54 protein-coding genes and 1 pseudogene (2 of these 55 only partly in view) are annotated in these 55,870 nt (G+C 58.8%); 35 read left to right on the plus strand and 20 right to left on the minus strand.

Translation table 11 applies throughout. The annotated features are described in order from the left end of the window. The 5 genes in view from AC1Q5O_RS20840 to AC1Q5O_RS20860 are tightly spaced (at most 3 nt apart) and all read left to right on the plus strand, a layout consistent with a single transcriptional unit that may run on beyond the window. Positions 1–120: the 3' portion of a TrbC/VirB2 family type IV secretion system protein gene (locus tag AC1Q5O_RS20840; RefSeq protein WP_492565830.1), read on the plus strand. The gene continues 168 nt to the left of window position 1, outside the view; the window shows 120 of its 288 coding nt (coding positions 169–288); the start codon falls outside the window, past its left edge; it ends in the stop codon at positions 118–120. Between the two features lies 1 nt (position 121). Then, entirely contained in the window at positions 122–424 is a 303-nt protein-coding gene (locus AC1Q5O_RS20845) for a VirB3 family type IV secretion system protein (RefSeq protein ID WP_288191817.1), read from the plus strand. Next, the gene (locus AC1Q5O_RS20850; RefSeq protein WP_492565610.1) at positions 421–2,841 is read left to right on the plus strand and encodes a VirB4 family type IV secretion/conjugal transfer ATPase; all 2,421 of its coding nucleotides are present in this window, start codon (positions 421–423) and stop codon (positions 2,839–2,841) included. Before AC1Q5O_RS20845 ends, AC1Q5O_RS20850 begins: the two co-directional genes overlap by 4 nt. Further along, positions 2,838–3,023 (plus strand): hypothetical protein, encoded by a 186-nt coding sequence (locus tag AC1Q5O_RS20855; protein WP_492565612.1) that lies wholly within the window; start codon positions 2,838–2,840, stop codon positions 3,021–3,023. The genes AC1Q5O_RS20850 and AC1Q5O_RS20855 overlap by 4 nt, the downstream gene beginning before the upstream one ends. Before the next feature lie 3 nt (positions 3,024–3,026). Next, complete coding sequence (locus tag AC1Q5O_RS20860; RefSeq protein WP_492565614.1) at positions 3,027–4,199, plus strand: TrbL/VirB6 family protein; 1,173 nt, start codon at positions 3,027–3,029, stop codon at positions 4,197–4,199. Positions 4,200–4,319: 120 nt separating this feature from the next. Here AC1Q5O_RS20860 and AC1Q5O_RS20865 read toward each other — a convergent pair whose 3' ends face one another. The 5 genes from AC1Q5O_RS20865 to hglS form a co-directional block, all read right to left on the minus strand. Continuing rightward, on the minus strand, positions 4,320–4,505 hold the full coding sequence (locus AC1Q5O_RS20865; RefSeq protein ID WP_105737844.1) for a hypothetical protein: 186 nt from the start codon (positions 4,503–4,505) through the stop codon (positions 4,320–4,322). Positions 4,506–4,546: 41 nt separating this feature from the next. After that, the gene (locus tag AC1Q5O_RS20870; RefSeq protein ID WP_426136614.1) at positions 4,547–4,840 is read right to left on the minus strand and encodes a hypothetical protein; all 294 of its coding nucleotides are present in this window, start codon (positions 4,838–4,840) and stop codon (positions 4,547–4,549) included. A 270-nt stretch (positions 4,841–5,110) separates the two neighbouring features. After that, complete coding sequence (locus tag AC1Q5O_RS20875) at positions 5,111–7,498, minus strand: bifunctional diguanylate cyclase/phosphodiesterase (RefSeq protein WP_492565616.1); 2,388 nt, start codon at positions 7,496–7,498, stop codon at positions 5,111–5,113. A gap of 324 nt (positions 7,499–7,822) precedes the next feature. Further along, on the minus strand, positions 7,823–9,334 hold the full coding sequence (amaB, locus tag AC1Q5O_RS20880) for an L-piperidine-6-carboxylate dehydrogenase (protein ID WP_492565618.1): 1,512 nt from the start codon (positions 9,332–9,334) through the stop codon (positions 7,823–7,825). Between the two features lie 88 nt (positions 9,335–9,422). Then, positions 9,423–10,826, minus strand: coding sequence for a 2-oxoadipate dioxygenase/decarboxylase HglS (gene hglS / locus AC1Q5O_RS20885; RefSeq protein ID WP_492565620.1), 1,404 nt, complete (start codon positions 10,824–10,826; stop codon positions 9,423–9,425). Positions 10,827–10,950: 124 nt separating this feature from the next. Here hglS and AC1Q5O_RS20890 point away from each other — a divergent pair, with 124 nt between their 5' ends. Together AC1Q5O_RS20890 and AC1Q5O_RS20895 are read left to right on the plus strand one after the other, a co-directional pair. After that, positions 10,951–11,856 (plus strand): LysR family transcriptional regulator, encoded by a 906-nt coding sequence (locus AC1Q5O_RS20890; RefSeq protein WP_288191811.1) that lies wholly within the window; start codon positions 10,951–10,953, stop codon positions 11,854–11,856. Positions 11,857–12,003: 147 nt separating this feature from the next. Then, positions 12,004–13,287, plus strand: coding sequence for an NAD(P)/FAD-dependent oxidoreductase (locus tag AC1Q5O_RS20895; RefSeq protein WP_492565622.1), 1,284 nt, complete (start codon positions 12,004–12,006; stop codon positions 13,285–13,287). A 26-nt stretch (positions 13,288–13,313) separates the two neighbouring features. Here AC1Q5O_RS20895 and AC1Q5O_RS20900 read toward each other — a convergent pair whose 3' ends face one another. Together AC1Q5O_RS20900 and AC1Q5O_RS20905 are read right to left on the minus strand one after the other, a co-directional pair. Further along, positions 13,314–13,538 carry a type II toxin-antitoxin system HicB family antitoxin gene (locus AC1Q5O_RS20900; RefSeq protein WP_464662456.1) on the minus strand — a complete coding sequence of 75 codons (225 nt, stop codon included), beginning with the start codon at positions 13,536–13,538 and terminating at the stop codon, positions 13,314–13,316. Then, positions 13,535–13,777 (minus strand): type II toxin-antitoxin system HicA family toxin, encoded by a 243-nt coding sequence (locus AC1Q5O_RS20905; RefSeq protein ID WP_492565625.1) that lies wholly within the window; start codon positions 13,775–13,777, stop codon positions 13,535–13,537. Before AC1Q5O_RS20905 ends, AC1Q5O_RS20900 begins: the two co-directional genes overlap by 4 nt. Positions 13,778–13,953: 176 nt before the next feature. Between AC1Q5O_RS20905 and AC1Q5O_RS20910 the strand changes: the two genes are divergently transcribed. Next, the gene (locus AC1Q5O_RS20910) at positions 13,954–14,799 is read left to right on the plus strand and encodes an endonuclease/exonuclease/phosphatase family protein (RefSeq protein WP_346308419.1); all 846 of its coding nucleotides are present in this window, start codon (positions 13,954–13,956) and stop codon (positions 14,797–14,799) included. Here AC1Q5O_RS20910 and AC1Q5O_RS20915 read toward each other — a convergent pair. Together AC1Q5O_RS20915 and AC1Q5O_RS20920 are read right to left on the minus strand one after the other, a co-directional pair. Continuing rightward, positions 14,771–16,231, minus strand: coding sequence for a phospholipase D-like domain-containing protein (locus AC1Q5O_RS20915; protein WP_223612127.1), 1,461 nt, complete (start codon positions 16,229–16,231; stop codon positions 14,771–14,773). The two genes, AC1Q5O_RS20910 and AC1Q5O_RS20915, sit on opposite strands and share 29 nt — an antisense overlap. A gap of 14 nt (positions 16,232–16,245) precedes the next feature. After that, positions 16,246–17,745, minus strand: coding sequence for an ATP-binding protein (locus tag AC1Q5O_RS20920; protein WP_464662460.1), 1,500 nt, complete (start codon positions 17,743–17,745; stop codon positions 16,246–16,248). Between the two features lie 242 nt (positions 17,746–17,987). Between AC1Q5O_RS20920 and rpmH the strand changes: the two genes are divergently transcribed. From rpmH to yihA, 4 genes and pseudogenes are all read left to right on the plus strand, one after another. Next, positions 17,988–18,122 (plus strand): 50S ribosomal protein L34, encoded by a 135-nt coding sequence (rpmH, locus tag AC1Q5O_RS20925; protein WP_040853797.1) that lies wholly within the window; start codon positions 17,988–17,990, stop codon positions 18,120–18,122. 48 nt (positions 18,123–18,170) lie between these two features. Further along, positions 18,171–18,570, plus strand: a pseudogene (gene rnpA, locus AC1Q5O_RS20930) (ribonuclease P protein component). After that, entirely contained in the window at positions 18,554–20,392 is a 1,839-nt protein-coding gene (yidC, locus tag AC1Q5O_RS20935; protein WP_346308421.1) for a membrane protein insertase YidC, read from the plus strand. Before rnpA ends, yidC begins: the two are co-directional and overlap by 17 nt. Positions 20,393–20,584: 192 nt before the next feature. Then, entirely contained in the window at positions 20,585–21,208 is a 624-nt protein-coding gene (yihA, locus tag AC1Q5O_RS20940) for a ribosome biogenesis GTP-binding protein YihA/YsxC (protein WP_288191831.1), read from the plus strand. A 22-nt stretch (positions 21,209–21,230) separates the two neighbouring features. On the opposite strand, the gene AC1Q5O_RS20945 is transcribed toward yihA, so the two are convergent. Further along, entirely contained in the window at positions 21,231–21,950 is a 720-nt protein-coding gene (locus AC1Q5O_RS20945; protein ID WP_492565631.1) for an anti-sigma factor, read from the minus strand. Further along, positions 21,947–22,486, minus strand: a complete 540-nt coding sequence (locus AC1Q5O_RS20950; protein WP_223612122.1) for a sigma-70 family RNA polymerase sigma factor — start codon at positions 22,484–22,486, stop codon at positions 21,947–21,949. Before AC1Q5O_RS20950 ends, AC1Q5O_RS20945 begins: the two co-directional genes overlap by 4 nt. Positions 22,487–22,669: 183 nt before the next feature. On the opposite strand from AC1Q5O_RS20950, the gene argB reads away from it, so the two are divergent. Continuing rightward, on the plus strand, positions 22,670–23,563 hold the full coding sequence (gene argB / locus AC1Q5O_RS20955) for an acetylglutamate kinase (protein ID WP_105737814.1): 894 nt from the start codon (positions 22,670–22,672) through the stop codon (positions 23,561–23,563). Here the strand turns inward: argB and AC1Q5O_RS20960 are convergent, their stop codons facing one another. Beyond that, a complete protein-coding gene (locus AC1Q5O_RS20960) occupies positions 23,564–24,046 on the minus strand; it encodes an Lrp/AsnC family transcriptional regulator (protein WP_464662467.1) in 483 nt (160 codons plus the stop codon). 122 nt (positions 24,047–24,168) lie between these two features. Between AC1Q5O_RS20960 and phhA the strand changes: the two genes are divergently transcribed. Beyond that, the gene (gene phhA, locus AC1Q5O_RS20965) at positions 24,169–25,002 is read left to right on the plus strand and encodes a phenylalanine 4-monooxygenase (RefSeq protein WP_492565635.1); all 834 of its coding nucleotides are present in this window, start codon (positions 24,169–24,171) and stop codon (positions 25,000–25,002) included. On the opposite strand, the gene AC1Q5O_RS20970 is transcribed toward phhA, so the two are convergent. Continuing rightward, entirely contained in the window at positions 24,999–25,676 is a 678-nt protein-coding gene (locus AC1Q5O_RS20970; protein WP_288191802.1) for a GGDEF domain-containing protein, read from the minus strand. The genes phhA and AC1Q5O_RS20970 overlap by 4 nt on opposite strands. A 240-nt stretch (positions 25,677–25,916) precedes the next feature. Here AC1Q5O_RS20970 and AC1Q5O_RS20975 point away from each other — a divergent pair, with 240 nt between their 5' ends. Beyond that, the gene (locus AC1Q5O_RS20975; protein ID WP_492565637.1) at positions 25,917–26,642 is read left to right on the plus strand and encodes a pyrimidine 5'-nucleotidase; all 726 of its coding nucleotides are present in this window, start codon (positions 25,917–25,919) and stop codon (positions 26,640–26,642) included. A gap of 86 nt (positions 26,643–26,728) precedes the next feature. On the opposite strand, the gene AC1Q5O_RS20980 is transcribed toward AC1Q5O_RS20975, so the two are convergent. After that, positions 26,729–27,571: an LOG family protein gene (locus AC1Q5O_RS20980; protein ID WP_492565639.1), complete on the minus strand. Its 843-nt coding sequence runs from the start codon at positions 27,569–27,571 to the stop codon at positions 26,729–26,731. 153 nt (positions 27,572–27,724) lie between these two features. Between AC1Q5O_RS20980 and dapD the strand changes: the two genes are divergently transcribed. Beyond that, positions 27,725–28,579 carry a 2,3,4,5-tetrahydropyridine-2,6-dicarboxylate N-succinyltransferase gene (gene dapD, locus AC1Q5O_RS20985; RefSeq protein ID WP_223612111.1) on the plus strand — a complete coding sequence of 285 codons (855 nt, stop codon included), beginning with the start codon at positions 27,725–27,727 and terminating at the stop codon, positions 28,577–28,579. 83 nt (positions 28,580–28,662) lie between these two features. After that, positions 28,663–29,958, plus strand: a complete 1,296-nt coding sequence (locus AC1Q5O_RS20990) for an MFS transporter (RefSeq protein WP_492565642.1) — start codon at positions 28,663–28,665, stop codon at positions 29,956–29,958. A gap of 5 nt (positions 29,959–29,963) precedes the next feature. Here AC1Q5O_RS20990 and AC1Q5O_RS20995 read toward each other — a convergent pair whose 3' ends face one another. Next, positions 29,964–30,992, minus strand: coding sequence for a 2-dehydropantoate 2-reductase (locus AC1Q5O_RS20995; protein WP_492565643.1), 1,029 nt, complete (start codon positions 30,990–30,992; stop codon positions 29,964–29,966). 101 nt (positions 30,993–31,093) lie between these two features. Here AC1Q5O_RS20995 and dapE point away from each other — a divergent pair, with 101 nt between their 5' ends. Beyond that, positions 31,094–32,281: a succinyl-diaminopimelate desuccinylase gene (gene dapE, locus AC1Q5O_RS21000; protein ID WP_492565645.1), complete on the plus strand. Its 1,188-nt coding sequence runs from the start codon at positions 31,094–31,096 to the stop codon at positions 32,279–32,281. Positions 32,282–32,287: 6 nt separating this feature from the next. Beyond that, positions 32,288–32,899 carry a hypothetical protein gene (locus AC1Q5O_RS21005; RefSeq protein WP_492565647.1) on the plus strand — a complete coding sequence of 204 codons (612 nt, stop codon included), beginning with the start codon at positions 32,288–32,290 and terminating at the stop codon, positions 32,897–32,899. On the opposite strand, the gene truA is transcribed toward AC1Q5O_RS21005, so the two are convergent. The 4 genes from truA to def are packed head-to-tail and all read right to left on the minus strand — an operon-like array spanning position 32,851 to position 35,599. Beyond that, complete coding sequence (truA, locus tag AC1Q5O_RS21010; RefSeq protein WP_492565650.1) at positions 32,851–33,636, minus strand: tRNA pseudouridine(38-40) synthase TruA; 786 nt, start codon at positions 33,634–33,636, stop codon at positions 32,851–32,853. The genes AC1Q5O_RS21005 and truA overlap by 49 nt on opposite strands. Beyond that, positions 33,636–34,133: a GNAT family N-acetyltransferase gene (locus AC1Q5O_RS21015; protein ID WP_492565652.1), complete on the minus strand. Its 498-nt coding sequence runs from the start codon at positions 34,131–34,133 to the stop codon at positions 33,636–33,638. The genes truA and AC1Q5O_RS21015 overlap by 1 nt, the downstream gene beginning before the upstream one ends. Next, on the minus strand, positions 34,130–35,059 hold the full coding sequence (gene fmt / locus AC1Q5O_RS21020; protein ID WP_492565832.1) for a methionyl-tRNA formyltransferase: 930 nt from the start codon (positions 35,057–35,059) through the stop codon (positions 34,130–34,132). The genes AC1Q5O_RS21015 and fmt overlap by 4 nt, the downstream gene beginning before the upstream one ends. A 9-nt stretch (positions 35,060–35,068) precedes the next feature. Then, positions 35,069–35,599 carry a peptide deformylase gene (def, locus tag AC1Q5O_RS21025; RefSeq protein ID WP_105737786.1) on the minus strand — a complete coding sequence of 177 codons (531 nt, stop codon included), beginning with the start codon at positions 35,597–35,599 and terminating at the stop codon, positions 35,069–35,071. Positions 35,600–35,713: 114 nt separating this feature from the next. Between def and AC1Q5O_RS21030 the strand changes: the two genes are divergently transcribed. Further along, on the plus strand, positions 35,714–36,949 hold the full coding sequence (locus tag AC1Q5O_RS21030) for a DNA recombination protein RmuC (RefSeq protein ID WP_346305915.1): 1,236 nt from the start codon (positions 35,714–35,716) through the stop codon (positions 36,947–36,949). On the opposite strand, the gene AC1Q5O_RS21035 is transcribed toward AC1Q5O_RS21030, so the two are convergent. Beyond that, positions 36,946–37,905, minus strand: coding sequence for a cation diffusion facilitator family transporter (locus AC1Q5O_RS21035; RefSeq protein ID WP_492565655.1), 960 nt, complete (start codon positions 37,903–37,905; stop codon positions 36,946–36,948). The two genes, AC1Q5O_RS21030 and AC1Q5O_RS21035, sit on opposite strands and share 4 nt — an antisense overlap. A 144-nt stretch (positions 37,906–38,049) precedes the next feature. Between AC1Q5O_RS21035 and AC1Q5O_RS21040 the strand changes: the two genes are divergently transcribed. The 15 genes from AC1Q5O_RS21040 to trmB form a co-directional block, all read left to right on the plus strand. Further along, entirely contained in the window at positions 38,050–40,065 is a 2,016-nt protein-coding gene (locus AC1Q5O_RS21040; protein WP_492565657.1) for a hydantoinase/oxoprolinase N-terminal domain-containing protein, read from the plus strand. Positions 40,066–40,172: 107 nt separating this feature from the next. After that, entirely contained in the window at positions 40,173–42,353 is a 2,181-nt protein-coding gene (locus AC1Q5O_RS21045; RefSeq protein ID WP_492565659.1) for a malate synthase G, read from the plus strand. Positions 42,354–42,359: 6 nt separating this feature from the next. After that, positions 42,360–42,875: a DUF3859 domain-containing protein gene (locus AC1Q5O_RS21050; protein ID WP_492565661.1), complete on the plus strand. Its 516-nt coding sequence runs from the start codon at positions 42,360–42,362 to the stop codon at positions 42,873–42,875. A gap of 167 nt (positions 42,876–43,042) precedes the next feature. Continuing rightward, positions 43,043–45,085, plus strand: coding sequence for a GAF domain-containing protein (locus tag AC1Q5O_RS21055; protein ID WP_492565663.1), 2,043 nt, complete (start codon positions 43,043–43,045; stop codon positions 45,083–45,085). A 285-nt stretch (positions 45,086–45,370) separates the two neighbouring features. After that, positions 45,371–46,060, plus strand: coding sequence for a tRNA (adenosine(37)-N6)-threonylcarbamoyltransferase complex dimerization subunit type 1 TsaB (gene tsaB / locus AC1Q5O_RS21060; RefSeq protein ID WP_492565665.1), 690 nt, complete (start codon positions 45,371–45,373; stop codon positions 46,058–46,060). Beyond that, the gene (rimI, locus tag AC1Q5O_RS21065; protein ID WP_492565667.1) at positions 46,057–46,560 is read left to right on the plus strand and encodes a ribosomal protein S18-alanine N-acetyltransferase; all 504 of its coding nucleotides are present in this window, start codon (positions 46,057–46,059) and stop codon (positions 46,558–46,560) included. Before tsaB ends, rimI begins: the two co-directional genes overlap by 4 nt. A gap of 4 nt (positions 46,561–46,564) precedes the next feature. After that, positions 46,565–47,431 (plus strand): lyso-ornithine lipid O-acyltransferase, encoded by an 867-nt coding sequence (olsA, locus tag AC1Q5O_RS21070; RefSeq protein ID WP_492565834.1) that lies wholly within the window; start codon positions 46,565–46,567, stop codon positions 47,429–47,431. Between the two features lie 9 nt (positions 47,432–47,440). Then, positions 47,441–48,880, plus strand: coding sequence for a tRNA (N6-isopentenyl adenosine(37)-C2)-methylthiotransferase MiaB (gene miaB, locus AC1Q5O_RS21075; protein ID WP_492565669.1), 1,440 nt, complete (start codon positions 47,441–47,443; stop codon positions 48,878–48,880). Between the two features lie 31 nt (positions 48,881–48,911). Beyond that, complete coding sequence (locus AC1Q5O_RS21080) at positions 48,912–49,931, plus strand: PhoH family protein (RefSeq protein WP_463011880.1); 1,020 nt, start codon at positions 48,912–48,914, stop codon at positions 49,929–49,931. Positions 49,932–50,092: 161 nt separating this feature from the next. After that, the gene (gene ybeY / locus AC1Q5O_RS21085; RefSeq protein WP_492565672.1) at positions 50,093–50,590 is read left to right on the plus strand and encodes an rRNA maturation RNase YbeY; all 498 of its coding nucleotides are present in this window, start codon (positions 50,093–50,095) and stop codon (positions 50,588–50,590) included. A 5-nt stretch (positions 50,591–50,595) separates the two neighbouring features. Then, the gene (locus AC1Q5O_RS21090) at positions 50,596–51,684 is read left to right on the plus strand and encodes a hemolysin family protein (protein WP_346305927.1); all 1,089 of its coding nucleotides are present in this window, start codon (positions 50,596–50,598) and stop codon (positions 51,682–51,684) included. Between the two features lie 57 nt (positions 51,685–51,741). Then, the gene (gene lnt / locus AC1Q5O_RS21095; protein ID WP_492565675.1) at positions 51,742–53,331 is read left to right on the plus strand and encodes an apolipoprotein N-acyltransferase; all 1,590 of its coding nucleotides are present in this window, start codon (positions 51,742–51,744) and stop codon (positions 53,329–53,331) included. Between the two features lie 100 nt (positions 53,332–53,431). Continuing rightward, a complete protein-coding gene (locus tag AC1Q5O_RS21100) occupies positions 53,432–53,851 on the plus strand; it encodes a helix-turn-helix domain-containing protein (RefSeq protein WP_223612073.1) in 420 nt (139 codons plus the stop codon). A gap of 165 nt (positions 53,852–54,016) precedes the next feature. Then, positions 54,017–55,282: a methionine adenosyltransferase gene (gene metK, locus AC1Q5O_RS21105; RefSeq protein WP_199537979.1), complete on the plus strand. Its 1,266-nt coding sequence runs from the start codon at positions 54,017–54,019 to the stop codon at positions 55,280–55,282. Between the two features lie 22 nt (positions 55,283–55,304). Further along, positions 55,305–55,870, plus strand: the 5' portion of a protein-coding gene (trmB, locus tag AC1Q5O_RS21110) for a tRNA (guanine(46)-N(7))-methyltransferase TrmB (protein ID WP_492565677.1). It continues 142 nt past the right edge of the window; the window shows 566 of its 708 coding nt (coding positions 1–566); it begins with the start codon at positions 55,305–55,307; its stop codon lies beyond the right edge, outside the window.

The following is a 55,870-nucleotide window of genomic DNA, read 5'->3' on the forward strand; positions in this document are numbered from 1 at the left end:
TTTCTCGCCTGGACCGGGCGCTTCACCTGGGGCATTGCCGGGTCGGTGATCATGGGGATTGTCCTGGTGTTCGGGTCGACACAGATCGTCGCCTTCTTCCAGAGTGCGTTGGGGCATTGAGATGATCCCGGATGATGCGCCAGATCTCGTGCCTCTGGTCAAAGCCCTGACCCGCGCGCCGACGCTGTTCGGGGTTCCCTACATGTTCGCCATGTTCAACATCGTCGTGACCGCATGCACATTCCTGGCAACGAAGAACCTGCTCATGCTTTTGCTTGTCCTGCCGATCCACAGCCTTGGTTACTTCCTGACACTGCTGGACGATCAGATTTTCACCATCCTGCGCGTGAAGATGTCGAAGGCGCCGCCGCAATCCAAAGCGGTCTGGGGCATCAGAAGCTATGCAGCCGGTGACCGTCCATGACCAGCCATCCTGTCAGCCGGGAGATGCGGTTTGGTTCGTCGAGCCAGCGCGAGCGCTCCGTTGCAGCTCACATCCCCTACACACGCCATGTGGATGACACGGTGTTGCGCACCCGGGATGGCTATTTGTTGAGCGTTTTGAAACTCGACGGCTTCTGTTTCGAGACCGCCGATATGGCGCAGTTGAACGGCAAGCTGGAAGCACGCAACACCCTGTTGCGATCCCTCGGCAGCAGCCGCTATGCCGTCTATGGCCATATGATACGCCGCCGCATTCAACCGGGCCTCGCGGGCAGGTTCGACAACCCCTTCGCCGATGAATTGAACCGGCGATACATGGCGCAACTCGAGCAGCAGCGCATGTTCGTCAATGACATGTATGTCACCATCGTCCGCCGTCCCCTGCGCGGTCAGGTCGGCGTCATCGACAAGGTGACGCGGCGTCTGTTTGCCAAGGCGTCCGATGATGGCGGGGCCTCCGGCGAAGCGCAGGATCTGCGCGAACTGCAGGATGCCGTTCTCAACATCCGGGATGTCCTGCAGGATTACGGCGCGCGATGCCTTGGTATTCGCGAACCGCAGCCGGGGATCTATTTTTCCGAACCGCTGGAGTTCCTCGTCCAGATCGTGAACGGCCTGGAACCGGTCAAAATGCGGTTGCCGCGCATGCCGCTTGACGGGGCGCTGGCGATGAAACGGCTGCACTTCGGCCGCAATGCCATCGAGTTCGTCGGATCGACCCCGCCTGACAACAGCAGGCTGGGCGCCATGCTTTCCATCCGGGAATATCCACCCTATACCGGACCGCTGCTGCTCGATGGGCTTTTGAAGGTCCCGCATGAGTTTATCGTCAGCCAAAGCTTCGCGATTGTCGACAAGCCTGTGGTGCAGGCGCAGATAGAGCGCGTCTCCCGGCAGATCGCCATGGCCGATGAAGCCGGTTCCGTGGTGGGCAGCCAGCTCAACAGTGCCCGTGATGAACTGCTGGGCGCGCGTTCGATTTACGGCAATCACCATTTCTCCATCATGTGCCTCGGCGACGACAAGTCAGAGCTTGATCACTGCATCCGCGCCGTCGGCGCCACCCTGACAGATCAGGCCATTCTCTGGTTGCGCGAAGACCTGAATTGCGAACCGGCCTTCTGGGCGCAATTGCCAGGGAATTTCTCCTATATCGCCCGCTCGGCCATGATCTCCTCGAAGAACTTTTCCGGGTTCCTGTCATTGCATAATTTCCCGAGCGGAAAATCCGACGGCAATCATTGGGGCAGCGCCATTTCGCTGCTGGAGACGACGAGCCAAACCGCCTATTTCTTCAATTTCCATGTGCGCGATCTTGGAAATTTCACCATGATCGGCCCCTCCGGTTCCGGCAAGACGGTGGCTCTTTCGTTTCTGATGGCGCAGTCGCAACGCATCGCGCCAAAACCGCGCTGCATTTTCTTCGACAAGGATCGCGGTGCCGAAATCTTCATCCGGGCACTGGGAGGCAATTATGCCGTCCTGGAGCCCGGAGAGCCCTCGGGCTTCAATCCGCTGTCCCTGCCTGACACCGGACCCAACCGCGAGTTCCTGTTCCAGCTGTTTTCGCTCATGGTGCGGCGGCCGGACGGCGCAAGGCTGCCCGCCGGGGAGGAAAGCGTCCTCCGCTCGGCCATTGCGCAAATCTTTGCCTCAGGTCCGGACATGCGCTCGTTGGACGCCTTCGGTTCCCTGCTGCGCGGGCGCCTGCGCGCCGGCGGCGATGATCTTCTCTCCCGTTTCGACAAATGGCTGCGCCCGGGCCAGCTTGGCTGGTTGTTCAACAACCCCAGGGATCACTTCACATGGTCCGATGTTGCAGGATTTGACATGACAAAGGTGCTCGATGATCCGCTCATCCGCAGTGCGGCGCTGATGTATATTTTCCATCGGCTGGACGAATTGCTCGACGGCAACCCGCTGCTGATTTTCCTGGACGAGGGCTGGCGGCTTCTCGATGACGATATTTTTGCCGCCTTCATCAAGGACAAGATGAAGACCATCCGGAAGTTCAACGGCGTTGTCGGCTTCGGCACGCAAAGCGCATCGGACATCGCGTCCTCTGCGCTTGCCAATACGCTGATGGAGCAGAGTGCAACGCACATCTTTTTCCCCAATCCGCATGCCGATCTGCAAAGCCACATCACGGGCTTTGGTCTCTCGGCACGGGAAATCCAGTGGATACGGACAGCCGACGCGTCAAGCCGGTCGTTCCTGATCAAGCATGGACGGGAATCGGTCATTGCACGCCTGCGTCTGAACGGCATGGATGACCTGATCAAGGTTTTATCCGCCCGCGCCGATACAATCGAGGAACTGACTGCCCTGCGCCGTCATCTGGGTGATGATCCGCAGAAATGGCTGCCTGCCTTTTGCCGCCCCGGAGACAAGACATGACGTTTCGCACCATCTGCCTGCTGCTGTGTATCCTGATGACGGGCACCGCCTGCGGGAGCGATCAGAGGTTGAAAACCCCCTGTTCCCCCGGTTTGTTCTCGTTTGCCGCAACGACACGCGATTGCGGGCCGCTCAGGCCGGTGAATGAAACGCTGGTTGCCTTGTTCGGATTTGAGACCTGAACCATGGCCTTGCCGGAAGCACCCAATTACATCGCTCTGATGTCGGACAATATCGATCGTCTCGGCAGAAGTTTCACGGCGTCCACATACGGGGCTTTTGCCAATCAGCTCACGCCTGTCTTGTCCGGGCTGCTGGTGCTCTATCTGGTATTCTGGGGATTCCGGTTTTGGCAGGGCCGGGGTGAAAGCAGCGTCATTGACATCGCCTTCCGCCTGTTTCGCATCGCCATCATCTTCTCGATTGCCACGGGATGGGGGCCAATTCAAACCTTGGCATATGGTGTCATCTCGGGCATTCCCACGGCCATCTCCGCGGTCATGATGAACAACATCGTCAATGTCGGGCGTGGCGCCATGTCGCAAACGACGGTTGAACGGGATCTCCATGATTTCTATCAGATAGCGCTTATGGCTTCGGCGCGGATGTCTGCGCCGGTCTCCGGTGTGGTCACGCCAGTTCCGGTGGCAAAACAGGCGCCGCCGGATGCCGATTCCGCAGCCAAATCCGGCCCGGGCATCAGGGGAGCGCTGCCGGCAGACGGGCTGTTGTCTTCCCTGCATTCCGGCATTGTCTGGATCGCTGCAGCCTTGTTTGTCGGATATGCAGTTTTCCTGATGCTGTTCTCGAAGCTCGCATTGTGGATCGTCCTGGCTTTGGCCCCCGGTTTCATTGTGATGCTGCTGTTTCAGGGTGTGTCGCGGTTCTTTTCCGGCTGGCTGAGCGTTGCCATTCAGACAATGCTCGTGCCGATTTTCTTCTATGCGTTTCTGAGTTTCTTCCTGCTGATCATCAAAGAGGTTGTGATCGCCTTGAAAGTGTCGATGGATCTGGGGGCGGTTCCAACCGTCAAGGAAATCGCACCCTTTGTGCTGGTCTGTTTTTCGGGATTGTTTCTCCTCGCGCAGATTGTCCCATTGAGCGCCCGCATAGCCGGCGGCGCCCAACAATGGATCGGCGATGTCTTGCAAGGCGGGGCCGGCCGGATGGTCCCTGCCTCCCTTGCCGCCGTGCGCGGAAACAGCGGGAGGGCGACCCGCACAAAACCATCGGGCATGAGCCCGGTTCCACCGGGGATGCAGGGCACCCCGTCATCCCTGTCCGAGATGAACGATACGTTGATACGGGATATTCAGGACCGGAACCTTGCGATAAACCGGCAGACCCGCAACCGGTAGCGATCCCCGCCGAGGCAGGTCAAGCGTGCAGATGATCAAGCGTCAAAGCAAAATGATGCCAGTCAACGGCGTCCGCTGACCAGCATCATTTTAAGGGTCGTTCAAATCAAGCCGCTGTTGTTACATCTTCTTTGCATGATGACGATGATGGCGATGATGCTTCTTCATGTGGCGATGATGCTTCTTCATATGATGATGCTTCTTCATCGGTGCTGCCGATGCCGTGGTGCTGCTGGTGGCGAGCACAGGCGCAGAGAATGCAAGGGCAAGTGCAAGACCAAGTGCTGTGTAGAGTGACTTTTTCATAATGCCGTTTCCTCTCAGTTGGGGCTGTTGTGATGCAACCGTCAATTATTGGCGGGTTGCACACCGAGTACTTTCAGTGCTTTTGCAAAGGTCCGTATGCCCTGTGCCTGCCGATTGCTTGCACAAAAGCGGATAGCCTTTTTCTGCAGTGATTTTGCCTTGGCCGCCCGGGGAGCCTCGGCATGCTCGATGATTGCCTGATGAACTTCTGCCTGGAATTTCACGCAAAGCTCTTTGCGTGATGGTGGCCGCTCTGCAGCAAATACACTGTCAGCGCTTGTGGAGAGCATCATTCCGGCTAGCAGTATTGTTGGTAAAGTCGAAATATTTCTCACGGCCACCTGCGGGAAGAAGAAATGTATTCTTCTGTGATTCGAGAATACAAAATCATTTTACTTGCTCTTTATGGAGCGGGAACATTGCGACAATATTTCCGGTTTGTAGCGTTTTGTTTCCGTGATGTTTCTAAAATGAGGCGGCAATATTCCGACGCGTAAAGCAGTACCGTGGCTGAATCATTTGTCGCGGGAAAAGGTGGGCCAGAGGTGCCGTGGGCCAATCGATGGAACGCGGCTCCCCTGTGCGGCGCCGCGTCCAGAACGATGTCAGAGTGCGACGAGTTTCTTGTCCACCGGTTGCGTCCCGTCGCTGACGAGATGCCGGAAACCCTCCATGGGGCCCGGCATGCCCAGATAGAATCCTTGCCCGGCGCTGCATGATTCGCCCATCAGGAACTCCAGTTCGTCCGGGGTTTCAATGCCTTCGGCAAGAACCGGCATGCCCAGACCCCGGCCAAGGCCGAGCACCGCCTTGACGATGGCGGCGGCCTGTTCGTTCTTGTCGACCGATTTGATGAAGGAGCGGTCAATCTTGATCATGTCAAACGGGAAGGCGCGGACGTTCGACAGCGAGGAATAGCCCGTACCGAAATCGTCCATCGCGATACGCACGCCGAGTGTCTTCAACTGGCGCAACGTGGTCAGGGCGCGGTTGGTATCCTTTATAAGTGCGGTTTCGGTGATCTCGAGCTCAAGCCGGTGTGCCGGCAGGCCCGTGTGCAGCAAGGCGCTGTGCACGCGCTGGGTGAAATCGTGGCTGTAAAGCTGCACGGCCGAGACATTGACGGCAACAGACAGGGGCTTGTCCCAGCTGGCCGCTTCGCGGCAGGCTTCCCGCAACGCCCATTCGCCAAGCTGCAAAATGATACCGCTCTCTTCGGCGATGGGGATAAACACCGTAGGCGAAATATCGCCCTGGCGCGGATTGTGCCAGCGCATCAGAGCTTCGAAGCCGGTGATCGCGCCTGTGTCCATCCGGATCTGCGGCTGATAGACCAGCCGCAGCTCATTGCGCTGCAGGGCATTGCGCAGGTCGTGCTCTATCAGGCGCCGCTCCCTGGCCTGGGCCCCCATTTTTGCTTCAAAGAAACGATAGGTGTTCCGGCCTTCCGCCTTGGCCTGGTAAAGGGCCGTGTCGGCCTGGTTCAGCAAGGTTTCGCGATCGGTCGCGTCGACAGGAAAGATGGCAATACCGATGCTGGTTGAAATCAGGAAGCCGATTGGGGAGTTCGAATTCTCCGACTGCAGTGCTTCGAGGATTCTGTCAGCCAGGCGGCAGGCCGCCGTCGGTGTGACGAGCCCGGGGACGAGAACGGCAAATTCATCGCCGCCAAGGCGCGCCAGCATGTCGTCCTTGCCGAGCAGCCGCGTGATGGCCGCTGAAACCCGCTGCAATATATCGTCGCCGGCCGCGTGGCCGAACAGGTCGTTGACCTCCTTGAACCGGTCAAGGTCGAGGCAGAACAATGCGAGATAGGTTTCTTCGCCGCTTGCCGCAGTTGCAATCAACTGGTCGAGACGGGCATTGAAATTGCGGCGGTTGGGCAGCCCGGTGAGCGCGTCATGGTGCGCGAGATAGCTGATGTGCGCCTCCGCTTCCTTGCGCGAACGCAGGTCGCGGACCGCAAGAGCGCGATGCCATTTGCCATTGAAGTCGATCGTGTGGGCGATGAGTTCCACAGGGACGAGTTGGCCATCGCCGCCCACAAGATCGGCCTCGATCAGTTCATTCTGATCACTCAGCAATTTGGAGCGCAGGCGCGTATCGGGCAGGAAGGTTGCCAGCGAGGTGCCTTCAAGGGAGGCGCTCTCCATGGTTGCCAATGTCAGGAAACTTTCATTGACGGTTACAATGATGTCTCCGTCGCAGATGACCAATCCTTCCACTGCTGCGTTGACCAGCTTGTGCATGCGCTGCAGTTCAAGCTTGTTTCTGCGGTTATGAACGTCGACCGTGAATGCAATCGAACTGGCGACGAGAATAAGGGTGCTCACCAGCGCCACGGTTATGGCAATAAGGCTGGCGGGTAATGCATTTGCCGGAACGGAGATGGACGAATCCGGAATGATCGCGACAGCACCCATGGCAATGAAATGGTGGCTGCAAATCGCCAGGGTCAGCATACCGGCTGCCGCATGACGGGTTTTGTTCTCCGCTTTGGCCAGCGCCAGGCGGACGGCGAAAGCGCCAAGGACAATGCCTGTACCAATCGACACCGCGACAAGAGTGGGGTCCCAGGTAATTCTGCCTTCAACCTCAAAGGCAGCCATGCCGGTAAAATGCATGGCGGCGATGCCGGCGCCGATAATGGCACCGCCGGCAAGATCCGCATTCTGCCATCTGGCGGTGATTGCGGTATGCGCACCAAGGCCTGTGACGAGCACGGCTATGACGAGGGATAGTATGGTGAGAAGGCCATTATAGCCGTTGGGGAGGCCGGGTGAAAACGCCATCATCGCAATGAAATGCGTGGCCCAGATGCCGAAGCCGCAGGAAACCGCGGAAACGCTCAGCCAAACGGCCTGATGTGCCGAGTTGCGGGCGTGGCGAAGAAGATCAACAGCTGTCAGGCAAGAAAAGATACAGATGGCGGCGGCAAGAAAGACAAGCCTGATATCGTGCTGATTGACGATACAATTGTATACTGTCAACATACGTTTGTTCCCTGCTATGAATTCTTTTCTTGGATAACTCTATTGTTTGTCATCTTAAGTCTAACTTAAGAGGAGAGTTATTTGCCGTTTTGAACAGGTTTGAAATGGTCAGAGTGATATTTAAGTAAACAAATATAAAATGAGCGTACGAAGTATTTACGCAAATGAATGGATGGGATTATCCAAAGTATAAAATTTTAATAAAACATGCAGCCTGCTAGCGATGACTCCATTCGAATAGACGCTGCTTGAGCCTTGTCTCGACAATAAGAAGCCCCCGGACTGAAAGGCCGGGGGCTGTATTGTTGCAGTCAGGGATATCGATCAGTCGATGTCGAAGGAAACACCCTGGGCCAAAGGCAATGCCTTGGAGTAATTGACGGTGTTTGTGGCGCGGCGCATATAGGCCTTCCAGGCATCCGAGCCGGATTCGCGGCCGCCGCCCGTTTCCTTTTCGCCGCCGAACGCGCCGCCGATTTCAGCGCCTGAGGTGCCGATGTTGACATTGGCAATACCGCAGTCCGATCCATCCGCGCTGAGGAAGCGTTCGGCTTCCTGCAGGTCGAGGGTGAAGATGGACGACGACAGGCCGGCGCCAACCGCGTTGTGATCGGCAATCGCCTTGTCGAAATCGCTGTATTTCATCACGTAGAGGATTGGAGCAAAGGTCTCCTCCGTCACCGGCCCGGCCTGCTTCGGCATTTCGATAAGGGCAGGACGGACGTAGTAGGCATTCGGATGCGATGTATCCACGCGGGCGCCGCCGGTAACCTTGCCGCCGTGGGCGACGGCTTCCTGCACTGCCTTCTGCATGTTGTCGAAAGCGGCTTTGTCGATCAACGGGCCGACGAGGGCCGATGTCTCGATCGGGCTGCCGACGGAAACGCTCTCGTAGGCCTTCCTCAGGCGTGGGACGAGCGTGTCGTAGACGCTTTCGTGCACGAAGAGGCGACGCAGGGTGGTGCAGCGCTGACCAGCCGTTCCCATGGCGCCGAAGGCGATGGCGCGCAGCGCCATGTCGAGATCGGCTGACGGGCAGACGATACCGGCATTGTTGCCGCCGAGTTCAAGGATCGAACGGGCAAAACGCTTGGCCAGACGCGGGCCGACTTCGCGGCCCATGCGGGTCGAGCCGGTTGCCGAGACGAGCGCAACCTTGGGATGATCGACCAGGGCTTCGCCGATGGTCCGGTCGCCCATCAATGTCTTGGTCAGGCCAGCCGGTACGTCGCCGAAGCGCGCGACCGCGCGGTCGAAGATGGCCTGGCAGGCGAGGGCGGTGAGCGGTGTCTTTTCCGATGGCTTCCAGACAACGGCGTTACCGCAGACGAGGGCAAGCGCCGTATTCCACGACCAGACGGCAACCGGGAAGTTGAAGGCGGAAATGACGCCGACAACGCCGAGGGGATGCCAGGTTTCCATCATGCGATGCCCCGGACGTTCCGTTGCAATGGTCAGGCCGTAGAGCTGGCGGGAAAGCCCGACCGCGAAATCGCAGATGTCGATCATTTCCTGCACTTCGCCGAGCCCTTCGGATGGGATTTTTCCCGCTTCAATCGAGACGAGGCGTCCGAGTTCCGTCTTCTGTGCCCGCAGCTCTTCGCCAAAGAGGCGAACAAGTTCACCGCGCTTGGGTGCCGGAACAAGGCGCCATTCGCGGAAGGCCGCATCGGCCTGTTCAATGGCCTTGGCTGTATCGGCCGCCGAATGAATGGCAATATCGGCAATCTTCTCGCCGGTGACCGGGCTGTAGGAAGCCATTGTTCCACCGGTATAGGCGGCTTCGGCCACGCCAAGCTTTGCGAGGAGTGTTTTTACATCTTGAGCAATCGTCATTTTGCCTTCCCTTTACATATCTTTTGTCTGACCGTGCGGTGAGCGCCGGACTTTTGCCGGAGAGGCCGCAATAAGGTCAAATGAGTGTTCAACTTGCAAGTGCCGCAGGGCGCAGTATTTGCAGGCATTGTTGGATGGAGGCCTGTTCGAGCCCGGCATAATGGGCAAATTCGTCGAGGACCGCCGTACCGAGATCAGCCTCGAATTCGCGCTGGCTGGGGCTGGCGACAAATTTCTGGCTGGCTTCGTCACCAAGATTGGACTGGAAAATACCCGCTGCGCTGACGGGGAGAAAATCCTCGTAGACGATAGGGTCGAACCGCACGGCACCGCGTGCGATCAAGGTCTCGATATCCCCGGCCTCGCGCGTGGTCACGCGGCCCGCAAAGCTCTCGACGACCGAATAGCGGAAGTAGCCGAGACCGTCGCGGCGAATGTCCGCCCAATTGTCGGGAAATGCTTTGAACGTGTCCGACAGGGCGGCGATATAAGCTTTCGCGTTGGAGCCATCAGCCGCCGGACGAATGATCTTGCGCGTGTCATTCAGCAGCCTGTCATAGAGGGCCCGGCCCTTCGGTGTCAGTGCAATGCCGCGCTGCTCGATTTCGCCAAAGCGTGCGGTATGCGAGCCCGTTTCCCATGTGCCGTCGGGGTTTTGAAACGATACATTCTCTTCCAGCGCCTTGAACGATGTCTGGCGCAAGAGGATGGGGCAGGTGCGCGTGGGCGGGCCTTCAATAACGGCTTTGGGAGAAATGCCGTGTTCCGGCATCAGCTCCTGCACCGCATCGATGTCGAGGGTGCGCGGCGTCAGGTGATTGATGTGCGGTCCCTTGAACGAGACGACATCGGCAATGAGCCGGTGGGCATCGTGCAGGCGCTGGTAAAGCGTGCCGCTGACGCTCGCCCGGTCGTGCCAGCGAAATGTCTCGAGAATCTCGCTCACGAACATTGCCGCGTCGTCAGAACCAAGGCCGCCCTCAGCTTCAGCCTTTTCAACGAGCGCGATGGCCTTGTCGGTAAAAATCTGCCGCGCGTCCAGAATGGCGCGCGCCTTTTTTCGCAAGCCGGCATCGCCGATCAGGTTGAGGCGCAGCAGCGACGTGAACACCCGAAACGGATTGATCTTCAGCGCGGCATCATCGACCGGACGGAAAGCCGTGGAATGGACGGGAACGCCTGCCTCGCTCAAATCGTAATAGCCGACGGGATACATGCCCATAACAGCGAAGACGCGGCGCAGCATGGACAGCTCTTCCGGCGTGCCGACGCGGATCGCGCCATGGCGCTCTTCCGATATGCGGTCGAGCGTATCGGTTTCCTGCAGCTGGTCTTTCAATTCCGGTGAAGCTGCCAGTGTCTTGCTGTTCACCTCGGCAACCAGGGACATGAGTGTGCCGTAGGCAGGAACCTCTGTCCGGTACATGGATGACATGGCGGCCGAAAAGGACGCCCTGATCACGTCGGATGACGTAAACGTGCCTGATTTCATCGTGTTCTGTTCCGCTTTGTTGCTGCAACAGCATAAACTATCGCTGTCATGCTCAAACTGGATTATAGAGTGATGATATCGCCAAAGATTGCGATGAATTGAACTGGGTTGATGCGAGATAAGAATGAAGTTGAGCCGCCGTCTGATTCCTGACATCGATATCCTGCAAACCTTCGAGTGTGCGGCGCGCCATGGCAGCTTCACGCAAGCGGCAAAGGAGCTGAACCTTACCCAGAGTGCCGTCAGCCGCCAGATGAGCGAGCTGGAAAGCCAGATCGGCGTCCTGCTTTTCGAGCGTATCCGGCAACGGGTGGTTCTGTCCGACGCCGGGCAGAAATTCCTGCCCGAAGTGCGCCGCCTGCTTGGGCTGACCGAGGAAACCATGCTGCGGGCCATGGCGGCATCGCAATCGGCGTCATCCCTGAGCATTGCAACATTGCCGACCTTCGGCAGCCGCTGGCTGATGCCGCGCCTGCCGGATTTTCTGCGGCTCTATCCAGATATGGCCTTGAGCGTTGCATCGCGCTCGCAACCCTTTGATTTCGAGGAAGAGCCCTTTGATCTGGCAATCCATTACGGTCAACCGGTCTGGGCTCATGCCACCTGCACATATCTTTGCAGTGAAATGATTGTTCCCGTCGGCAGCCCGGAACTGCTGGCCGCCAATCCCGTCGTCACCCCGGCCGAGCTTGCCGGCTCGGCACCGCTGCTGCACCTTTCGACGCGGCCGAAAGCCTGGGCCGACTGGTTTGAATCGGTACAGGCGGAGGTTGTCAGTCCCTATAAGGGCCATCGTTTCGAGCATTTTTCCATGGTGATCGAAGCTGCGCTGGCAGGACTCGGTTTTGCCCTGGTGCCGCGTTATCTCATCGAGCACGAATTGGCGTCCGGCCGCTTGCAGGTGTTGTTCGATCAGCCACTGACGACAGAGAACAGCTATTATCTCGTCGTGCCGGACCACAAGAAGGAAAATCCCATGGCCCAGAGCTTTTTTGCATGGATCGCCGATCAGGTCAGCAAACGTCCCTAGGGTCCAGACCTTGTGGGTCATTCGCCCACCGCATCACCTCTTCAACGAATTTCACTTTCGTTGCCGAAAACGCGGCTTATAAGCAGAATGGACGATGAGTCTGTGCAAGATTGCCGGCAAAGGCCGGACCGACCTGACGGTGACCCCATGCTGAATGATGAACGCTCCCACGGCCTCTGGGAAAAGACCGCGCCGCCGGCGCCCGCAACACAGAAGCTGGCGGGCAATATTTCCGTTGATGTCGCCGTCATCGGCGCCGGTTTTACCGGATTGTCCGCAGCCCTGCATCTGGCTGAAACAGGCGCAAGCGTTGCCGTTCTCGATGCCGTCGACATCGGCTATGGCGGATCAGGCCGCAATGTCGGTCTGGTCAATGCCGGCATGTGGGTGATGCCCAATGACCTGCCGCAGGTTCTGGGGCAGGTGCATGGCGAACGTTTGCTGGAACTGCTCGGCAATGCACCGCAATCCGTTTTCAACCTTGTCGACAAGCACAAGATCGCCTGCGAACTCGAGCGCAAGGGTACCTTGCACTGCGCCGTCGGCAAGAGCGGCGTCAAACAGCTGGAACAGCGGGCTGAGCAGTGGCTGGCACGTGGCGCAGCCGTCCGGTTGCTGGGCGCGGAGGAAACCGCAGAGAAGGTCGGCTCGACCGCCTATGCCGCTTCGCTGCTGGACAATCGCGCCGGCACGATCCAGCCGCTGGCCTATGTACGCGGCCTTGCAACCGCTGCCATTGCCGCCGGCGTTGCCGTCCATACGGGAACCCCGGTGACATCCACGACCCGCTCAGGCGACCGCTGGATCGTCAATACGCCGTCAGGAACCGTGTCGGCTGAGTGGGTCGTCGTGGCAACCAACGCCTATACGACGTCACCCTGGCCGGAACTGCGGGCCGAACTCCTGCATCTGCCCTATTTCAATTTTGCCACGACGCCGCTGCCGGAAGACGTGCGCAACACGGTTCTGCCCGAGCGCCAGGGCGGCTGGGACACCAAGGAGATACTGAGTTCGTTCCGGATGGATCAGCGCGGCCGCCTCGTGTTCGGCAGTGTGGGTGCGCTGCGTGGCACGGGGATGGCCGTCCACAAGGCGTGGGCTGCCCGGTCGATCCGCAAACTGTTCCCGCAGATCAGGGATGTGACGTTTGAGGCGGGCTGGTACGGCCAGATCGGCATGACCAACGACAACCTGCCGCGATTCCATACCCTCGCGCCGAAGATCATCAGTTTCAGCGGTTACAACGGACGCGGCATCGCTCCGGGCACAGTCTTCGGCCGGATCCTGGCTGAACACGTCGCCGGCAGGATATCCGATGCCGACCTGCCTTTGCCGGTGACGAAACCCCGGGAAGAAGGCCTGCGCACCCTGCGCGAGGGATACTACGAAGTGGGTGCCCAGCTGGCGCATTTCGTTGGCAACCGGGTTTAGACCAAATCTGCAGCTGTTTTCGAGCGTTATTTCGCGAGCGCTGGTTTCTGCGATACCGGTGGAATGGGCAATCCGTGATCGGTTGCGGCTTCGAGCCATGCCGTTATGGCATCGTGCGCGTTGCGCACCGCTTCCTCGGGCGTGTTCCCGTCGCTCATGCAGCCGGGTAGATCTGGAACATAGGCAATGAAACCGCCACCGTCTGCATGGGGTAGCGGGGAAACAATCACCGAATAATCATAGTAGGTCATGGTGCACTTTTCACCGCTTCAATGAACTCAATGAGATTGCGTATATATACAGGTTTGATGGGTCTATTAAAAGGCACGGTCAAAATTGCGCGCTGCGACGGATGCGAGATTTTATAGTGGGAACTGCCGGAACGAGGTTTTTCGCACCGCAGTTCAAACTCCATGCAAATCGCTGCAACATCTTCAATCCGCCAATCGGCATTCGGATTGCGTTGCATTTGCTCAAACCGTTTGCTCATAGCTTGATGTCAGTTGCTTTAGTCAGAACTATGTATCAGCAGATTATTCTGGGTGAAATTGGTCCTTCGTAGCAGTGACGAAAGGAGCAATCGCTATCTTGGCGGCGCGCCCACTTCATTTGCTTGCCATTCGCGCGAACCCGACATATCTCTTATGCATGGACAGCAAGAAGCCAATGCGGCACACAAGACCCAGTGTCTCAGCCAGCATCCTCGCGGCGGTCAAGAACCGCAACAAGCGCCCGACTGGCGTGACCAAGGTCGTGCGGAACGATACCGTCATTGCGTCCTACAATGTCCATAAGTGCGTCGGCATCGACAAGAAGTTCGATCCGGATCGCATTGCCCATGTCATCGGTGAACTTGGCGCAGACGTTGTCGCTGTGCAGGAGGCGGACAAACGCTTCGGCGAACGGTCTGGCCTGCTCGATCTTGCCCGGCTGGAACGCGAGAACAATCTTGTGCCCGTGCGTGTGGCATCGCTCTACCCCAAGGGACACGGCTGGCACGGCAATCTGCTGCTTTTCCGTGAAGGTGTCGTGCGGCGGGTGCAGCAGCTGAGACTGCCTGGGCTTGAGCCGCGCGGCGCTCTGGTGGTCGACCTCGATCTCGAAGCGGGTCCTCTGCGCATCATCGCCGCGCATCTTGGCCTGCTGCGGCATTCCCGCATGCAGCAATCCGAGGCGATCCTCGACGCAGTTCATGCGGATCCATCACGCCCGACGCTTCTGCTCGGCGACCTGAATGAATGGCGTGTCGGCAGGGGATCGTCATTGCATTTCCTGCATCCGGTCTTCGATCCGATGAAGAATGCAGTGCCCAGTTTCCCCTCGCGTTTTCCGGTTCTGGCGCTGGATCGCGTGCTCGGCCATCCGCACAGTCTGGTCACCGGCATCGAGGTGCATGACACGCCGCTTGCCCGCGTGGCATCGGATCACCTGCCGATCAAGGCCTATGTCGACCTGAAGGGGGCCTTGGCCGAAACGGCGGAAATCAGAGATAGGGCGAGCCTAGCCAGATAATCCGGTCGAGCAGCCGCACCCAGAATGAACGGGCGCGCAGGCTTTGCAACAGGACCGGCTTTGCGGTTTCAATGGCCGTCTCGATGAGCCCTTCCACTTTTTCTGCAAATGCCGCGTCTATGATCTCCAGATCAACTTCGAAGTTGAGGCGCAATGACCGCGGATCAAGATTCGACGACCCGACATAGGCCCACTGTCCGTCAATGGCCAGAAGTTTGGAATGGTTGAAATTGCCGCTGGCGCGCCAGATGCGGCAATGGCTCTTGAGAATCTGGTCGAATTGCGCGGTCATCGCGCGATCAACGAGTTTCAGATTGTTGACCGCCGGCACGACGATATCGACCTCGACGCCCCGCCGCGCTGCGGTCACCAAAGCGCTGATCAGTTCGCGATCCGGCAGGAAATAGGGCGACATGATCCGGATATGGTTTCGCGCCACGGAAAACGCCCCCATCAGCATGCGATGATTGGCTTCCACGCTCTTGTCCGGCCCGGCCGGGACAGCCCGGATAAAGACGGGATCGCCCGCCGGCGTGTCCGGTGAAGCGATCAGCCAGGGATCGCCAGCCAGCTGTTCGCCGGTGGTGAAGCGCCAGTCTTCCGACGCGATATGGAAGAGGTCGGTGACAATCGGGCCGGTCAATCGGAAATGGGTATCGCGCGCATGGTCCTTGCCGGCAATTTCTTCGGAAAAACCGGCGCGAATGTTCATGCCGCCGGTAAACGCCGTTGTCCCGTCGACAATCAGAATCTTGCGGTGGGTCCGCAGGTTGGCATAGGGCAGGCGCAAGCCGATGATGATGTTGCCGTTGAACACGTCGGTGCGCACGCCGCCTTTTTTCAGATAGCCGACAATACTCGGTATGGAATAGCGGGCTCCGACAGCGTCGATGAGAACACGGACTTCAATGCCGCGCTGAACGGCAGCAATCAACGCATCTGCCACGCGAAAACCGATCTTGTCCCGGTCGAAAATGTAGGTCTCGAGTAGAATGCTGCGCTGAGCTGCGTTGATATGGTCGATCATCGAACGGTAGGCATCGTCTCCGCTTTGCAGCATGGCGACGTCGTTGCCGGTTGTCAGGCGGCAGCGGCTCACCCGGTCGCCGAGCGTTTTCATGGCGGCAAAGCGTTGCCCGAAATGCGCAAGGACATTCCCTTCGTCCGCATCGAAACGCATCAGGTGATCCTGACCGATTTCGTGGAGGAAAGCGCGCTGCGAGCTTATGGAGGAGCGCCTGATCCGGTTGATGCCGGCGACCGCATAAATGACCGCGCCGATCACCGGGGAGAGGATGATGACGCCGACCCAGCCAATGGCCGCGCGCACCTCCTCCTTCGTCATGGCCGCATGGACCGCGGCGGGAACGCCGAGGACGATGGAAAGGACAAAGAAGATCTGGGGCCAGTAGGTGGGAAGATAATCACTCATTTGCGAGTGTCATATCACGATATTGAATCCCGGCGCGAGCGCCATTCGGCGAGAGAGACGGGTTGATCCGGTATGCGGATTTCAAAACTTGTGCCAGCGCCTTCGCCGCCGCGCAGTTCAATGGTGCCGCCATGCGCACGAACCAGCTCATGCACAATGGCAAGGCCGAGCCCGGTGCCGCCGGAGCGGGCCGAGCCTTTGAATGCGGTGAACAGGTTCTCGCGCGCCTTGGGCGGCAGTCCCGGGCCGGTATCCTCAATGCCGATGATCGATGTAGCGCCAATTTGTCCTGCCGTAATTGTCAGCCGTTTGACGATGGAGATGTCATCACCCGTAACGCCGCTCATGGCTTGAACGGAATTGCGGCAGAGATTCGAAATCACGCGGAAGAACTGGTCCGGATCCGCGTCGACCTCAAAACTCTCCGGTACGAGGTTTTTGAATTCAATCCCCGACTTTGTATCAAGATTGAGCATTTCTTCCACGTCGCTGACGATGGTGTGCAGCTTCACCCGGCGCCGCTGCGGCGGCGGCTCCTGTGTTCCGCCATAGGCAAGCACGGTCTGGGAGTAGTTGATGGCTCGGTCGATCGTCCGTACGAGTTTCGGCACCATGCGCTGAATGGCGGGGTCGCTGGCATTGGCGAGGTGATCGGACATGAGCTGGGCAGACGCAAGAATGTTGCGCATGTCGTGGTTGATTTTGGAAACGGCTAGGCCAAGGTCGGCCAGGTGCTTCTGCTCGGACAATGTGCGCTGCAAGCGCTGCTGCATGTCGGCCAGCTCGCGCTGGGCAATGCCAAGCTCGTCCTCGCGATTGTCCGGCTGGATGACGCGCTGCGGATCATCCGGCTGCTGGGCAAAGGCCAGCATGTTTGCGCTCATGCGCTGGATCGGCCGGATAAGCAGGTGGCTGATGGCAAGGAAGACCAGGCCGGCGGTAATGACCGAAATGAACATCGAAATCAGCGTCAGATTGCGGGCATAACGCAACATCGCATTGCGCAGGGGCGCATCGGATGTGATGAGCTCGATGACTTTTCCCGTCTCGCCGATAGGACCGTAAACGCGGATGATGCGGTTGCCGCCATTGATGAGCGTATCGAATGCGTCGCGGATCGTGGTCAACGGGTCAGTGACGCTCATGTCGATATGCCGGTCGACCTTGGACGGCATGTCCGACACCGCCAGCAACCGTGACGCGCCCATTTCGCGCAGGGCAATCGCCTTGGTGCCCGTGGCAAGAAGCACATCGTTCTGTACGCTCTGCGGAATATCCTTGTCGTCGCTTGCCGCCAGCACGACACTCGCTGCCGCAACGGTATTGAGGCGGTCCGAAAGCCAGCGCATGCGCATATCGGCCATGGTCGGAACGAAAATCATCACTTCGGCCAAGAGGCCGAACAGGATGGTGAGGCGCAACAGCTTGCCCGAAAGGCGTTTGAGGATCGGCAAGCGCCGACCCGCGTGCATACGCGCGCCTGCCGGTTGCTGATCCTGTTGCGTTACCGCCATATTTGCTCCATCAATGCCCGATGTAGGACAAACGTTGCGCCGGTACAATAAATCACTTCCCGATTTTTGCCTATGCGTGAATTGTCCGGTATCAATTGACTTCTCTGTATCATGCCTCTATAAGCCGCGCACGTCCGGGTTGACCGCCCCGGCGGCGTGTTGTTATGCGCCAATGGCGGTCCTGATATGCTCCTGTCAAAGAACAGACCACAAGAAGGGCCGCACACCGCGGTATTAAACAAATGAAGCGTACTTATCAGCCATCCAAACTTGTCCGCGCACGTCGTCACGGGTTTCGCGCCCGTATGGCTACTGCAGGCGGCCGCAAGGTTATCGCAGCACGTCGTGCTCGCGGTCGCAAGCGGTTGTCGGCATAAGGCGTTCCGCGCAGGTTTGCGCGGTTGGCCGAAGTTGGCATTACAGGAATGAATGATCAAAAACCACTCCGCCTTCGCAAGAGAGCGGAGTTTTTGGCTGTTCGGGCCGGAGAAAAACGCCGCGGCGGCTTTTTTCTGCTCGAAGTCAAGGAGCGCGAAGACCGGAAAGGTCCGCCGCGTGTTGGTTTTACAGTCACAAAAAAGAACGGAAATGCCGTTATCCGCAATCGCATCAAGCGCCGGCTGAAAGAGGCTGTACGCGTCAATGTTGCAGGTGACATGGCCCCCGGAACCGACTATGTGATCGTTGCTCGCCGTGACGCGCTTGATGCGCCATTTGCGGACTTATCCCGGGAACTCTCGAAACGGGTTTCCAAAAAATACCAAACCGGCGTTTCCCCAAGACATGACCGGCCCAACAGGACCCGATAATGGAAACCAATCGTAATTTCTTTATCACCATCGCCTTGTCCGTCGTTATTCTGGGACTGTGGCAGGTGTTCTATATGGGCCCCAAGATCGAGGCCGAGCGGCAGCAGGCACAGATTGAAGCCACGCGCCAGGCGCAGACCAAGGCTGCCGGGCAGCCCGCGACGCCAGCCGGTACGCCAGCAAACAATCTGCCGGCATCCACACCCGCCGCACCCGGTGCCAATATTCCCGGCCAGACGCCGGATGCCGCTCAGGCCGGCAGCATCACCCGTGCCGCCGCGCTCGGGCAGACGTCGCGCGTGCAGATCGACACGCCAAGCCTCAGCGGATCCATCAGCTTGACCGGCGCTCGTCTGGATGACCTGCAGCTCAAGCAGTATCATGAAACGGTCGACAACAATTCACCGACCATTCAGCTGTTAAGCCCTTCGCAAATGGCAGACGGGCAATTTGTCGAAATCGGGTTCACTGGCAATGAGACATCGGGCACGGTTCCCGGCCCGACGACCGTATGGACAGTGGACGGCAACAGCAAGCTTAGCCCGTCGACCCCGGTTACCCTGACGTTTACCAACGAAAAGGGCCTGGTTTTCAAGCGTACCTTCAGCGTCGACGACAATTATATGTTCACGGTCAAGGATGCCGTGACGAACGGGACGTCCGTACCGGTTTCACTGGCCTCCTACGGTCGTGTCACGCGGTTCTACAAGCCTCTGCATGCCAGCACCTATGTGTTGCATGAAGGTCCGATCGGCGTGATCGCTGGAAAGCTGGTCGAATACAAATTCGCGGCGATCGAGAAGGAAAAAGAGGTTTCTCCGGAGAAAACGGACACTGGCGGCTGGATCGGCATCACCGATAAATATTGGGCCGCTGCTCTCGTTCCATCGCAAACGAAGCCTTTCAAGGCGCGCATGTCCTACTTCGACAATGGCCGTCCGCAGTATCAGAGCGACTATCTGTCCGATCCGACAACGATTGAGCCAGGCCAATCCACAACGATCGAGAACCTCGTTTTTGCCGGCGCCAAGGAAGTTGGCAAGATCAACGGCTATATGAACAACCTGCATATTCCATTGTTCAAGAATCTGATCGACTGGGGCTGGTTCTACTTCATCACCGAACCGATGTTCTATCTCATCGACTGGCTGTACAAGGCCATCGGTAACTTCGGCGTGGCCATTCTCGTTGTTACGGTCCTGCTCAAGGCGCTGTTCTTCCCGCTTGCCAACAAGTCCTATGCGTCGATGGCGCGCATGAAGCTGGTTCAGCCGAAGATGACCGAAATCCGCGAGAAATATGCGGATGACAAGGTCAAGCAGCAGCAGGCCATGATGGAGCTCTACAAGACCGAGAAGATCAACCCGATCGCCGGTTGCTGGCCCATCCTGATCCAGATTCCGGTCTTCTTCGCGCTCTACAAGGTGCTGTACGTCACCATTGAAATGCGCCACGCGCCGTTCTTCGGCTGGATCCAGGATCTGGCCGCGCCGGATCCGACATCGGTGTTCAACCTGTTCGGTCTCATTCCATGGACTGTTCCGGCGTTCCTGATGATCGGTGTCTGGCCGCTGATCATGGGTGTGACGATGTTCCTGCAGATGCGCATGAACCCGACACCTCCCGATCCGACGCAGGCCATGATCTTCAACTGGATGCCGCTGATCTTCACGTTCATGCTGTCCAGCTTCCCGGCCGGTCTGGTGATTTACTGGGCGTGGAACAACTTCCTGTCGATCACCCAGCAGGGCATCATCATGAAGCGGCAGGGCGCGAAGATCGAACTGTGGGACAATCTCGCGGGGCTCTTCAAGAAGAAACCCAAACCCGCGGAATAGGCGGGTTTCACTCGAATGCCGAAAGCCCCCGCGTCATACCGGGGGCTTTTCATTTGCCGGTGAACGGCGCCGTTCAGTTGACAAGGCGGCGATAACATTGAATGCAGGTGGCTGCGGCCACCCCATGAACGGACGGAAAACAACGTGAGCGAAACCAACGACAATACGAACCGGCTGATCGAGAAGGGCCGGATGCTCTTTGCGCAGGGCTGGGTTTTCATTCGCGGCGTTCCGTCCATGAAATTCCTGCCGCCTGAAGGGCCTATCGAAATCGCCTTCGCCGGGCGCTCCAATGTGGGCAAGTCGTCGCTCATCAATGCGATCATCGGCCAGAAAGGTCTGGCGCGCACCTCCAACACGCCGGGGCGCACGCAGGAACTCAACTATTTCGTCCCGGATGGCCATTCCGGTGAAAATGGCGATCTGCCGCCGCTCGCCGTGGTCGATATGCCGGGCTACGGCTTTGCGGAAGCGCCGAAGGAACAGGTCGATGCATGGACGCGGCTTGTCTTCGATTACCTGCGCGGCCGTACCACGCTGAAGCGCGTCTATCTGCTTATCGATGCCCGTCATGGTGTGAAGAAGAACGATGCGGAAGTGCTCGATCTCCTGGATCGCGCGGCCGTGTCCTACCAGATCGTCCTGACCAAGATCGACAAGATCAAGCCTGCCGGTGTGCCGCGCCTCATGGAAGAAACGGCGCAGGCTATCAAAAAGCGCGCCGCTGCCTATCCAACGATCCTTGCCACATCGTCGGAAAAGGGCGGTGGACTGGACGAGCTGCGCGCTGCAATCGCGCTTCTCCTCGAAGAATAGAGCCTTACCAGCTTCCTTGATTTCAGATGCTGCTCACAGCGCCCGCTGCGACGACAGCGCCGGTGGGTGCTCCGCTTGGAGAGCCGCCTGCCGGTTCAACCGAAATGGCCAGGGTTGTTCCATCCCTAAGCTTTGCGGCAGTTGGCGCGGGTACGTCGAACTCCGTCACCTTGGGCGATTTGAGAACGCCCAGCGACACCGGAGCGTCCTTTCCCGCAATCAGCCAGAGTTCCAGCGACTTGTTCTGCGGAATATCGCCGGAAACCAGCGTAATCCTGAGCTTTCTCGACTTGCCGTCAAAAACAGCAAGGCTTCGCATTGGACCGCTGTCGCTTGCCATGGAGGCAACAAGCTGCGCAGGCGCTGGTCCGGTCTGGCGCAGAACGTACTCCCTGCCGAAGTTGAACAGGACCAGTGCAAGCGCTGCAACGGCAACTGTTCGCCAGAATGCCAGGCTGTTCCAGAAGGAGGCGCCGGCCGCCACGCGGCCCGAGTCGATGCCAAACAGGCGCTGGTCGATCTGGCTCTTCAGATAGCTGGGCGCCGTCACCGGCTGAAATTGCACGTTCAATGGGTCGAACCGGTTCTGCCAGTCGGATACGAGGCGCGCAAAGGAAGCATCGGTTTCGATGCGGCGGGCGGCATCCTGCCGCTCCTGATCCGGCAGCACGCCCAGCACATACTCGGCTGCGACGAAATCGTCGCCTTCCGGCATTGTGTCATCGGGTGGTATCGTGCTCATCGTTCCAGACATTCCTTCAGTTTCATCAGGCTGCGGCGCAACCAGGTTCTCATCGTATTCAATGGCACCCGGTGGCGGATCGCCAGGAGATCATAGCTCTCGCCGTTCAGATAGGCGCCCCGCACGGCCGCGGCCCGGTCAGAATCCAGCTGATCGAGACACTCGTTGATGCGCTTTGTTTCACCGGATGCAATGGCAGACTGTTCGGGATTGAGGGACGGTTCCGCGAGACCGACCGCCTTTTCCAGTTCGGCTGTTGCTGGCTTGCGGGCACGCAGCACGTCAATCGAATGATTGCGCGCAATAGCCACCAGCCACGAGATGGGGCTTGTATCCGCGACGGCAAACCGGTCAGCCTTGTTCCAGATCTTGACGAAAATATCCTGCAGTGCATCCTCTGCTTCCGAGCGATTGCCCAAGATACGCAGGCATACGCCGAATAGTTTCGCGCTCGTGGAGGTATAAAGCTTGTCGAACGCCGAGCGATCCCGCAAAGCGACCCGTGAAATCAGCTCTGATATGCCTTCGGGTGTCATGCGACCGGCGTTTCCAACTCTTTGACTATCCAGAGTCCTGCCCCTAAGTTAAATCTGCGGATATGTTGTCCTGTCAATGGGCCGCATGCAAAAACGTTCCCGCCCACCCTAAATCATGTTTGCCCATGACCGTCTTTAGGGTTATGAGACCCCGTCCTTTTCAAGCTGGAGCTTGCTTCCCCCATGTCCGAGACTGAGCACACCGCAGAAATTCAGGCAAGCCTTCTATCCGCGGCTCTTCCCTATATGCAGCGGTACGAAAACAAGACCGTTGTTGTGAAATATGGCGGCCATGCCATGGGCAATGTGGAGCTTGGCAAGGCCTTTGCCCGCGATATCGCCCTGTTGAAGCAATCCGGTATCAATCCGATCGTTGTGCATGGCGGCGGCCCGCAGATTGCATCGATGCTTGCGCGCATGGGCATCGAATCGAAATTCGAAGGGGGCCTGCGCGTTACCGATGCGAAGACGCTCGAAATCGTCGAGATGGTTCTTGCCGGTTCGATCAACAAGGAAATCGTTGCGCTGATCAATGCGGAAGGCGAATGGGCCATCGGACTGTGCGGCAAGGATGGCAACATGGTCTTCGCCGAAAAGGCCAAGAAGACGATTGTCGATCCAGATTCCAATATCGAGAAGATTGTTGACCTTGGCTTTGTTGGTGAACCGGTCGAAGTGGACCGCACCCTGCTGGACCTGCTTGCCCGCTCGGAGATGATCCCGGTTATCGCGCCGGTTGCGCCAGGCCGCGACGGCCATACCTACAACATCAATGCTGACACCTTCGCGGGCGCCATTGCCGGTGCATTGGCCGCTTCGCGTCTGTTGTTCCTGACGGATGTTCCCGGCGTTCTCGACAAGGACAAGAAGCTCATCAAGGAACTGTCCGTCGGTCAGGCCCGCGCGCTGATCAAGGACGGCACGATTTCAGGCGGCATGATCCCCAAGGTCGAAACCTGCATCGATGCGATCAATCGCGGTGTCGAAGGGGTCGTCATCCTCAATGGCAAGACCCCGCATTCGGTTCTGCTCGAACTCTTCACGGAACGTGGTGCGGGAACGCTGATCGTTCCCTGATCATCGTTTCAGATGGTCGAGCGGAATCTTGCCCGGCCCCTTGATGTTCTGCAGCACGAGCTGGGTGTGCACGTCGCGCACACCCTTGAGGCGCATCAGCCGGTGCATGACGAAATCGTTGAGATCATCGACGGTGGGCACCATTACGTGCAGCAGGAAATCGTGCTCGCCGGTCATCGTCCAGCAGGATGATACCTCGTCCATGCGCTGGATTTCCGTGATGAACCGTTCCGGCGATTCATCGCTGTGCGATGTCAGCCGCACCTGAACGAAGACCTCGACCATGAGCCCGATGGACCGGCGGTCGATTACGGCGGCAAAGCCTTTGATGACGCCGGTTTCCTGCAGGGCGTCAAAACGTCGACCGCAAGGCGTGGCCGAAAGCCCGATGGCCTGCGCCAGATCGGTGATCGGCACCCGGCCATTGTCGCGCAGGACCTGCAGCATCTTGATTTCAAATTCGTCAAATCGAGGGGATGTCACTTGTTTTTCTCCAGAATATTATATTTTCCTCTCCAGATAGTGGTTCATTGAGGCAATAAGGTCAAATTCACTCGATTTCTCGGAGTATTCTGGATGTCAGAATGGGAATCGAGGAGGAATTCATGACCATCAGTGTTGAGGCCTATGCCCGTGAATGTGCAGCACAAGGTTTGCGCGGCGACTATCATGCCTGCCAGCCGGATTTTACCGTCGAACAGCAATATGACTACTCGGCGGAAGATCAGGAGGTGTGGCGTACCCTCTGTGACCGTCAGACAAAGCTTACCTCGCGGCTTGCCCATCACAGCTACCTCGACGGCGTCGATGCGCTGGGTCTGCTCGACCGTATCCCCGATTTTCATGAAGTAAGCGAACGGCTGCGCAAATTGACGGGCTGGGAGATCGTGGCGGTCCCCGGTCTTATCCCGAACGAGCCGTTCTTCGATCATCTTGCCAACCGCCGCTTCCCGGTCACCAACTGGCTGCGCAGCAAGAAGGAACTGGACTATATCGTCGAGCCGGACATGTTCCATGACTTCTTCGGCCATGTTCCCATTCTCAGCCAGCCGGTGTTTGCGGATTTCATGCAACTCTACGGTGAAAAGGGTGCCGCTGCGGTTCGGATCGGCGGGGAACAGATGGTCGCACGGCTTTACTGGTACACGGCTGAATTCGGTCTGATGCAGGAAGAGGGCGCCCCGCTCAAGGCTTTCGGCGCCGGCCTGATGTCATCGTTCAGCGAATTGCAGTTTGCGGTCGAAAGCCCGGATGCACACCACGTTCCATTCGATCTGGAAACGGTCATGCGGACCGCCTACGAGATCGACAAGTTCCAGCGCGCCTATTTTGTTCTCCCAAGCTTTGCCGCGCTGCGCGATGCCTTCGAAACCGCCGATATGGCCACCCTTGTTGCCCGGCGGAAGGACAGCGCGCCGCTGGACCCATCGGCAATCTAGGCTGCGGTTTTCATCGCTGGTTTCACGATGACGCAGTTGCGGCCATTGCGTTTGGCCTCGTAAAGCCTGCGATCGGCGGTCTGGAAATGATCGGCGATCGCCCCTGTCGAGACATCGATCACCCCGCCAATGCTGACGCTGAGCGGAACCCGCTCATTTTCAGGCGTCCGGAATTCAATCAACGTCACATCTTTGCGAATGATTTCGGCAATGGCGCGCACCTCATCCTCGTGTTCCGTCGCCAGGAAAACCGCAAACTCTTCGCCGCCGATGCGGCCGATGCTGTCGTTCTCGCCGATGCTGCGTGAAATGCAGTGGGCAATGGCGGTCAGCGCGCCGTCACCATTGTAATGGCCGTGCTGGTCGTTGATTTTCTTGAAATGATCCGCGTCTATGATCAGCAGGGATCCGGGTATCTGCCGGCGGACCCTGTCCACATGGGTGAAAAAAGCTTCACGGTTGAGCAGGCCCGTCATGCTGTCGCGCGAGGCTTTCTCCAGGAGCTTGGCATTGGTTTCCTCAAGCTGCAGCATGACCTGACTGAGTTGAAGCAGGGTCACGCGCAGTCGCTCGGACTGCCGGAACACCATCAGCGAGATCGGCGGGGTAATGGTCAACGGACAGATCGTGGCGATCACGAAGCCCATTTTGTTGTGCATGTCGAAAGCACTCATGATGCTCCCGGTGATCAGCAAAGAACAGACAATCGCGATCAGTGTGACAAGCGCACATTTGTACAGAATTCTGAACATTTCACCCCTAATGCTGCTACCTGATTACTATGCTGCATTCATGAAGCGGCTGTTAGCGGAAAATGTAAAAACGGTCGTAGTTCGGACTTTTTTCGTCTATTGAGTCGTTATGGCAACAGACTGCCTGTCCCGTTACCAATGTCCCTGCAATGGCGAGTATGCATGACGAAAAATCCCGATCCTCTGAATTTTGCCCATGTAACGGACTGGGTGTTCGATCTGGACAACACGCTCTACCCGCATCATTCCAATCTGTTTTCGCAGATCGACGTGAAGATGACGGGCTATATCGCGGATCTCCTGCAACTTTCCCATGCGGATGCCCGCCAGATGCAGAAGCAGTTCTACAAGGATTACGGGACGACCCTCAAAGGGCTGATGGATCGCTACAATATCGATCCGGACGATTTTCTGCAGAAGGTTCACGATATCGATTATTCATGGCTGGTTCCCAATCCGGCACTGGCCATGGCGATCAAACATCTGCCGGGGCGCAAGTTCATTTTCACCAATGGTGACCGTGGCCACGCGGAGCGGGCGGCACGGCAACTCGGTGTCCTCGACCAGTTCGACGATATTTTCGATATTGTCGCGGCCGAACTGATGCCCAAGCCGGCGCGGCAGGCCTATGACCGTTTTCTTGATCTGCACGGGATCGATGCCAAGAGCAGCGCCATGTTCGAGGACCTCGCGCGCAATCTGGTCGAGCCGAAGGCGCTCGGCATGAAGACAGTCCTGATCGTGCCGCATAATTTTGAGCCGACGTTCTCCGAGATATGGGAACGCGATCCGGACTACACCGATCATGTCGATTACGTGACCGACGATCTGGCGTCGTTCCTCAATGCGATCCAGCCGGGGCAGGTCCGCGCAGGCATGCCTGTCTGAAGCGATCTACATCGGTCGAAGCGCTCATCGACGCTGCGGCGTACCGGGTCCTGACCCGGCTCCCGCAGCCGCGACGAGGCAGAGGGTCAGGGCAGCTCGTAGAAAGTCTTGATCACGCCCCACGCCTCTTCGGCGTCATCGACAAAGGTGATCAATTCCCTGTCCGACGGCGAAATGACACCCTGTTCGGCCAGGAATTCAAAATTGATCGCCTTTTCCCAGAATGACCGGCCGAAGAGGAGGACCGGGATACGCTCCATGCGCCCTGTCTGGATGAGTGTCAGCGTCTCGAATGTCTCGTCCATGGTGCCGAAGCCGCCGGGGAAAATCGCAAGCGCTTTTGCCCGCATCAGGAAATGCATTTTCCGGATGGCAAAATAGTGAAAGTTGAAGCAGAGCTCCGGCGTCACATATTCATTGGGCGCCTGTTCGTGCGGCAGGACGATGTTGAGACCGATTGTCGGCGCTCCGATATCGGCTGCACCGCGATTGCCCGCTTCCATCACGCCGGGACCGCCGCCGGTAACAACGACAAACTCGCGGTTGTAGGTGGTCGCGGAATAGGTCGAGCATAGCTGGGCAAACTTGCGCGCCTCGGCATAATAGCGCGAATTGGCTTCAAGGTTCTTCTTCTGCACTTCGTTCTTCGCGGCCCAGGCTTCACCGCCGGGCTCGGGAATACGCGCGCCGCCGAAAAGCACGACTGTCGAACGGATACCCCGCTGGGTCAGTGCCATTTCCGGCTTGAGCAATTCAAGCTGCAACCGTACTGCGCGCAGATCGCGGCGTGTCATGAACTCCGGATCGGCAAAGGCTAGACGATAGGTGTCCGATTGCGTTTGCGGGGTCTCGGGAGCGGTCTCTACCCGCCGCACGGCTTCGGTGGAGTGGGAAAATGGCGTCCAGCCGTTTTTTTCATCGGTATTCAATTATATTCTCCTTCTGCGGACGCAAGTGACGCTTACAGACATTAAATCCTATTCGTCGTCCAACATTGTGGCGCTGCGATTGACCCTCTCACAGACTTATCTTACTAGGCCTTACATCAGCCTTAACCGCCCGTGCAATGGAGTGACCTGAAAATGTCCAAGCCCGACCTGGCCAGTCTTGAAAAGACCATCAACAAGGCCTTTGACGAACGCGATGCCGTGAACACCGAAACGCGCGGCGAAATACGCGATGCGGTTGACACGTCATTGCTGCTTCTCGACAGCGGCGAAGCCCGTGTTGCCGAACGGCAGGCGGATGGTGCATGGACCGTCAATCAGTGGCTCAAAAAGGCAGTGCTTCTTTCCTTCCGTCTCAATCACATGGGCATCATCGACGGCGGACCTGGCGGTGCGCCGTGGTGGGACAAGGTTCCCTCCAAGTTTGATGGCTGGGGTGCGACCGAGTTCAGCAAGGCAGGCTTCCGCACGGTGCCGAGCGCGATTGTCCGCCGTTCGGCCTATATTGCTCCCGGCGCCATCCTGATGCCGTCCTTCGTCAATCTCGGCGCCTATGTCGGCGAGGGGACGATGGTGGATACATGGGCCACGGTGGGCTCCTGCGCGCAGATCGGCAAGCATGTGCACCTTTCCGGCGGCGTCGGCATCGGTGGCGTTCTCGAGCCCATGCAGGCAGGCCCGACCATCATCGAAGACAATTGCTTCATCGGCGCCCGCTCGGAAGTGGTCGAAGGCTGCATCGTGCGCGAAGGCGCGGTCCTCGGCATGGGCGTGTTCATCGGCAAATCGACAAAGATCGTCGACCGCGCCACCGGCGAGATTTTCTATGGCGAGGTTCCGCCCTATTCGGTCGTTGTCGCGGGCACCTTGCCGGGCAAGCCTTTCCCGAACAATGAACCGGGCCCGAGCCTCTATTGCGCGGTGATCGTCAAGCGCGTCGACGAGAAGACCCGCTCCAAGACCTCGATCAATGAGTTGCTGCGTGACTGATTAGGCGATTTACATCTGGACAGACGGAGATTCCCGACAGAAGCTGGTACCCAAGCCGATTCCATCTCAGCTGAGGTACCAGTATGACTGTGCAGGCTTCCCTTCTGACCCGCGACTATGACGCCAAGCGGCGCCATGCCATTGCCGCCGCCACCATCGGCAATGGCCTCGAATGGTTTGATTTTACCGTCTACGGCTTCTTCACGCCGATCATTGCGCGCCTGTTCTTTCCCGCGATCAATGACCTGACTTCGATCCTGCTCACGGTCGGCACCTATGGCGTCGGCTTTTTCATGCGTCCGGTCGGGGCAGTGGTTCTTGGTGTCTACGCCGACCGGAAGGGGCGCAAGGCGGCACTGACCCTGACAATCCTGATGATGGCATTCGGCACGGCACTGCTCGGCTTTGCGCCGACCTATGCGCAAGCAGGCATTGTCGGGCCGCTGGTTATTGTTCTGGCACGGCTGATCCAGGGCTTTTCCGCCGGTGGAGAGATCGGCGGCGCGACAGCTTTTCTCATCGAGTATGCGCCGCCGGAAAAACGCGGATTCTATGCCAGCTGGCAGCAGACAAGTCAGGCGCTGGCCGTCGTACTCGGTGGTATCTGCGGCACCATCGTCACGCACGCGCTTGATCCGGTAGCCATCGACAGCTGGGGCTGGCGCGTGCCGTTCCTTCTGGGTTTGCTGATCGGACCGGTCGGGTTCTATATCCGTGCCCGCGTCGACGAGACGCCGGTCTTTACCGACAGCCACACGCAGAAGAGCGAGTCGCCGCTGCGTGACGCCCTCAGGGATCATCCGCGCGGTATCGCATCCGGCTTTGGCGTCACCATTCTCTGGACGGTATGCACCTATGTGCTGCTGTTCTACATGACCACCTATGCCGTCAAACAGCTCAACATTCCGCTCGCCGATGCATTCGTTGCGACGACCATTGGCGGCCTGGTGCTGATGCTGGGTTGTCCCATCGCCGGGGCCTTGTCGGACCGTGTGGGGCGCAAGCGGCTGCTGCTGGCTGCCGCCATTGCCATCGGCGTGCTGATCTACCCGCTGTTTGCCTGGGTCAATGCCACACCCGATCTGATGACCCTTGCCATTGTCCAGGGCATTCTCGGGCTGCTTCTCGCCGCATTCACCGGTCCGGCACCGGCACTGCTGGCCGAGCAGTTTCCTGCAGGCTTGCGCTCCACCGGGCTGTCACTCGCTTATAATTTCGCCGTGACCATTTTCGGCGGTTTTGCCGCTGTGATCGTCACGCTCCTGATCGAGGCGACAGGTACGAAACTGGCTCCGAGTTTTTATGTGATGGCGGCGGCGCTGGTGAGCGCGCTGACGCTTCTGACCATGAAGGACAAGACGGGAAAGCCGATCGACTGAACCGTTTACGCGACGAATTTCTGGCGGATCTCGGCCACCGCATGGCAGCGGACCGGCTGCCCCTCGGCCTGTTTGACGCAGGCAATGACCTTTTGCGCCAGGGGCGTGGGGACATTCTTTTCCCGAGCCAGTTCCACGATGACACCCTGGAGGTAATCGATTTCCGTTGTCCGACCGCGGGAAAAATCCTCCCACATGGATGAGCGGGCACGCGGGTCTATGGCCAGCATCCGGCGGGCGATGCGGCGGAAGAGAAAATCGGGCAATCGCAGAATCCATGGGAGTATCGCGGGTGATACGCCCTGGACCGGGGCTGCAACAATGCCATGTGCTCGCATGACCTTGAGGCCTTCGCCCATCTGATCGGCAAGCAAGACGCGCCAGTCACGGTCTGCAAGCTGTGCGGCAAGCGGCAGGTTTGACAGGGCGTTGAGCGCGTTGTTCAGGTTCATCATCAGTTTGCCCCAGAGAATGCCCTGCATATTGTCGTGGTGGCTCACCGGAAGGTCCGGCGTCGACAGGGCTTCGGCAAGGCCTTCGACCTTGTTCTCGACAAGGATCGTGCCCTGCGTGGTGCGGCGTACGCTCAGCGGCAGTGCGCCCGCATCCGATTGGACAACGTTGAAAGGCACCATCCCGGCAATCACCGTCATGCTCTCCGGGAGGTTCTTTTGCAGAACGTCAGCATTGCCAATGCCGTTCTGCAGGCTGACGACAATGCTGTCAGCAGGAGCGTATCTGGCAATCAGCCCCGCCATCTCTTGTGTCGCGCCGCTCTTGACCGCAACGAGAATGATCCGCGCCTTGTCGAAGGCAGTGGCAGGGTTCTGCGTGAGGGAAAGCCGGTCCGGCGATAGAAGCCGCTCCGTGCCGTCGAGATTGACAATTTTCAGGCCGGTGCGCCGGATTTCGTCCGCCACGCGGGGTCGCGCAAGGAACGTGACGGCTTTTCCAGCGGCGGCAAGCTGCCCGCCGACATAGCAGCCAATGGAACCGGCACCTGCGACAACAATGCGGCTGGCGTTTTCAAGCATTGGCGGGCCCCGGTTTGACGCGATCGTCAGCCATTAAAACAGATGCACGCATTGTGATCCAGTGCGTGACAGGATGCTGCTTTTGGATTATCGCTTTGCACATGACATCCTCGACAGATCCCGTAAAAAACCTCGCCCAACTCATTGCTTGTCCGTCGGTTACGCCAGCGGAGGGCGGTGCTCTCACCACGCTGGAAGCCATGCTGGCGCCGCTGGGCTTTTCCGTCGAGCGCCCCACCTTCAGCGAAGACGGGACGCCGGACGTGGAAAACCTCTACGCCAGACGTTCGGGCAACGGGCCGCATCTGATGTTTGCCGGTCATACCGACGTTGTTCCCGTCGGTGACGCGGCGGCCTGGACCTACCCGCCGTTTTCGGCGGCGATCCACAAGGGCGAGATGTACGGTCGCGGTGCGGTGGACATGAAGGGTGGCATCGCCTGCTTTGCCGCCGCCGTTGCCCGCCATATCGCGAAGGATGGTGCTTCGAAGGGCTCGATTTCCTTCCTGATCACCGGCGATGAGGAAGGCCCATCGATCAACGGTACCGGTAAATTGCTGGAATGGGCCAAGGCGAGGGGTGAAACCTGGGACGCGGCCATCGTCGGCGAGCCGACCAATCCCGACAAGCTGGGCGACATGATCAAGATCGGGCGTCGCGGTTCGCTTTCGGGAACAATCACCGTCCATGGCGTCCAGGGGCACGCGGCCTATCCGCATCTGGCCGACAGCCCGGTTCGCGGGCTGGTGACGCTGGTGGACAGCCTGCTTTATCCGGCTTTCGACAAGGGGACGAAGAACTTTCAGGCGACCAACCTGGAAGTCACGACGATCGATGTCGGAAATCCGGCGGTCAACGTCATCCCGGCCAAGGCAACCGCAACGTTCAATATCCGTTTCAACGACACATGGACCGATGAGACGCTGATGGCGGAAATCCATAACCGTCTCGACAAGGCATCCGGGCGGCGCAAACTGCGGCCGGGCCGGAAAACCCCGGTCAATTACGAGCTTGTCTGGCGCGACCGGCCAAGCCACGTCTTTCTCACCCATGATGAAAAACTTATCGGCACGCTGACCGCTTCGGTCGAAGCCGTAACCGGCAAGCGGCCGCAGCTGTCCACCTCAGGCGGCACCTCCGATGCGCGCTTTATCAAGGATTATTGCCCGGTGGTCGAATTCGGGCTTGTGGGGCAGACCATGCACATGGTGGATGAGCGCGTGGCGGTCGCAGACCTGGAAACGTTGACACAAATTTACGAGCGGTTCATTGCCGACTTTTTTGCCTGAGCGACCATGCTGAATTTTGAAGACATCCAGCGTTATTTCTGGGGCTCGTGGCGGATCATGAACGGCCATGCCGACGGTCTGGAGTTCTTCGACCTTTCGGAAGACGGTTTCTGGCAATCATTCCAGGCCATCACGGTGTCGCTGCCGCCCCTGATTTTGAGCTGGATTGTTTTTGCCAATGATGCGGTGGCCTTCCGGCCAGAAACGGGAACCCGGCTTTCCCTGATCGGCCGGATCGCCTTTGTCGATTTGACCGCGTGGGTTCTGCCATTGGTGGTGCTGCTGTTTGTTGCACCGCGAATTGGCCTGCGCAACCGTTTCGGTGTCTATGTGATCACCAGCAACTGGGGTTCCGCACTGGTGAACTGGCTGGTTGTGCCCGCCACGCTGGTTCATATTTTCATACCGACCCGGCCCCAGCTCTCGCTGGGTGTCGACCTCATCCTCAACGCCGTTGCGCTTGTTTTGACCTATCGATTGACGCATGTGGCATTGAAGAAAACCTACGCCTATACGACTGCGTTCTTCGCCATTCTGGTCACGGGATATATTGTTCTGGTGGTTGTTCTTCAGAGTGTGCTGGGCATTGCCATGCCGGAGCCGGTCACACTCGGATAATCCACGCCGACGAGGTAGAGCCCGTAAGGCGGCGCGACAGGCCCGCAGGCCTTGCGGTCCCGGGCGGCAAGGGCATCGCTGACATCATCGGCTGTCCAGCGCCCACAACCCACTTCGTTCAACGTTCCCGCAAATGAGCGGATCTGGTTGTGCAGGAACGAGCGCGCGGATGCCCTGATTTCGATGATTTCCCCGTTGCGAAGCACACTGAGGTGATCGAGCGATTTGACTGGGCTTTTTGCCTGGCACTGGGTGGCGCGAAAGGTGGTAAAGTCGTGGGTTCCGACCAGCCGTTGTGCCGCCTCGTGCATTGCCTCCGCATCGAGCGGCTTCTTCACCCACCACGCGCGGAATGCTTCCAGCGGTGCCGGCGGACGGCGATTGATGATGCGGTAGAGATAACGCCTTCCCGTCGCGGAGAAACGCGCATCGAAATTCTCGGTCATCCGCTCGACATTGATGATCCCGACCGTTTCTCCGGCCACGACCAGATGGGCGTTGAGCGCCTCGCGCACCTTGGCGCTGCTCCAGTCCTTGGTCAGATCCACATGGGCAATCTGGGCAATCGCATGCACACCGGAATCGGTGCGGCCTGCTGCGCCAAGGGAGATGGTTTCGCCGCAAAACTTGAAGATGGCCTGCTCGATGGCTGCCTGAACGGTATGGCCGTTTTCCTGCCGCTGCCAACCCGCATAGGGGGTGCCGTCATATTCGATGGTGAGTTTGTAGCGCGGCATCAAAGGCCCTCGAACGCTCTGGAATAGACCAGCGTTCCCGACAGAGGTGCGTCAGCGAAAGCCAGCGCCTGGAGATACTCGCCCTGATATTGGCTGGCAAAACCCGATGCCCGTGCATTCGTATAGCCGAAGCGGCCGTAATAGCCGGGATCGCCGAGGACAATGGAAAGGGTTTCGCCCATGAGCACCAATTCTTGATGTGCGGCCCTGATCAGTGCCGATCCGACGCCTTTGCCCTGGTGACCGGAGACGACACTGAGCGGCGCCAGTGCAACCGCGTCAAAGCTGGTTCCATTCTCAACGCGCAGTCTTGAAAAAAGGATGTGGCCCGCCAGGGCACCATCGAACTCCGCAACCAGTTCGAGCACGATATCGCCGTTGCCACTGAGTTGCTCGACCAGCCTTGCCTCATCCGGTCCCGCAAAAGCGTCTTCGACGATAGCTGAGATCAACGCGCGGTCCGCGGGCTGTACGCGACGAATGGTGATGCTGCTCATGGCAGCTTTGCTCCTTGCGCAATCTTGGCGCCGCGCTGGAATTCCTGCCCGTCCATCGCCTTGCCGCCCGCCCGCTGCAGCGCGCGCAGACGCACCGCACCTTCTCCGCAGGCAATGCGCAGATCGTCATCGAGCACCGTGCCCGGTACACCGGCGCCGGTTGCAAGCAGCGAGCGCAGCAACTTGACGCGTTCAAGGCCGTCACCGATCTCCATCTCGCACCAGGCGCCCGGAAACGGTGCCAGACCGCGAATACGGTTATGGATGTCAATGGCCGGCAGGGTCCAGTCGATACGGGTTTCAACCTTGGTGATCTTCGACGCGTAGGTGACACCGTCTTCCGATTGCGATGTCAGGGTGAGGCTGTCCCGTTCCAGCGCGGCCATGGCGCGCACCATCAGGTCGGCGCCGATCATGCTGAGCTGGTCGTGCAGCTCGCCCGCGGTCGTGTCGGGCGTGATCTTGACCTTTTCGGCCATGGCGACCGGGCCGGTGTCCAGCCCCTCATCCATTTTCATGATCATCATGCCGGTTTCGCTGTCACCCGCCATGATGGCCCGCTGGATCGGTGCGGCGCCGCGCCAGCGCGGAAGAAGCGAGGCATGGCCGTTGTAGCAGCCAAGGCGGGTGCCTTCGAGAATGGCGGTGGGCAGGATCAGGCCATAGGCCACCACGATGGCAACATCCGCATTGAGATCACGGAATGCCTGCTGTTCCTCGGGGCTGCGAAGGCTTTTGGGCGTGCGCACTTCAATGCCGAATTCTTCGGCATTGCGATGAACGGGCGAGGGGGTCAGTTCCAGCCCGCGCCGGCCTGCCGGACGCGGCGGCTGACTGTAGACGGCGACGATCTCATGGCCCTGGCCAATGAGCGCGTTGAGAACCGGCACGGAGAATTCCGGGGTTCCCATGAAGACGATACGCAGGCTCATGGCTTACACCGCCAGCCGGCTCGGAACGCGATCCTTGGCAAGCTTCTTGAACTTCTTCATCACCATTTCACGCTTGAGGCGCGAGATGTAATCGATGAACAGAACGCCGTTGAGGTGGTCGATCTCGTGCTGAAGGCAGGTTGCCAGCAAACCGTCCGCCTCGATCTCGTGCTTCTTGCCTTCGATATCGAAATAGGCAACGCGCACTTTTGCCGGACGTTCCACTTCCGCATAATAATCCGGAATGGACAGGCAGCCTTCTTCATAGACGTTGCGTTCGGTGCTGGAAGACAAAATCTCGGGGTTGATGAAAACCTGGGGTGCCTTCGGTTCGTCTTCCTTGGCAAGGTCGATCACCAGCATGCGCAGCGGTTCCGCCACCTGAATGGCGGCGAGGCCGATCCCAGGCGCGTCATACATGGTGTCGAGCATGTCGTTGGAGAATTTGCGCAAATCGGCGTCAAAGCGCTCCACGGGTTTGGAAACCTGGCGCAACAGCGGATCGGGAAGAATGACAAGCGGTTTGATAGACATGAGCATCACCTAATATCTCGGCTTTCAACCGTCAATCCCGGCATAAATGGCATTTGTGAAAATGTTCTCGTTTTGATCTCACATTTGCCATCCGAATCGGTTAGTCTGCTTCCCATGGAAACATCACATTCACTCGACCAGCCACTGTTTCAGCTTGGCGCCACGTCGATATCGGTCGGTACCGCGCTGGTAATGGCGGCTGTCATCGTTGCACTTGCCATTGTCCTGTGCGGGATTGCGCTCTGGCGTTCGGCACGGGTACGGCTGATCGCGGAATTCCAGGCGGAAGACCGTGCGCGTGATGCGGAAGTGCGGATGGCTGAAATTTTAAAGAGCCAGTCAGAGATGCAGGGCCGCATGCAGACCATGGCGGAACTTTTCGGTTCGCGCCAGGCGGAGCTCAATCAGTCGATCCGCGAACGCCTCGACGGCATGACCAGCCGCATCGGCCAGACCATGACGGAACAGACGCAGTCGACCCATGAGAACCTGGCCAAATTGCAGGAGCGGCTGGCGGTCATCGATACCGCGCAGAACAATATCCAGTCGCTGGCCGGACAGGTTGTCCAGCTGCAGGCGATTCTCGCCAACAAGCAGACGCGCGGCGCCTTCGGTCAGGCGCGCATGGAAACCATCATTGCCGATGGCCTGCCGCAGGGAGCCTATGAGTTTCAGGCCACGCTTTCCAATGGAAGCCGGCCGGATTGTATCGTCCGCATGCCGAATGGCGCCCCCAATCTGGTCATCGACGCCAAATTTCCGCTAGAAGCCTGGAACGCCATCCGCGAGTCCGAGACACCGGACACGAAGAAACTGGCGCTTGCCCAGTTCCGCCGGGATATCGAAATCCATATTCGCGATGTTTCAGAGAAATACCTGATCAATGGCGAAACCCAGGATACGGCATTTCTCTTTGTCCCATCGGAATCTATCTTTGCCGAAATTCACGAGAATTTCGAAGGCATTGTGCAGAAAGCCCATCGTTCGCGCATCGTCATCGTATCGCCGTCGCTGCTGATGCTATCCATTCAGGTCATTCAGGCGGTGCTCAAGGATGTGCGCATGCGCGAGCAGGCACATCTCATCCAGGGTGAGGTGATCCGCCTGATGGAAGATGTCGGGCGCCTGGACGACCGGGTCCGGCGGCTGCAGACGCATTTCGGTCAGGCGAGCAAGGATATTGACGATATTCTCGTCTCGTCCAGCAAGGTGACGAAGCGCGGCCAGAAGATCGAGGCGCTGGAGTTCGTCGATCCGGCGGCCGGCGAGCCCGCGAAGGGGCCGGATGCCAACCGTTCAGCGGCATCGGCAACGGGCCAGTTGCGCCTGCGCGTGGTGGATGAAGACTAGCCCTCAACGATTTTTTGCCGCCGCGTCTTCCAGGTGCTTGCAGTCTGCGGTTTGACGAAGACGGACACGATGTCCGGGTTGGCCTGACGGATCGCTGTTTCGATACGCTCGACGCAGGCTTCGATGTCGGGTGCGGTAAGATGATCCTCAAATTCAATGCTGAGCCCGGCAACGATCTGCTTGGGTCCCATATGGACGGTCAGCACCCCATTTGCCTGCTGAACGGCCGGATCCTTGCCGGCGATGTCAAGAATTTGCTGTTCCGCTTCCGGCAGCGCCGACTCGCCGATCAGCAGGCCCTTGCTTTCCCGGGCGAGGAAAATTGCGGTTGCACCGAGGATGATGGCAATGCCGATGGAGGCAACCCCGTCGAATTCGGGCATGTCGAAGAATTGCGCCGCTGAAATGCCGGCAAACGCTACGATGAGTCCCAGCAGGGCAGCCGTATCTTCAAACAGGACGGTAAAGACGCTCGGATCCTTGCTCTGTTGCACGGCTTCGAGATAGCCAAGCTTGCCCTTCATGGTTCGGAATTCCTTCAGCGCGACTGTCCATGAGATGCCCTCGAACAGCAGCGCAAAGCCAAGCACGACATAGTTGACAGTGGGATTGGCGATGGGCTCCGGCTCGAGAATGTGGGTGAGGCCTTCATAGAACGAGACACCGGCACCCACGGCAAACACCAGCAGGGCAACAATGAAACTCCAGAAGTAAAGCTCGCGTCCATGGCCGAGCGGATGCGCCTTGTCGGCGGGCTTGGCGGCCCGCCGCAGACCGTAGAGAAGCAGGCCGCCATTTCCCGTATCCACCAGCGAATGAACGCCTTCCGACAGCATGGCGGAACTGCCGGTGAAGAAGGCGGCAATGAACTTGGTTGCCGCGATCAGAAGATTGCCGAGGATGGCGGCATAGATAACCTTCTTCGATCCCGCATGACTGCCAGATTGTGATGCCATTAAAGCCCCCTTTTCCCACGCGTCAACGTAGCAGGAGTTGAATGGTTCCGGCACTGTTGTGTCGTTGCGGCGGCAAATGGTCGGAATGACGCTAGTCGTCTGCGCCGTCATGGGATAACCCTGCCACAAACGGCGCAGGGCATCATGGCTGATTCACAGATAGAAAACGCAATTTTCCTCGGTATTGATACGGGCGGCACCTATACGGACGCGGTTCTCTGGTCGGAAGCGCGGGGCGTTATCGCCAAGGCCAAGGCCCTGACGACACGCCACGATCTGAGTGTCGGCATCTCCGGCGCGGTCGAGCGCATCGTCGAAGAGGCTTCGATTGATCCCGGCCATATCCGCCTTGTGTCCATGTCGACGACCCTGGCCACCAATGCCCTTGTCGAAGGACAGGGCGGGCGGATCGCGCTTGTCATGGTCGGGTTCTCGCCGGCCGACCTGGAGAAGGCGGACCTCGGGTCTGCCCTTGGCTCCGATCCCGTCGTCTTCCTGCCCGGCGGCCATGATGTCTATGGCCGCCCGCAACCTTTCGATGTCTCGGCGCTGCAGGATGCCTTGCCGCGCCTCAAGGATGAGGTGACGGGCTTTGCAGTCTGCGCCTATTTTGCCGTCCGCAACCCCGAGCATGAAATTGCCATTCGTGATCTTGTGCGCGCTGAGACGGGTCTGCCTGTTACCTGCAGTCACGAACTTTCGGCCAAGCTGAACGGCCCGCGCCGGGCCCTGACAACGGTCCTCAATGCGCGGCTCATCGCCATGATTGACCGTCTGGTGGCGGCAACGGAAGGATTTCTCGACCGGCGCGGCATTCACGCGCCGCTCATGGTGGTGCGCGGCGATGGCGCACTGGTCTCGGCGGCTTTTGCACGGCACCGCCCGATTGAAACGATCCTGTCGGGACCGGCTGCCAGCCTTGTCGGCGCGCGCCACATGACGGGCCTCGACAACGCCATCGTGTCCGATATTGGCGGGACGACCACGGACGTTGCCGTTCTCGACAATGGCCGTCCACGGCTCGATCCCAATGGCGCCACCGTTGGCGGTTTCCGCACCATGGTCGAGGCGGTGGCCATGCGCACGTTCGGACTGGGCGGCGATTCCGAGGTGTCGCTGGACGACAATGCCATGGCACCACGCATCATGCTTGGACCAAGGCGGCTGGTGCCGCTGTCCCTGCTTGCGGCCAATCACGGTGCCATCGTCATCGATCATCTGGCGCGGCAGGTGAAGACGGCAAATCCCGGACGCCTGGATGGCCGTTTCGCACTGCTTACCGGCGTTCCCGAGCAAATGGCATCCGGATTGAGCAAGGGCGAAGCCGAGCTTTACCAGCGGATTACCCGGGAACCGCAGCCGCTCGACCGGCTCCTGAATTCCGTTTCCCAGACCGCGACGATCAATCGGCTGGTCGCGCGCGGCCTTGTCCATCTCTCTGGGTTCACGCCGTCAGATGCCTGCCATGTTCTCCATCTGCAGAACAATTGGAACGGCGAGGCGGCGCGCTATGGCGCCATTCTCTATGCCAGGCGCAAGGACGGCGCGGGCCGCCCGCTGTGCGACACGCCGGAGGAAATTTCGCGGCGCACCTATGACGCCCTCATCCGCCGTTCATCGGAAGTGGTGCTGGAAACCGTCTTTGCCGAGGATGGATTGGATGGACCTGACATGGTGGCCAGTCCGCTGACCCAGCGCGCGCTTTCCGGGCAGGGCGGTATTGCCGGCGTCAAGCTTGATATTGACCGGCCGCTGATCGGATTGGGTGCTTCCGCTCCCGTCTATTATCCCGACGTTGGAGCCATGCTGGGTGCGCCAAGCATTGTTCCCGTCGATACGGACGTTGCCAATGCGCTCGGTGCCGTGGTCGGGCAGGTGCGCGTATCGGTTGAAGCCTACATCAGCCAGCCCGCCGAAGGGATTTTTCGCGTGGCAGCGGGAGAGGCGGTGAAGGACTTTCAGGAGGAAGATCTCGCGATTGCCTTCGCCGAAGAAACGCTGCAAGGGCAGGTTCGCAGTTTCGCGCTGGAAGCTGGCACCGACGAGGCACAGGTCACCATCGCCCGAAACATCAGCGCTGCGACTGTTGAAGACCAGCGAAAATTCATCGAAGCGGTGCTGGTCGCAACCGCAACCGGCAGGCCTCGTATTGCCCACTGATTGATTGTTTCCCTTCTGGCACAAATCATGTTCATTTAGGTCGAATTGACTGGGAATGCTTTGGTGTGTTCAAGGGTACGCTAACAGAAAATCTTAAGGAGTATGGTATGAGCGAGCGGGTCGAGATCGATGGTCTGAAAGTGGCGAAAGAGCTCTACGACTTCGTGGCTAATGAAGCGGTGGTCGGAACATCGGTCAATGCCGACGCCTTTTTTCAGGGTCTGGCAGCAATTGTCGATGATCTGTCGCCCAAGAACCGGGCCTTGCTCGCCAAGCGCGATGCATTTCAGGAAAAGCTCGATGCGTTCTATCGCGAAAAGCGGCAGACAGGGTATACACCTGAGCAATATGAAGCGTTCCTGCGGGAAATTGGCTATCTGCTGCCCGAGGGCGGAACATTCTCCGTCTCGACCGACAATGTGGATCCGGAAATCGCGGTAACGGCCGGACCGCAGCTGGTGGTGCCTGTCATGAACGCCCGCTATGCGCTCAACGCGGCCAATGCGCGCTGGGGTTCGCTTTACGATGCGCTTTATGGCACTGATGCCATTCCGGAAACCGACGGCGCGGAAAAGGGCAAGGCATTCAATCCGCTGCGCGGCGCCAAGGTCATCGCTTGGGCCAAGGCCTTTCTCGACGACAGTGCGCCGCTCGATGGAGCACACTGGGCTGATGTGACCGGTCTTTCCGTTGATCACGGCACGCTTGTGCTCAAGACCGCCAATGGAGTCTCACCGTCGCTGAAGGATCAGGCACAGTTCGTTGGCTATAAGGGCGATGCTTCCAGGCCATCCTCCATTCTCCTGGTGAAGAACGGCATGCATGTGGAGATCGTCATCAACGCCGATCATCCCATTGGAAAAACCGACCCGGCCAATATTGCCGACGTGGTACTAGAATCGGCACTCACCACGATTCAGGATTGCGAGGATTCCGTTGCTGCCGTCGATGCGGAAGACAAGGTTGTTGTCTATCGCAACTGGCTCGGCCTGATGAATGGTGATTTGCAGGATACGTTTGAAAAGAGCGGCAAATCCGTCACGCGCAAGCTCAATCCCGACCGGGACTACACAGGGAAAGATGGCAAGCCGCTGACGCTGCCCGGCCGTTCGCTTATGCTGGTGCGCAATGTCGGTCATCTCATGACCAATCCGGCCATCCTCGACAAGGATGGCAATGAGGTGCCGGAAGGCATCATGGATGCGGCAATCACCGGCCTGATCGCCCTGCACGATGTCGGCCCCAAGGGCCGCCGCATGAATTCGCGCGCCGGTTCGATGTATGTCGTCAAGCCGAAAATGCACGGCCCGGAAGAAGTTGCCTTTGCCTCGGAGCTGTTCGGGCGCGTTGAAGCCCTGCTCGGCATGCAGCCCAACACGATGAAGATGGGCATCATGGATGAGGAGCGCCGCACGACGGTCAACCTCAAGGAAGCCATCCGCGCGGCGAAGGAGCGGGTTGTTTTCATCAATACCGGCTTCCTCGACCGCACCGGCGACGAGATTCACACCTCGATGGAGGCGGGTCCGATGATCCGCAAGGGTGACATGAAGCAGGCATCGTGGATCGGCGCCTATGAAAACTGGAATGTCGATGTCGGGCTTGAATGCGGCCTTTCCGGCCACGCGCAGATCGGCAAGGGCATGTGGGCCATGCCAGATCTGATGGCAGCCATGCTTGAACAGAAGATTGCCCATCCGAAGGCCGGTGCCAACACCGCATGGGTGCCGTCGCCGACGGCCGCCACGCTGCATGCCACCCACTATCACAAGGTTGACGTGGCCGAGGTACAGGCAAAGCTGAAGACGCGCGGCCGCGCCAAACTCGGTGATATCCTGTCGGTGCCGGTCGCGTCGCGGCCCAACTGGACACCGGAAGATATCCAGCGCGAGCTCGACAACAACGCCCAGGGCATTCTGGGGTATGTCGTGCGCTGGGTGGATCAGGGCGTCGGCTGCTCCAAGGTCCCGGACATCAACAATGTCGGCCTGATGGAGGATCGCGCCACGTTGCGCATTTCCGCCCAGCACATCGCCAACTGGCTGCATCACGGGGTTGCCGGCGAGGCACAGGTTCTGGAAACGCTGAAGCGCATGGCGGGGGTCGTCGACAAGCAGAATGAGGGCGATCCACATTACCAGCCGATGGCTGCGGATTTCGACGCATCGGTGGCGTTTCAGGCCGCTTGCGATCTGGTGTTCAAGGGGCGGGCACAGCCGAACGGCTATACCGAACCGGTCCTGCACCGCCGCAGACTGGAACTGAAAGCCAAGCGCGCGGCTGCATAGCAGCCGATGCGCGCTGTTCGCCTCCTGGCCCTGATGTTTCCGGCATTGTTGGCCGGGGCGGGGCTTGCGAGGGCGCAGGGTGCAGAACCGGCCATTGAAATCCTCAACTGGGGGCTGACGCGGGCGAAGGATGTCGGCACTGAAGCGGCACCGGATACGCCGACAGGATATAACCGGCTCGTGGATGGGCCGGTGGACGTTGTCAGGGCCGACAAAATAACCGCCTGCCTCGGGACCAGTTTCGGCGTGATGTATGCCGCGTTCAATGTTCCCGATTTCCAGGTCGTGCCCATCATGATCGTTGTCCGGCATCCGGTGATTCACACGCCTGATGGCCGCAGCATGCAGCGCAGCAGCTGGCCCGACGGCGCCATCCGGCAGCAGCGCTATGCGGGCTGGGTGTTCGAAAAGAGCTACGAACTGGTTTCCGGTGTCTGGACCTTTTCCCTGCAGGACACGCATGGACGCGAGTTTGCCACCAGGAGTTTCGACGTGACCGCCGGCAGCTGTCCCATATCCTGACTATGGCCAAGCCCGTTCAGATATCGGGCTGGATCAGCATTTCCTTCTCTGCGGCGACGCGGATCGCGGGAATTCGCAAATAGCAATTGTCACGGAGCAAAATTAGACTATTTGATAATCACGAAAACTCCCGTGTCTCTCACATAATCTGGCGATTGGGTTTATCCATGAGCGATTTGCCCCATTCAGTTCTTCAGGACGCCCATCGGTTGGCTGCCCTTGCTGAATATGATGTTCTCGATACGCCGTCAGAGCCGGCATTCGACAATATTGTCTCTCTTGCCAAGCAGATTTGCGAAACACCGGTTGCTCTGATCAGCCTGGTCGCCGGAGACCGGCAATGGTTCAAGGCGCGGTCCGGCTTTGAGACGTGTGAAACACCTTTGGAGCAATCGGTTTGTGCCCATGCGCTGCCGACGGGCTCCGTCCTCGTCATTCCGGATCTCACGCTGGATGAGCGCACCAGGCACAATACCCTGGTGACGGGAGAACCCCATATCCGATTCTATGCCGGGGCCGTTCTCAATACACCCAGCGGCGAGGCGGTTGGAACCCTGTGCGTGATCGACAGCGTGCCGCGCCCCGGCGGGCTGACGGACGCGCAGACCGAGGCCCTTCAGGACCTTGCCGAGCAGGTCATTACCATCCTCGAACTGCGCCGGGTGCTGGAAGACCGCAACGACGTTGTTCTCCAGCAGCGGCGTTCGATTCGCTCCAGCCTGAAACGGGCCCTGTCGAGTGAAGCGGCGCGCAACAAGCAGTACCGGGTCGACGGATGGCTTGGTCCCGCGCAACAGGCGGGGGGCATCGGGGCATTCGAACTCAATCTCAAAACCAATATTGCGCGCGTTACACCCGAAATGTGCCGGCTATACGGACTGCCGGAGAGCGAGCAATATTCCGCTCCGACGTTCGAGGTGCTGACCTATGCGGACGACAGGCATCTGGTCTCCGATCAACCATCGCGCCTTGATGGAAACGTCATGCTTGATATCGAATACCGGATCCGCCGTGCCGATGACGGGTCGCTGCGCTGGCTGAGCCGCCGTGGCGAGCTTGCCTATGACGACGTTGGCCAACCCGCGTTTTTCCGCGGCACGGTCCAGGATGTCACCAAGCGCAAGCAGGCGGAAATCCGCCAGGCTGCCCTTCTCGAACTGGGTGACAGTATTCGCGACGCCCATACAACGGGCGAAGCTGCGGAAATCGCCTCACGGATTCTCGGTGAAAACCTGAATGCCGGTCGCGCCGGATTTGCCATCATCGATTTGACGGCGGATCTTTTCAATGTCGAGCGGGATTGGACCGCGGCCGCACTGAAGTCCATGGCCGGCCGCCACTCGCTGGTGAACTTCAAGGCGACGATCAAGAACTCGCAGATCGGGATTCCGATTGCCGTCTCCGACATACCAGGAACGGACTGGCTGGCGCAGGACTATGACGGCTATGCCGCCCTTCAAGCCCGGTCGTTCATCAATGTACCGCTGATGCACGCCGGTGAACTCGTGGGGTTGATGTTCGTTCACGGCGAGAATCCGAGGGATTGGCAGACCGACGAGATTCAGTTTGTCGTCAGCATTGCCGACCGGACCTACGCGGCGATTGCCAAGCTGCAGGCCGAGCATGAACAGGGTATTCTCAATCAGGAATTGAGCCATCGCCTGAAAAACACGCTTACCATGGTTCAGGCCATTGCAACGCAAACACTGCGCGATGCGCCGCAGGACGCGGTCGAGGCATTCAAGCAGCGCCTGATGGCACTCAGCTCGGCGCATAATGTGCTGCTGCACCAGAACTGGTCGGCGGCGCGTATCCGTTCGGTACTGGAGAGCGTCCTGGCGCTGCACGGCGAAACAGCGCAGTTCGTCTTGCGCGGTCCCAATCTCAATCTCGGGCCAAAGGCCGTTCTTTCCCTGTCGCTGCTGCTGCATGAACTTGCCACGAACGCGCTGAAATATGGATCGCTGTCCAACACGCAAGGCAAGGTGGAGATCAGTTGGGAAATCCAGCGTGCTCCATCGCAGATGGAATTTGTCCTGACATGGCGCGAGAGCGGCGGCCCGGCCACAACTGCTCCCGAAAAGAAAGGATTTGGCTCGCGGCTGATCCGTTTCGGCCTGTCGGGCACCGGGGATGCCGATATTCAATATGAGAAAGAAGGGCTTGTGGCGCGGTTCAGGGCGCCGCTGGCACTGATCATGGATAACTGATCAGCATCTTTGGTCAATCCGCGCGGACGGTCGGCGGAGCGTGGGTCGACTTTGGTATGCATTTTATCGATGCCGAAGCGCTGTTCGGTCTTGGTATCGGCTATGTCGACGCGCACTTGCTGGCGGCAACGCGACTAACACCCAGCACGCGGTTGTGGAGCAGAGACAGGAGATTGGCTGCCGCTGCCGCTCGCCTGCAACTCAACGTGCAATTTTGGCCAGATTAATGCGTGCCGCCCCGAACACTACTTGTTTGCTGGCTGATTCTTGTTTACGCGATTGGCCATGAAACTGCTTGCGCTTGATACGGCCTCCACTCTTTGCTCCGTTGCTGTTCTCGATGTCGAAACCGGGACCGTGCTTGCCGCAACGAGTGAGGATATTGGCAAGGGACATGCGGAGCGTTTGATGGCCTTCATTGAACAGACGTTGAACCATGCAGCAGTACCGATCAGTGCCATCGGCAAGATCGCGGTCAGCATCGGTCCCGGATCGTTCACCGGCGTGCGTGTCGGCGTTTCCACGGCGCGCGGCTTTGGTCTTGCCTTGCAATGTCCGGTCGTGGGTGTCAGCACGCTTGAAGCATTGGCTTTTGACGCGCGGCGTGTGTTTCCGGAACGTCCCGTCCTGTCGATTATCGATGCACGTCGCGACGAGATCTACGCACAGTTCTTTGCTCCGGACGGGTCTGCCGGTTCGCTGCCCGGTGTGACAACCATACCGGATATGTTCTCTGCCTTGTCGGAACGGCCGGACGATGTCGTGCTGTCCGGTTCGGGTGCGGCCCTCGTCAATGATGGCAAGGAACACAAGCTCGATGTGGCCGTAACCACGTCGACGGGAACGATTGAAGCCTTTGCCCGGCTGGGCGCTCTGCGCGCGGTTGATGGTGAAGCGCCGAAGCCGCTCTATCTGCGCGGGCTCGACGTCAAGCCGCAGCAGGGTTTTGTCCTGCGAAGGAAGGTCTCGGAATGATGGGCTTTCCCCTGGGTAATCTGCGCAACCGTCCTTTTGTCATTGAACCCTTGGCAAGCACGGATTCGATTCACCTGGCAAAGCTGCACGCCCTGACGTTCAGCCAGCCATGGAGCGATGAGGAATTCCATGCGCTGATGATACAGGGGAATGTCTTCGGCTTCATTGCGCGGGAAGAGGGGAGGCGGTCCGCCGCTCCCGGCGGCTTTGTGCTGGCAAGGCTCGTTGTCGACGAGGCGGAAATCCTGACGATTGCGGTGGCGCCGTCCGCGCAACGGCGTGGTCTTGGCCATGCCTTGATGGACGCGACCCTGCGCCATCTGCACAATGCCCGGGCGGAAATGCTGTTTCTGGAGGTGGACGAGACAAATATGCCGGCTCTGGCGCTCTACCGCCGTCTTGGATTCAAGCAGGTGGGCAAACGTCCCGGCTATTATGAAACTGCGGGCGGCCGTTCCGCGGCCCTGACCATGCGCCGTGACCTGAAGCGGGCACGCTGACATGATGTCCTGGGTCCGTTTTACTGTCACGGCAACGGCTTTTGCGCTGGTCACCCTGATCTCGGTGCCATTGCAGTACTTTTTCCTCAAGGCCGGCTGGGGCTTGCGCAAGCGGTTTCCGATTTTCTATCACCGCATCGTCGCCAAACTGCTTGGCTTGCGCATCCACATGCATGGGGACATGGCAACGCAGCGCCCGCTGCTGCTGGCGGCAAACCACGCATCGTGGACCGATATCGTGGTGCTGGGGGCGCTCAAGGAATTGTCCTTCATCGCCAAGATCGAAGTGGCGAGCTGGCCACTGTTCGGCATGCTCTCCAAACTGCAGCGCTCCGTCTTCGTGGAGAGGGAAAAGCGCGGCAAGACCCATGATCAGGCGAGCGAGATTGCAACGCGTCTGGCCGCCGGTGATGTCATGGTGCTGTTTGCCGAGGGAACCACGTCCGACGGCAATCGTGTCCTGCCCTTCAAGACGTCGCTTTTCGGTGCCGCCCAGGTGGCAATCCGCGAAACCAGCGTGGAAACAGTGACGGTGCAACCCGTAGCGATTGCCTATACGCGGGTGCACGGCGTGCCGATGGGCCGCTTCCATCGCCCGATCATTTCCTGGCCGGGCGACGTGCCGCTGGGACCGAGCCTGATCGGGCTTTTGAAGGACGGTGCGATCGATGTCGATGTCTGGTTCGGCGAACCGATGACCATCGACAGCAAGACAAACCGCAAGATGCTGGCACGGTTGATGGAGAAGCGGGTGAGGGAGATGATGTTGTCGTCGCTCCTTGGCCGGGATCTTGTCGCGGCGGCAGGAGAAACGCCGGAGTCAGCCATTCCGGGTGACTCTGCTATTCTCAAAGGCGTCAAAAAGCTTTAGAAGCCTCGCATGGACGATATCAGCACCTCGCATAAACCGGACGAGACATCCGGAACCGTACCCATTTCGCCAGCACTTGCGAACACGCGCAAGGTCTATGTGAAGACCTATGGCTGCCAGATGAATGTCTATGACAGCCAGCGTATGACGGACAGTCTGGCGGCGGAAGGCTACAGCCCCACTGATACGGCGGAGGACGCCGATCTGGTGTTGATCAACACCTGTCATATTCGCGAGAAAGCCTCCGAAAAACTCTATTCAGCGCTCGGCCGCCTGCGCAAGATGAAGGACGCCCGCGCCAAAGAAGGCCGCGAGCTGACCGTCGGTGTTGCCGGTTGCGTGGCGCAGGCGGAAGGCGATGAGATCACCCGCCGCGCGCCGGTGGTGGATCTGGTGGTCGGTCCGCAGACCTATCATCGCCTGCCGCAGGCGCTTGCCCGTGTGCGGCAGGGCGAGCGGGTCGTCGAGACGGAATATGCGATCGAAGACAAGTTCGAGCATCTGCCGGCTCCCCGCAAGGAGCAAACAAGAAGCCGTGGTGTGACGGCTTTTTTGACTGTCCAGGAGGGGTGCGACAAGTTTTGCACATTCTGCGTGGTGCCCTATACCCGCGGTTCAGAAGTCTCGCGGCCAGTCGCGCAGATCTTGAAGGAAGCCGAAAAGCTGGCTGATGCCGGTGTGCGCGAACTGACTCTGCTCGGTCAGAACGTCAATGCCTGGCATGGCGAAGGCGCCGACGGGCGCGAGTGGGGATTGGGCGAGCTGCTCTACCGGCTGGCTGAGGTGCCTGGCATTGCGCGCCTGCGCTACGTGACCAGCCATCCGCGCGATATGGACGACACGCTGATCCATGCCCACCGTGACCTGCCGATGCTCATGCCCTATCTGCATCTGCCGGTACAGGCTGGGTCGGACCGCATTCTCAAGGCCATGAACCGCAGGCATACAGCTGCGGAATATGTGCGGCTGATCAACCGGATTCGCGAGGCGCGCTCGGACATTGCCCTTTCCGGGGATTTCATCGTCGGCTTTCCCGGCGAGACCGACGAGGATTTCGAAGCGACACTGCAGATCGTGCGCGACGTCACCTATGCCGCGGCTTATTCGTTCAAATACTCGCCCCGCCCCGGCACGCCCGGTGCGGATATGGAAGACCATGTCCCTGAAGCCGTGAAGGACGAAAGATTGCAGCGCCTGCAGGCACTGCTGTCCGAACAGCAATATGCATTCCAGCGCAGTCTGGTCGGTCAAACCATGGACGTGCTGATCGAAAAGGCCGGGCGGGAACCCGGACAGATGGTTGGCCGATCTCCCTGGTTACAACCTGTAATTATCGATGTACATGGCGGGGAAATCGGCGACATAATCAGCGTACGAATCATCAGCACGGGAACCAACAGCCTGATTGGGGTTCGTGAGATGGAAACGACGAGCGACGGGACTATATAAGCACTGAACACCTTTTGGTAAGGAGAGCCGATTGACCGCCACCGAAAAGCTGAAACCCGCTCCGTCAGGGGCCTCGGATCTGGCGCATATCGTACTGACATTCGACAATAACCGGCTGGCAAGCGCCTTGTTCGGTCAGTTCGACGAGAACCTTGCCCGCATCGAGCAGAAGTTGGGTGTCGATGTCCGCTCCAAGGGAAACCAGCTTGCGATTCGCGGTGAACCGGGCGCGACCGAACAGGCCCGAAGAGCCCTCGATCAGCTCTATGAACAGCTGCAGAAGGGCCACGATATTTCGGCATCCGATGTGGATGGCGCATTGCGCATGGCTATTGCCGCCGACGATCAACTGACGCTTCCCAGCATGGAAAACAAGAGCAAGATGGCTGCAGCCCAGATATCGACCCGCAAGAAGACGATTTTTGCCCGCACGCCAACACAGGATGCCTATATGCGGGCAATGGACCGCTCGGAAATGGTGTTCGGCGTCGGCCCTGCCGGTACCGGCAAGACCTATCTGGCCGTTGCCCATGCCGCCATGCTTCTGGAGCGTGGCCTGGTGGACCGGATCATTCTGTCGCGTCCGGCCGTGGAGGCTGGTGAACGTCTTGGCTTCCTGCCCGGCGATATGAAGGAAAAGGTCGATCCGTATCTGCGGCCGCTTTATGATGCGCTGTATGACATGATGCCCGCCGACAAGGTAGAGCGGGCCATTGCTGCCGGTGTCATCGAAATTGCACCGCTGGCTTTCATGCGCGGACGCACGCTGGCGCATTCTGCCATCATTCTTGACGAGGCGCAGAACACGACAGCGATGCAGATGAAGATGTTTCTCACCCGCCTTGGTGAAAACGGACGCATGATCATCACCGGTGATCCCAGTCAGGTCGATCTTCCTCCTGGCCAGAAATCCGGTCTGGTTGAAGCGCTGAGAATTCTCGACGGCGTCAGCGGGATTGTCACAGTCCGCTTCTCGGATGTGGACGTTGTCCGCCATCCGCTTGTTGCGGCAATCGTCCGTGCCTACGACAAGGAAGGCGCCAAGCCCTGAGATATTTCGATCACTTCATCCCGTTGGCGGTCTGATGCGATTTTCTGCACTTCCGGCGTTTATGGACTACAATGTCCACGGCGCTCCGGTTCTTGAAAACCGCATTATCCGACTCAACGGGCTGAGTGCTCGAAAGATATCCAACGCTTGATGGTACAATTTTGATCGATACCGATATTCTCGTTGAAACCGACGGCTGGCCCGAGGAGGCCACCCTGCAGGCGCTTGCCGAAAAGGCCATTGCTGCTGCATGGCAGACATTGGATGGCGGCCCGCAACCGGTGAGTGAACTCAGCCTCGTCTTCACCGACGATGCGGCGATCCGCGAACTCAACAATGACTGGCGCGACAAGGACAAGCCAACCAATGTGCTGTCATTCCCCGCCTTTCCGATCAAGCCCGGCCAGAAACCCGGCCCCATGCTCGGCGACATCGTCATCGCTCGGGAAACGGTCGAGCGTGAAGCTGCCGATGAACAGAAACCTTTCGACCATCATTTGACGCATCTGATCGTGCACGGCTTTTTGCATCTGCTGGGCTATGATCATATTATCGAGAGCGAAGCGGAAGAGATGGAAGATCTGGAGCGTAAAATTCTCGCGCATCTTGCCATTCCCGACCCATATGCGCTATCGGTCACTGACGATCAATCCGATTGAGGACCATGTCTGACACGTCGCACCAGAACGATCCTGCCGCGCCCGCCAAGGGCATAACCGGGCAGGAGAGTGACGCCGAGGGGCAAAGTAGCACCAGAGCGCCCGCAACCGAAAAGCGCTCGCTTCTCACTGCAATTTTTCCATTTCTGCGCGCTCGCCCGGGCACATCCCTGCGAGAGGATATCGATGCGGCGCTGGCGGGCACGGATAATGGCGATACGGCGTTTTCGCCGGAAGAACGCGCCATGCTTCACAACATCCTGCGCCTGCGCGAATTGCGCGTGGAGGATGTGATGATCCCCCGCGCCGATATCGAGGCGGTCGATATCACCACGACTCTTGGCGATCTGCTGGAGGTTTTCGAAAAATCTGGCCATTCGCGCATGCCGGTTTTCGCGGAAACCCTGGATGATCCGCGTGGCATGGTGCATATCCGTGATGTGGTCAATTACATCACCAAGATTTCCAGGGTGAAGACCCAGCGCCGAACTTCGGCGAAGGCACCCAAGGCGCCGGCTGCTGCCAAGTTTGATCTGGGCAATGTCGAGCTGACCAAGACCATTGCAGAGCTCAGTCTCATGCGGCCGATCCTTTTCGTGCCGCCCTCGATGCTTGCCAATGACCTGATGGGCCGTATGCAGGCACAACGCATTCAGATCGCGCTGGTTATCGATGAGTACGGCGGGACCGACGGCCTGGTGTCGCTGGAAGATATCGTCGAAATGGTCGTCGGCAATATTGAAGACGAGCACGACGACGACGAAGTGATGATCATGGAGGAGCCGGAAGGCGTCTTCATCGCCGATGCCCGCGCCGATCTTGAAGAGGTCGCCGGAAAGATCGGGCCCGGCTTTGTCGTTGGCGAGCATGGCGAAGACGTCGACACGGTCGGCGGTCTGATCTTCTCGATTCTTGGGCGTATTCCCGTGCGCGGCGAGATGGTCCAGGCGGTTCCGGGTTATGAGTTCCATGTGCTCGAGGCCGACCCGCGCCGTATCCGCAAGGTTCGCATCGTGCCGCTGCGCCATGCCGAGCGCCGCCCGCGCGCTCCGCGTCCGGGCGCGGCGGATGAACCCGCTGAAATGGACGAATGATTGGCGCAAGTCTCACCCGCTTATACTGACGAAAAATCACCGAGGGTGGGGCATGGCATGATCCAGCGTCTGGCCGGAAAAATCATCCTGCTGTGGGGATGGAAGCGTGTTGCGCTGGCATTTTTCATGGGTGCGCTGGCCAGTTTCGCGCTGCCGCCCTATGATTTTTTTGCCGTCTGCTTCATCTCCTTTCCGGTTCTTGTCTGGCTGATTGACGGTGCCGTGGACAATGCGGGCGCCGGGCCTCTCCGCAGGCTTTGGCCGGCTGCCATGATTGGCTGGTGGTTTGGTTTCGGCTATTTCGTCTTTGGCCTCTGGTGGCTGGGGAATGCACTGCTGGTGGATGCTGCCGGCTTTGCCTGGGCAATTCCGCTTGCCGTGCTTGGACTGCCGGCCGTTCTCGCCGTTTTCTACGCTTTTGCCGCAGCGTTGGCCCGACTGTTCTGGAGTGAAGGGATGGGCCGTGTTCTATCGCTGGCGTTTGCCTTCGGTATCACCGAGTGGCTGCGTTCCATTGTGCTCACCGGTTTCCCCTGGAATGCGATCGGTTATGCGGCGATGCCGGTTCCCGTTCTCATGCAGTCATCGGTTTTTGTCGGCCTCCTGGGCATGAATGCGCTGGCCGTCGCGGTGTTTTCCATGCCTGCCCTGCTTGCTGGCCGCCGCGATATCAGAACGGGCCTGGTTGTCGCGCTGATCCTGGTGTGCGCCCATGCGGGTTACGGGTTTTACAGGCTGCAGACGGCCAGCCTTGTCGCAAAGGGCCCCAATGTTCGTATCGTTCAGCCGTCGATCGCGCAGGATCTGAAGTTTGACGTGGAAGCACGCCGCGATATTCTTGATAAATATCTCGCCATGAGCCGCAAGCCGCCACGATCCGATGCCCCGGCACCCGACGTGATTGTCTGGCCGGAAACAGCGGTCCCCTATATCCTGACGAGAACACCCGACGCGTTGCGGGCCATTGCCGGAATGCTGGAAGAGGGGCAAGTCCTGCTCGCCGGGGCCGTGCGGATGGAGGAGCCGGGAGGCAATCAGCCGCCGCTGTATTACAACACGATCTACAGCATCAATGATGCCGGCGAGATTACCGGTGCTGCCGACAAGGTGCATCTGGTTCCGTTCGGGGAATATCTGCCGCTCGAAGGCATTCTGCGCAGCCTCGGTTTGAACGAAATTGCTGGAATGCCTGGCGGGTTTACCGCAGGCGCTTCCAAGCAGTCGCTCAAAGTGAACGACAATCTCACGGCTTTGCCGCTCATCTGCTATGAAGCGATCTTTCCGGCTGAAATGGGGTATCAGGGGCCGGTGGCCGACGCGATCATCAATGTGACCAATGATGCATGGTACGGCGATACGCCAGGTCCATATCAGCACTTCCGCCAGGCGCAATTGCGCGCGGTCGAGCAGGGTTTGCCGCTTGTCCGTGCCGCCAACAATGGACTATCAGCGGTTGTCGATCCCTACGGTCGAATCATCGATGCCCTGGCACTGAATGCAGTGGGTGTGGTCGATGTGGCGCTTCCCGGTAGGGTTCAACTACCATTAAGTGAAGGCTTACGCAGATTTCAATTTCTGATTGTACTCGGTCTGCTTTTTGCCGCCGTACTGGCGTATTTTTATCGGGATAGAAGGCGTCTCGGTTGACTTTTTTACCTTTGCCCTGTCGAATACCGTTATATTTGGTCTGTTGATACATTGATGATAAAATTAGTTTTCAGCCCCATTTCATACGAATGAGATTTTCATGCCCGATAATAAAAAGCGACCGAACCCAGTTGACGTCCACGTGGGCGCCCGAATCCGTCTGCGCCGGAACATGGTTGGCCTCAGCCAGGAAAGACTAGGCGATAGCCTGGGAATTACATTTCAGCAAATTCAAAAATACGAGAAGGGTGTCAACCGGGTAGGTGCCAGCCGTCTGCAAGCGATTGGCAACGTTCTCAACGTACCCGTCACGTTTTTCTTTGATGATATGCCCGACCAGCCGGAGAAGGTGCAGGGGTTCGAGGAGGAAAGTGACAACACATACGTGGTGGGCTTTCTCAACAGCTCCGAGGGGATACAGCTTGCGCGTGCCTTCGCCAAGATCGGCGACCCGAAGATTCGCCGGAAAATCCTCGATCTGGTGCGGACATTGAGTCACGAAGAAGATCCCGAAGGATAGATTCCCGTTAGCCTGCCGATCTTTCCGTTCAAACAGTAGAAAAATTCTTCCAATGCTGTTTGTTTGAAAACGAAAGCGATTGACTGAATCCTTGGACCTTGGCAAACACTACGCAGGCTCGTTCCCTGTGGAATGGGCGTACGTTTGTTTCAAGAGGGGTTTCCCGTGACACGCAGTTCCTATCTTTTTACCAGTGAGTCTGTATCGGAAGGTCATCCAGATAAGGTTTGCGACCGTATTTCCGATGAAATCGTCGACATGATTTATAAGGAAGCAAAGAAAACGGGTGTTGATCCGTGGACTGTGCGTATTGCCTGTGAAACCTTGGCAACGACCAACCGGGTTGTTATTGCCGGTGAAGTGCGTGTCCCCGACACGCTGCTCAAGAAGGACAAGAACGGCGCTGTTGTTCATGACGCCAAGGGTCATCCGGTCATCAATCCCTCCCGCTTCCGCGCTGCCGCCCGCCGTGCGATCCGCGATATCGGCTATGAGCAGGATGGCTTCAGCTGGAAGACTGCAAAGATTGACGTGCTGCTGCATCCGCAGTCGGCCGACATTGCGCAGGGCGTCGACAATGCGTCTGACCGTCAGGGTGAAGAGGGTGCAGGCGACCAGGGTATCATGTTCGGCTATGCCTGCCGGGAAACACCGGACCTGATGCCGGCTCCGATCTATTATTCGCACAAGATTCTCGAGCTTCTCGCCGCTGCCCGCCACAAGGGCGAGGGCGAGGCCGGCCGGCTTGGCCCCGATGCCAAGAGCCAGGTGACGGTTCGTTACGTCGATGGTGTAGCGGCGGAAGCGACGCAGATCGTTCTTTCGACGCAGCATCTGGATGCCAGCTGGGATTCCAAGAAGGTTCGCAAGGTCGTTGAACCCTACATCCGTGAAGCGCTGGGCGATCTCAAGATTGCCGACAATTGCGTCTGGTACATCAACCCGACCGGCAAGTTTGTCATCGGCGGACCGGACGGCGATGCAGGGTTGACAGGTCGCAAGATCATCGTGGACACCTACGGCGGCGCGGCGCCCCATGGCGGCGGTGCTTTCTCCGGCAAGGACACCACCAAGGTTGACCGCTCTGCTGCCTATGCGGCACGCTATCTCGCCAAGAATGTCGTCGCCGCCGGCTTTGCCGATCGCTGCACGATCCAGCTGTCCTATGCCATCGGCGTAGCCCAGCCTCTGTCGGTCTATGTTGACCTGCATGGCACCGGCAAGGTGAATGAAGACGCCGTGGAAGCTGCCCTGCGCAAGGTCATGGACCTGTCGCCGACGGGCATCCGCAAGCATCTTGACCTGAACAAGCCGATCTACGCCAAGACATCCGCCTATGGCCATTTCGGCCGCAAGCCCGGTCGTGACGGTTCGTTCTCGTGGGAAAAGACCGATCTGGCCAAGCAGTTGAAGAGTGCACTGGCTGCGTAAGCAGCCAGTTTGATTGAAGATGATGACAGAGACAGAAGAGCCCAGGCGCGAGCGCTCAACGGAAGCGTTTTTCGGCAGACGCAATGGCAAGACACTGCGGCCCCTGCAACGCTCCATCCGCGACGAGTTGTTGCCGCTGCTGAAACTGGATCTGTCGGAACCTGCACCCGGCGACCTTCGCAGTCTTTTTACTGCGGAGGTCGACAAGGTCCGGCTCGAAATCGGCTTTGGCGGTGGCGAGCACCTGCTGCATGAAGCTGCCCGCTTTCCCAAGTCCGGCTTTATCGGTGTCGAGCCTTTCGTCAACAGCATGGCAAAGCTGGTTGTCGATCTGCACGAAAATCCCCTGCAGAACATTCGCCTGTACGATGACGATGCAACGCAGGTCCTGGACTGGCTGCCGGACGCATCGCTTGACGGTATCGATCTGTTTTATCCGGATCCTTGGCCGAAAAAGAAACATTGGAAGCGCCGTTTCGTCAGCCAGAAGAACCTTGACCGTTTTGCCCGGGTGTTGAAGCCGGGCAGCCCGTTCCGTTTTGCATCGGATATCGATACTTACGTCAACTGGACATTGCAGCATTGCCG

Source organism: Phyllobacterium sp. MT110 (assembly GCF_058792715.1).

What these genes read in the sequence shown, in the direction of transcription:
- AC1Q5O_RS20855 (WP_492565612.1), top strand. Translation starts at nt 2,838, where the DNA reads ATGACGTTTCGCACCATCTGCCTGCTGCTGTGTATCCTGATGACGGGC.
- AC1Q5O_RS20995 (WP_492565643.1), bottom strand. Translation starts at nt 30,992, where the DNA reads ATGCTTGAAAACGCCAGCCGCATTGTTGTCGCAGGTGCCGGTTCCATT.
- AC1Q5O_RS21090 (WP_346305927.1), top strand. Translation starts at nt 50,596, where the DNA reads ATGTCTGACACGTCGCACCAGAACGATCCTGCCGCGCCCGCCAAGGGC.
- AC1Q5O_RS20920 (WP_464662460.1), bottom strand. Translation starts at nt 17,745, where the DNA reads ATGGCGGTAACGCAACAGGATCAGCAACCGGCAGGCGCGCGTATGCAC.
- olsA (WP_492565834.1), top strand. Translation starts at nt 46,565, where the DNA reads ATGTCCTGGGTCCGTTTTACTGTCACGGCAACGGCTTTTGCGCTGGTC.
- dapD (WP_223612111.1), top strand. Translation starts at nt 27,725, where the DNA reads ATGTCCAAGCCCGACCTGGCCAGTCTTGAAAAGACCATCAACAAGGCC.
- AC1Q5O_RS20945 (WP_492565631.1), bottom strand. Translation starts at nt 21,950, where the DNA reads ATGAGCACGATACCACCCGATGACACAATGCCGGAAGGCGACGATTTC.
- AC1Q5O_RS20890 (WP_288191811.1), top strand. Translation starts at nt 10,951, where the DNA reads ATGAAGTTGAGCCGCCGTCTGATTCCTGACATCGATATCCTGCAAACC.
- AC1Q5O_RS21015 (WP_492565652.1), bottom strand. Translation starts at nt 34,133, where the DNA reads ATGAGCAGCATCACCATTCGTCGCGTACAGCCCGCGGACCGCGCGTTG.
- yidC (WP_346308421.1), top strand. Translation starts at nt 18,554, where the DNA reads ATGGAAACCAATCGTAATTTCTTTATCACCATCGCCTTGTCCGTCGTT.
- AC1Q5O_RS21050 (WP_492565661.1), top strand. Translation starts at nt 42,360, where the DNA reads ATGCGCGCTGTTCGCCTCCTGGCCCTGATGTTTCCGGCATTGTTGGCC.
- def (WP_105737786.1), bottom strand. Translation starts at nt 35,599, where the DNA reads ATGTCTATCAAACCGCTTGTCATTCTTCCCGATCCGCTGTTGCGCCAG.
- AC1Q5O_RS20845 (WP_288191817.1), top strand. Translation starts at nt 122, where the DNA reads ATGATCCCGGATGATGCGCCAGATCTCGTGCCTCTGGTCAAAGCCCTG.
- AC1Q5O_RS20895 (WP_492565622.1), top strand. Translation starts at nt 12,004, where the DNA reads ATGCTGAATGATGAACGCTCCCACGGCCTCTGGGAAAAGACCGCGCCG.
- AC1Q5O_RS20990 (WP_492565642.1), top strand. Translation starts at nt 28,663, where the DNA reads ATGACTGTGCAGGCTTCCCTTCTGACCCGCGACTATGACGCCAAGCGG.
- amaB (WP_492565618.1), bottom strand. Translation starts at nt 9,334, where the DNA reads ATGACGATTGCTCAAGATGTAAAAACACTCCTCGCAAAGCTTGGCGTG.
- argB (WP_105737814.1), top strand. Translation starts at nt 22,670, where the DNA reads ATGTCCGAGACTGAGCACACCGCAGAAATTCAGGCAAGCCTTCTATCC.
- hglS (WP_492565620.1), bottom strand. Translation starts at nt 10,826, where the DNA reads ATGAAATCAGGCACGTTTACGTCATCCGACGTGATCAGGGCGTCCTTT.
- AC1Q5O_RS20905 (WP_492565625.1), bottom strand. Translation starts at nt 13,777, where the DNA reads ATGAGCAAACGGTTTGAGCAAATGCAACGCAATCCGAATGCCGATTGG.
- AC1Q5O_RS21100 (WP_223612073.1), top strand. Translation starts at nt 53,432, where the DNA reads ATGCCCGATAATAAAAAGCGACCGAACCCAGTTGACGTCCACGTGGGC.
- AC1Q5O_RS20915 (WP_223612127.1), bottom strand. Translation starts at nt 16,231, where the DNA reads ATGAGTGATTATCTTCCCACCTACTGGCCCCAGATCTTCTTTGTCCTT.
- miaB (WP_492565669.1), top strand. Translation starts at nt 47,441, where the DNA reads ATGGACGATATCAGCACCTCGCATAAACCGGACGAGACATCCGGAACC.
- AC1Q5O_RS21035 (WP_492565655.1), bottom strand. Translation starts at nt 37,905, where the DNA reads ATGGCATCACAATCTGGCAGTCATGCGGGATCGAAGAAGGTTATCTAT.
- tsaB (WP_492565665.1), top strand. Translation starts at nt 45,371, where the DNA reads ATGAAACTGCTTGCGCTTGATACGGCCTCCACTCTTTGCTCCGTTGCT.
- lnt (WP_492565675.1), top strand. Translation starts at nt 51,742, where the DNA reads ATGATCCAGCGTCTGGCCGGAAAAATCATCCTGCTGTGGGGATGGAAG.
- phhA (WP_492565635.1), top strand. Translation starts at nt 24,169, where the DNA reads ATGACCATCAGTGTTGAGGCCTATGCCCGTGAATGTGCAGCACAAGGT.
- dapE (WP_492565645.1), top strand. Translation starts at nt 31,094, where the DNA reads ATGACATCCTCGACAGATCCCGTAAAAAACCTCGCCCAACTCATTGCT.
- AC1Q5O_RS20970 (WP_288191802.1), bottom strand. Translation starts at nt 25,676, where the DNA reads ATGAGTGCTTTCGACATGCACAACAAAATGGGCTTCGTGATCGCCACG.
- yihA (WP_288191831.1), top strand. Translation starts at nt 20,585, where the DNA reads ATGCTCTTTGCGCAGGGCTGGGTTTTCATTCGCGGCGTTCCGTCCATG.
- truA (WP_492565650.1), bottom strand. Translation starts at nt 33,636, where the DNA reads ATGCCGCGCTACAAACTCACCATCGAATATGACGGCACCCCCTATGCG.
- AC1Q5O_RS20900 (WP_464662456.1), bottom strand. Translation starts at nt 13,538, where the DNA reads ATGACCTACTATGATTATTCGGTGATTGTTTCCCCGCTACCCCATGCA.
- AC1Q5O_RS21030 (WP_346305915.1), top strand. Translation starts at nt 35,714, where the DNA reads ATGGAAACATCACATTCACTCGACCAGCCACTGTTTCAGCTTGGCGCC.
- AC1Q5O_RS20865 (WP_105737844.1), bottom strand. Translation starts at nt 4,505, where the DNA reads ATGAAAAAGTCACTCTACACAGCACTTGGTCTTGCACTTGCCCTTGCA.
- AC1Q5O_RS20860 (WP_492565614.1), top strand. Translation starts at nt 3,027, where the DNA reads ATGGCCTTGCCGGAAGCACCCAATTACATCGCTCTGATGTCGGACAAT.
- AC1Q5O_RS20910 (WP_346308419.1), top strand. Translation starts at nt 13,954, where the DNA reads ATGCGGCACACAAGACCCAGTGTCTCAGCCAGCATCCTCGCGGCGGTC.
- AC1Q5O_RS20975 (WP_492565637.1), top strand. Translation starts at nt 25,917, where the DNA reads ATGACGAAAAATCCCGATCCTCTGAATTTTGCCCATGTAACGGACTGG.
- AC1Q5O_RS20950 (WP_223612122.1), bottom strand. Translation starts at nt 22,486, where the DNA reads ATGACACCCGAAGGCATATCAGAGCTGATTTCACGGGTCGCTTTGCGG.
- rpmH (WP_040853797.1), top strand. Translation starts at nt 17,988, where the DNA reads ATGAAGCGTACTTATCAGCCATCCAAACTTGTCCGCGCACGTCGTCAC.
- AC1Q5O_RS21055 (WP_492565663.1), top strand. Translation starts at nt 43,043, where the DNA reads ATGAGCGATTTGCCCCATTCAGTTCTTCAGGACGCCCATCGGTTGGCT.
- AC1Q5O_RS20875 (WP_492565616.1), bottom strand. Translation starts at nt 7,498, where the DNA reads ATGTTGACAGTATACAATTGTATCGTCAATCAGCACGATATCAGGCTT.
- AC1Q5O_RS21045 (WP_492565659.1), top strand. Translation starts at nt 40,173, where the DNA reads ATGAGCGAGCGGGTCGAGATCGATGGTCTGAAAGTGGCGAAAGAGCTC.
- AC1Q5O_RS20850 (WP_492565610.1), top strand. Translation starts at nt 421, where the DNA reads ATGACCAGCCATCCTGTCAGCCGGGAGATGCGGTTTGGTTCGTCGAGC.
- AC1Q5O_RS21005 (WP_492565647.1), top strand. Translation starts at nt 32,288, where the DNA reads ATGCTGAATTTTGAAGACATCCAGCGTTATTTCTGGGGCTCGTGGCGG.
- AC1Q5O_RS21040 (WP_492565657.1), top strand. Translation starts at nt 38,050, where the DNA reads ATGGCTGATTCACAGATAGAAAACGCAATTTTCCTCGGTATTGATACG.
- rimI (WP_492565667.1), top strand. Translation starts at nt 46,057, where the DNA reads ATGATGGGCTTTCCCCTGGGTAATCTGCGCAACCGTCCTTTTGTCATT.